General features: G+C 35.6%; 48 protein-coding genes (2 of these 48 cut by a window edge). 29 read left to right on the forward strand and 19 right to left on the reverse strand.

From position 1 onward, the window contains the following. From murD to R2Q16_RS07265, 13 genes are all read left to right on the forward strand, one after another. A protein-coding gene (gene murD, locus R2Q16_RS07205; protein ID WP_316736118.1) for a UDP-N-acetylmuramoyl-L-alanine--D-glutamate ligase crosses the window boundary here: on the forward strand, positions 1–1,296 show its 3' portion. 93 nt of this gene lie to the left of the window's left edge; 1,296 of the gene's 1,389 nt are visible here — the last part of the coding sequence; its start codon lies off the left edge, out of view; its stop codon occupies positions 1,294–1,296. Positions 1,297–1,311: 15 nt separating this feature from the next. Then, positions 1,312–2,505, forward strand: coding sequence for an FtsW/RodA/SpoVE family cell cycle protein (locus R2Q16_RS07210; protein ID WP_316736119.1), 1,194 nt, complete (start codon positions 1,312–1,314; stop codon positions 2,503–2,505). A gap of 91 nt (positions 2,506–2,596) precedes the next feature. After that, entirely contained in the window at positions 2,597–2,992 is a 396-nt protein-coding gene (locus tag R2Q16_RS07215) for a four helix bundle protein (RefSeq protein ID WP_316736121.1), read from the forward strand. Between the two features lie 379 nt (positions 2,993–3,371). After that, positions 3,372–4,475 (forward strand): undecaprenyldiphospho-muramoylpentapeptide beta-N-acetylglucosaminyltransferase, encoded by a 1,104-nt coding sequence (murG, locus tag R2Q16_RS07220; RefSeq protein WP_316736122.1) that lies wholly within the window; start codon positions 3,372–3,374, stop codon positions 4,473–4,475. 83 nt (positions 4,476–4,558) lie between these two features. Then, positions 4,559–5,914: a UDP-N-acetylmuramate--L-alanine ligase gene (gene murC / locus R2Q16_RS07225; protein WP_316736123.1), complete on the forward strand. Its 1,356-nt coding sequence runs from the start codon at positions 4,559–4,561 to the stop codon at positions 5,912–5,914. Continuing rightward, positions 5,907–7,076 carry a cell division protein FtsQ gene (locus R2Q16_RS07230; RefSeq protein ID WP_316736124.1) on the forward strand — a complete coding sequence of 390 codons (1,170 nt, stop codon included), beginning with the start codon at positions 5,907–5,909 and terminating at the stop codon, positions 7,074–7,076. Before murC ends, R2Q16_RS07230 begins: the two co-directional genes overlap by 8 nt. A 45-nt stretch (positions 7,077–7,121) precedes the next feature. Then, positions 7,122–8,480 carry a cell division protein FtsA gene (ftsA, locus tag R2Q16_RS07235; RefSeq protein WP_316736127.1) on the forward strand — a complete coding sequence of 453 codons (1,359 nt, stop codon included), beginning with the start codon at positions 7,122–7,124 and terminating at the stop codon, positions 8,478–8,480. Positions 8,481–8,609: 129 nt separating this feature from the next. After that, a complete protein-coding gene (gene ftsZ, locus R2Q16_RS07240; protein ID WP_316736128.1) occupies positions 8,610–10,235 on the forward strand; it encodes a cell division protein FtsZ in 1,626 nt (541 codons plus the stop codon). Between the two features lie 165 nt (positions 10,236–10,400). Then, positions 10,401–11,642: an aminotransferase class I/II-fold pyridoxal phosphate-dependent enzyme gene (locus R2Q16_RS07245; protein WP_316736130.1), complete on the forward strand. Its 1,242-nt coding sequence runs from the start codon at positions 10,401–10,403 to the stop codon at positions 11,640–11,642. 260 nt (positions 11,643–11,902) lie between these two features. Next, positions 11,903–12,079 carry a hypothetical protein gene (locus tag R2Q16_RS07250; protein ID WP_010602932.1) on the forward strand — a complete coding sequence of 59 codons (177 nt, stop codon included), beginning with the start codon at positions 11,903–11,905 and terminating at the stop codon, positions 12,077–12,079. Positions 12,080–12,544: 465 nt separating this feature from the next. Continuing rightward, positions 12,545–15,739: a TonB-dependent receptor gene (locus R2Q16_RS07255; protein WP_316736131.1), complete on the forward strand. Its 3,195-nt coding sequence runs from the start codon at positions 12,545–12,547 to the stop codon at positions 15,737–15,739. Between the two features lie 27 nt (positions 15,740–15,766). Beyond that, positions 15,767–17,323 (forward strand): RagB/SusD family nutrient uptake outer membrane protein, encoded by a 1,557-nt coding sequence (locus tag R2Q16_RS07260; RefSeq protein ID WP_316736132.1) that lies wholly within the window; start codon positions 15,767–15,769, stop codon positions 17,321–17,323. A gap of 133 nt (positions 17,324–17,456) precedes the next feature. Then, positions 17,457–18,626, forward strand: coding sequence for an alpha/beta hydrolase (locus R2Q16_RS07265; RefSeq protein WP_316736134.1), 1,170 nt, complete (start codon positions 17,457–17,459; stop codon positions 18,624–18,626). 56 nt (positions 18,627–18,682) lie between these two features. Here the strand turns inward: R2Q16_RS07265 and dapA are convergent, their stop codons facing one another. The 3 genes from dapA to R2Q16_RS07280 form a co-directional block, all read right to left on the reverse strand. Further along, on the reverse strand, positions 18,683–19,570 hold the full coding sequence (gene dapA / locus R2Q16_RS07270) for a 4-hydroxy-tetrahydrodipicolinate synthase (RefSeq protein ID WP_316736135.1): 888 nt from the start codon (positions 19,568–19,570) through the stop codon (positions 18,683–18,685). A 114-nt stretch (positions 19,571–19,684) separates the two neighbouring features. Next, complete coding sequence (gene ligA / locus R2Q16_RS07275; protein ID WP_316736136.1) at positions 19,685–21,700, reverse strand: NAD-dependent DNA ligase LigA; 2,016 nt, start codon at positions 21,698–21,700, stop codon at positions 19,685–19,687. Between the two features lie 47 nt (positions 21,701–21,747). Beyond that, on the reverse strand, positions 21,748–22,422 hold the full coding sequence (locus R2Q16_RS07280; RefSeq protein ID WP_316736137.1) for a hypothetical protein: 675 nt from the start codon (positions 22,420–22,422) through the stop codon (positions 21,748–21,750). Positions 22,423–22,572: 150 nt separating this feature from the next. Between R2Q16_RS07280 and tyrS the strand changes: the two genes are divergently transcribed. The 3 genes from tyrS (at position 22,573) to R2Q16_RS07295 (ending at position 24,900) form a co-directional block, all read left to right on the forward strand. Beyond that, positions 22,573–23,859, forward strand: coding sequence for a tyrosine--tRNA ligase (gene tyrS / locus R2Q16_RS07285; RefSeq protein ID WP_316736138.1), 1,287 nt, complete (start codon positions 22,573–22,575; stop codon positions 23,857–23,859). 109 nt (positions 23,860–23,968) lie between these two features. After that, entirely contained in the window at positions 23,969–24,448 is a 480-nt protein-coding gene (locus R2Q16_RS07290; protein ID WP_316736140.1) for an antitoxin Xre/MbcA/ParS toxin-binding domain-containing protein, read from the forward strand. Beyond that, the gene (locus R2Q16_RS07295; protein WP_316736141.1) at positions 24,448–24,900 is read left to right on the forward strand and encodes an RES family NAD+ phosphorylase; all 453 of its coding nucleotides are present in this window, start codon (positions 24,448–24,450) and stop codon (positions 24,898–24,900) included. Before R2Q16_RS07290 ends, R2Q16_RS07295 begins: the two co-directional genes overlap by 1 nt. Here R2Q16_RS07295 and R2Q16_RS07300 read toward each other — a convergent pair whose 3' ends face one another. From R2Q16_RS07300 to R2Q16_RS07310, 3 genes are read right to left on the reverse strand one after another with little or no spacing between them, the layout of a single operon-like run. Beyond that, on the reverse strand, positions 24,901–25,884 hold the full coding sequence (locus tag R2Q16_RS07300; protein WP_410478155.1) for an acyl transferase: 984 nt from the start codon (positions 25,882–25,884) through the stop codon (positions 24,901–24,903). A 20-nt stretch (positions 25,885–25,904) separates the two neighbouring features. After that, the gene (locus R2Q16_RS07305) at positions 25,905–26,264 is read right to left on the reverse strand and encodes a hypothetical protein (RefSeq protein ID WP_316736142.1); all 360 of its coding nucleotides are present in this window, start codon (positions 26,262–26,264) and stop codon (positions 25,905–25,907) included. A gap of 6 nt (positions 26,265–26,270) precedes the next feature. After that, the gene (locus R2Q16_RS07310) at positions 26,271–28,700 is read right to left on the reverse strand and encodes a penicillin acylase family protein (RefSeq protein ID WP_316736144.1); all 2,430 of its coding nucleotides are present in this window, start codon (positions 28,698–28,700) and stop codon (positions 26,271–26,273) included. A gap of 187 nt (positions 28,701–28,887) precedes the next feature. Here R2Q16_RS07310 and R2Q16_RS07315 point away from each other — a divergent pair, with 187 nt between their 5' ends. The 4 genes from R2Q16_RS07315 to R2Q16_RS07330 all read left to right on the forward strand — a co-directional run bounded on the left by R2Q16_RS07315 (position 28,888) and on the right by R2Q16_RS07330 (position 37,106). Next, positions 28,888–31,821, forward strand: coding sequence for a TonB-dependent receptor (locus tag R2Q16_RS07315; protein ID WP_316736146.1), 2,934 nt, complete (start codon positions 28,888–28,890; stop codon positions 31,819–31,821). Between the two features lie 164 nt (positions 31,822–31,985). Beyond that, positions 31,986–34,448: a glycoside hydrolase family 31 protein gene (locus tag R2Q16_RS07320; protein WP_316736148.1), complete on the forward strand. Its 2,463-nt coding sequence runs from the start codon at positions 31,986–31,988 to the stop codon at positions 34,446–34,448. A 67-nt stretch (positions 34,449–34,515) separates the two neighbouring features. Continuing rightward, positions 34,516–36,480, forward strand: coding sequence for a 1,4-alpha-glucan branching protein GlgB (gene glgB / locus R2Q16_RS07325; protein ID WP_316736149.1), 1,965 nt, complete (start codon positions 34,516–34,518; stop codon positions 36,478–36,480). 314 nt (positions 36,481–36,794) lie between these two features. Further along, positions 36,795–37,106: a hypothetical protein gene (locus R2Q16_RS07330; RefSeq protein WP_316736150.1), complete on the forward strand. Its 312-nt coding sequence runs from the start codon at positions 36,795–36,797 to the stop codon at positions 37,104–37,106. On the opposite strand, the gene R2Q16_RS07335 is transcribed toward R2Q16_RS07330, so the two are convergent. The 4 genes from R2Q16_RS07335 to pfkA form a co-directional block, all read right to left on the reverse strand. Further along, positions 37,103–39,556, reverse strand: a complete 2,454-nt coding sequence (locus R2Q16_RS07335) for a hybrid sensor histidine kinase/response regulator (protein WP_316736151.1) — start codon at positions 39,554–39,556, stop codon at positions 37,103–37,105. The genes R2Q16_RS07330 and R2Q16_RS07335 overlap by 4 nt on opposite strands. Positions 39,557–40,393: 837 nt before the next feature. Further along, on the reverse strand, positions 40,394–41,395 hold the full coding sequence (gene gap, locus R2Q16_RS07340; RefSeq protein WP_316736152.1) for a type I glyceraldehyde-3-phosphate dehydrogenase: 1,002 nt from the start codon (positions 41,393–41,395) through the stop codon (positions 40,394–40,396). Positions 41,396–41,403: 8 nt separating this feature from the next. Next, positions 41,404–42,246, reverse strand: a complete 843-nt coding sequence (locus R2Q16_RS07345; RefSeq protein ID WP_316736153.1) for a hypothetical protein — start codon at positions 42,244–42,246, stop codon at positions 41,404–41,406. Positions 42,247–42,252: 6 nt separating this feature from the next. Then, complete coding sequence (pfkA, locus tag R2Q16_RS07350) at positions 42,253–43,239, reverse strand: 6-phosphofructokinase (RefSeq protein ID WP_316736155.1); 987 nt, start codon at positions 43,237–43,239, stop codon at positions 42,253–42,255. A gap of 110 nt (positions 43,240–43,349) precedes the next feature. Between pfkA and R2Q16_RS07355 the strand changes: the two genes are divergently transcribed. Continuing rightward, on the forward strand, positions 43,350–44,039 hold the full coding sequence (locus R2Q16_RS07355; protein ID WP_231462152.1) for an NUDIX hydrolase: 690 nt from the start codon (positions 43,350–43,352) through the stop codon (positions 44,037–44,039). A gap of 143 nt (positions 44,040–44,182) precedes the next feature. On the opposite strand, the gene R2Q16_RS07360 is transcribed toward R2Q16_RS07355, so the two are convergent. Then, positions 44,183–45,043 (reverse strand): BadF/BadG/BcrA/BcrD ATPase family protein, encoded by an 861-nt coding sequence (locus tag R2Q16_RS07360; protein WP_316736156.1) that lies wholly within the window; start codon positions 45,041–45,043, stop codon positions 44,183–44,185. Between the two features lie 220 nt (positions 45,044–45,263). Here R2Q16_RS07360 and R2Q16_RS07365 point away from each other — a divergent pair, with 220 nt between their 5' ends. The 4 genes from R2Q16_RS07365 to R2Q16_RS07380 all read left to right on the forward strand — a co-directional run bounded on the left by R2Q16_RS07365 (position 45,264) and on the right by R2Q16_RS07380 (position 48,973). Then, positions 45,264–46,289 carry a GntG family PLP-dependent aldolase gene (locus R2Q16_RS07365; RefSeq protein ID WP_316736157.1) on the forward strand — a complete coding sequence of 342 codons (1,026 nt, stop codon included), beginning with the start codon at positions 45,264–45,266 and terminating at the stop codon, positions 46,287–46,289. 38 nt (positions 46,290–46,327) lie between these two features. Then, complete coding sequence (accC, locus tag R2Q16_RS07370; protein WP_316736159.1) at positions 46,328–47,842, forward strand: acetyl-CoA carboxylase biotin carboxylase subunit; 1,515 nt, start codon at positions 46,328–46,330, stop codon at positions 47,840–47,842. A 9-nt stretch (positions 47,843–47,851) separates the two neighbouring features. Then, the gene (locus R2Q16_RS07375) at positions 47,852–48,436 is read left to right on the forward strand and encodes a riboflavin synthase (protein WP_316736160.1); all 585 of its coding nucleotides are present in this window, start codon (positions 47,852–47,854) and stop codon (positions 48,434–48,436) included. Positions 48,437–48,511: 75 nt separating this feature from the next. Next, positions 48,512–48,973, forward strand: coding sequence for a DUF4268 domain-containing protein (locus R2Q16_RS07380; RefSeq protein ID WP_316736161.1), 462 nt, complete (start codon positions 48,512–48,514; stop codon positions 48,971–48,973). Here R2Q16_RS07380 and R2Q16_RS07385 read toward each other — a convergent pair whose 3' ends face one another. Continuing rightward, the gene (locus tag R2Q16_RS07385; protein WP_316736163.1) at positions 48,974–50,125 is read right to left on the reverse strand and encodes a tetratricopeptide repeat protein; all 1,152 of its coding nucleotides are present in this window, start codon (positions 50,123–50,125) and stop codon (positions 48,974–48,976) included. A 125-nt stretch (positions 50,126–50,250) separates the two neighbouring features. Here R2Q16_RS07385 and R2Q16_RS07390 point away from each other — a divergent pair, with 125 nt between their 5' ends. The 3 genes from R2Q16_RS07390 to R2Q16_RS07400 all read left to right on the forward strand — a co-directional run bounded on the left by R2Q16_RS07390 (position 50,251) and on the right by R2Q16_RS07400 (position 51,515). After that, a complete protein-coding gene (locus R2Q16_RS07390) occupies positions 50,251–50,547 on the forward strand; it encodes a hypothetical protein (protein ID WP_316736164.1) in 297 nt (98 codons plus the stop codon). A gap of 28 nt (positions 50,548–50,575) precedes the next feature. After that, entirely contained in the window at positions 50,576–51,166 is a 591-nt protein-coding gene (locus R2Q16_RS07395; protein WP_316736165.1) for a porin family protein, read from the forward strand. A gap of 73 nt (positions 51,167–51,239) precedes the next feature. Continuing rightward, entirely contained in the window at positions 51,240–51,515 is a 276-nt protein-coding gene (locus tag R2Q16_RS07400; RefSeq protein ID WP_316736166.1) for a hypothetical protein, read from the forward strand. A gap of 33 nt (positions 51,516–51,548) precedes the next feature. On the opposite strand, the gene R2Q16_RS07405 is transcribed toward R2Q16_RS07400, so the two are convergent. The 6 genes from R2Q16_RS07405 to R2Q16_RS07430 form a co-directional block, all read right to left on the reverse strand. After that, positions 51,549–52,496, reverse strand: coding sequence for a YihY/virulence factor BrkB family protein (locus tag R2Q16_RS07405; protein ID WP_316736167.1), 948 nt, complete (start codon positions 52,494–52,496; stop codon positions 51,549–51,551). Between the two features lie 72 nt (positions 52,497–52,568). After that, positions 52,569–52,964 carry an META domain-containing protein gene (locus R2Q16_RS07410; RefSeq protein ID WP_316736169.1) on the reverse strand — a complete coding sequence of 132 codons (396 nt, stop codon included), beginning with the start codon at positions 52,962–52,964 and terminating at the stop codon, positions 52,569–52,571. Positions 52,965–53,053: 89 nt separating this feature from the next. Then, positions 53,054–53,566, reverse strand: coding sequence for a DinB family protein (locus R2Q16_RS07415; protein ID WP_316736171.1), 513 nt, complete (start codon positions 53,564–53,566; stop codon positions 53,054–53,056). Positions 53,567–53,629: 63 nt separating this feature from the next. Then, positions 53,630–55,450: a TlpA disulfide reductase family protein gene (locus R2Q16_RS07420; protein ID WP_316736173.1), complete on the reverse strand. Its 1,821-nt coding sequence runs from the start codon at positions 55,448–55,450 to the stop codon at positions 53,630–53,632. An 86-nt stretch (positions 55,451–55,536) separates the two neighbouring features. Continuing rightward, on the reverse strand, positions 55,537–56,052 hold the full coding sequence (locus R2Q16_RS07425; protein WP_316736174.1) for a DUF4199 domain-containing protein: 516 nt from the start codon (positions 56,050–56,052) through the stop codon (positions 55,537–55,539). Positions 56,053–56,160: 108 nt separating this feature from the next. Next, positions 56,161–56,640, reverse strand: a complete 480-nt coding sequence (locus R2Q16_RS07430) for a response regulator transcription factor (protein ID WP_316736175.1) — start codon at positions 56,638–56,640, stop codon at positions 56,161–56,163. Positions 56,641–56,793: 153 nt separating this feature from the next. On the opposite strand from R2Q16_RS07430, the gene R2Q16_RS07435 reads away from it, so the two are divergent. Next, positions 56,794–57,573 carry a hypothetical protein gene (locus R2Q16_RS07435; RefSeq protein WP_316736176.1) on the forward strand — a complete coding sequence of 260 codons (780 nt, stop codon included), beginning with the start codon at positions 56,794–56,796 and terminating at the stop codon, positions 57,571–57,573. Positions 57,574–57,620: 47 nt separating this feature from the next. On the opposite strand, the gene R2Q16_RS07440 is transcribed toward R2Q16_RS07435, so the two are convergent. Continuing rightward, positions 57,621–57,671: the 3' portion of a DUF1801 domain-containing protein gene (locus R2Q16_RS07440; protein WP_316736177.1), read on the reverse strand. It continues 363 nt past the right edge of the window; only the last 51 of its 414 coding nucleotides appear in the window; its start codon lies beyond the right edge, outside the window; it ends in the stop codon at positions 57,621–57,623.

Raw genomic sequence — 57,671 nt, forward strand, 5'->3', positions numbered from 1 at the left:
GGTGCCGCAAAATTGGCTCAACAAAAGGGCTTCGATGTTTTCGTTTCTGATTTCGGTGTAATTGCTGATAAGTATAAATCTGCTTTAGAAAAATTGGCTGTTCCATTTGAATCTGAAAAGCATACTGAAGCACTTATCCTAAATGCAACGGAAGTAATTAAGAGCCCGGGTATTCCATCAACAGCACCAATCATTAAAAAATTGGTTGCATTAGGTATTCCGGTAGTATCTGAAATTGAGTTTGCAGGACGTTATACCGATGCTAAAATGATTTGTATTACTGGTTCGAACGGTAAATCAACGACCAGTTTACTTACTTATCATATTTTAAAAAATGCAGGCTTAAACGTTGGTCTTGCAGGAAATATCGGACAAAGTTTTGCAGGACAGGTTGCCACCGAAAACTTCGATTGGTACGTGCTGGAGATTTCAAGCTTCATGCTTGATGATATGTTTGCTTTCAAGGCTGATGTGGCGGTTCTGCTAAATATCACACCCGATCATTTAGATAGATACGATTACAAGCTTGAAAACTATGCTGCTTCAAAAATGCGCATCATCCAAAATCAGACTTCACAGGATACATTTATCTATTGTGCTGATGATGAGGAAAGCTTAAAAGCATTGCAAAACATAAAGCCACTGGCAAAAACATTACCATTCTCTATCCAAAAAAAGGTAAAAGAGGGAGCAGATTTAGAGAACGATACAATACACATACACATTGAACCAAATAACGAACTAACCATGTCTATTTCAGAATTAGCCTTGCAAGGCAAGCACAACATTTACAACTCTATGGCTTCGGGCATTGTTGCTAAGGTTTTAGAGTTAAGAAATGATTCTATTCGCGAGAGTATGGGTAATTTCAAAAATATTGAGCATCGCCTGGAGCATGTCGCTAAAATTTCTGGAATTGATTTCATCAACGATAGTAAGGCTACAAATGTGAATTCGACCTGGTATGCGCTTGAAAGCATGACCACTGATGTAGTATTGATTATGGGAGGTGTTGATAAGGGCAACGATTACAGCATGCTTAAGGATTTGGTTAAAAGCAAAGTAAAGGCAATTGTGTGTTTAGGAAAAGATAATAAACGCATACACGATGCTTTTGAAGATGATGTAGAAGTAATTGTAAATACTTTTTCGGCTGAAGAAGCTGCACAAATTGCTTTTCACTTGGCAAAACGTGGCGATGCGGTTTTGTTATCGCCAGCATGTGCAAGTTTCGATTTGTTTAAAAATTATGAAGACCGCGGAAACCAGTTTAAGGCGGCAGTAAAAGAATTATAGAAGGAGGTTAACAAAATGTTGCAAGCTCTACTTAATAAAACAAAAGGCGATAGATGGATTTGGTTAATCATCATCCTGCTTTCGCTTATCTCAGTAATGGCTGTTTACAGTGCTACCGGAACTTTAGCCTATAAAAAGGGTGAAGCGGTAGAAAAGCTTCTGTTAACAAAACACCTAATTTTTGTAATGTTGGGTATTGGGATGATTTACATTTCCCACTTGCTTGATTATAGATATTATGCCGGAATATCGAAGATTTTAATGATTGTAACCATTCCGCTATTACTTTATACATTAATATTCGGTACAAATTTGAATGATGCATCCCGTTGGGTTAAAATTCCCGTTATCGGTTTAACCTTTCAAACTTCCGATTTGGCTAAGCTGGCACTGATTACTTTTTTAGCCAGGATGTTAACCAAAAAGCAAGAGAATATTAAAGATTTGAGAGAATCATTTATTCCGATTATGGCCTCCGTTTGTACAGTGTTCGTGTTAATCGCATTGGCAAATATGTCTACGGCACTAATGCTTTTCGGTGTAAGTATCTTGCTTTTGATTATTGGAAGGATTAGCATTAAACAGATTTCAATTGTTTGTGCAGGCGGTTTAGTGTTGTTGTTATTGGTAGGGTTTTTAGGTCCAAGAAGTGAAACTTACAAATCACGTATCAGAACCTTTTTACATCCGGAACTCGTACACTCTGATAAAAGTTTTCAAGCCGACCAGGCAAAAATTGCTTTGGCAACCGGCGGCGTTTTTGGTAAAGGACCAGGTAATAGCACACAGCGTAATTTCCTTCCGCACCCTTATTCTGATTTTATTTTTGCCATTATTATTGAAGAATGGGGAACGTTTGGGGGAATTGTGATTATGATGCTTTACCTGGTGCTTTTGTATCGATGTATAAAAATTGTAACCCGAGCGCCCAAGGCATTTGGTGCATTGCTTGCAGCAGGGCTGAGTTTTAGTTTAACTATTCAAGCTTTTGCCAACATGGCGGTTGCGGTAGGTTTGGGTCCGGTAACAGGTGTTCCGCTTCCTTTAGTAAGTATGGGTGGTACATCCATGATTTTTACCAGTGTGGCTTTCGGAATTATTTTAAGTGTGAGCCGCGATGTTGAAGAAAATGTAGCCGGCAAAACAACAGGTGATAAAACTAAAGTAAGTAATAAGGTTATTGTTGGAGAGATTCCGGCAATGGCTTAGAGATATTGAATGAGAGAATTAGTGAATGATTGAATTAGCGAATGATTGTGTGAGAGAATGATTGAATCGAAGCATCCCAAATTTTAAATAATTGAATTTTAATTTAAAAAAAATGGGAGATGCAAATAAAATTGAATTTGTTAATGCTGTAAAAGCAAGAACTAAGAAGTTTGTTTTAGATTCGATAACATTCTATCAAACACTGCCAAAAACTGAAGAATCAAGAATAATTGGAAGACAGTTTATTCGTTCTGCATCATCTGTCGGCGCTAATTACAGAGCTGCTTGCAGAAGTAGATCAAAAGCTGAGTTTTTTGCAAAGCTTAGCATAGTTGTTGAAGAGGCTGATGAAACAGCTTTTTGGATTGAGATTTTGACGGAATCAAGTATTACAGATTCTTTGAAAGCTCAACTATTGTTAAAAGAAGTTAATGAAATCTTAGCAATTGTTGCTAGGGCTAGAAAAACGGTAAGTAATAATAAATGAAAGGATGATTGAATTATCGAATTAAAGAATGTGTAGTTTACTCTAAACATTCACTCATTCAAAATTCATTCATTCAATAATTAAATAACAAATGAAAGGATGATTGAATTATTGAGTTACAGAATGTACGTTTTATTGGAAACATTCACTCATTCAAAATTCATTCATTCAATAATTAAATAACAAATGATAGGATGATTGATTTATTGAATTAAAGAATGTACGTTTTATCGGAAACATTCACTCATTCAAAAATTCATTCATTCAATAATTAAATAACAAATGAAAGGATGATTGATTCATTGAATTAGAGAATGTACGTTTTATTGGAAACATTCACTCATTCAAAATTCATTCATTCAATAATTAAATATAACAAATGAATAATTCCCCAAAAATTATCATATCAGGAGGTGGCACAGGCGGGCACATTTTTCCCGCCGTTGCCATTGCCAATGCATTGAAACGCATTGTGCCCGGCTGTGAAATTTTATTCGTGGGCGCAATCGGTCGCATGGAAATGGAAAAAGTTCCAGCTGCCGGATATAAAATTATTGGCTTAAACATTAGTGGCATGCAACGCGGTTCTATTGTGAAAAACCTTGCCCTGCCTTTTATGGTAATGGGTAGTGTTCGCAAAGCGATGAAATTGATAAATGACTTTAAACCAGATGCTGTAGTAGGTGTTGGTGGTTATGCTTCAGGACCACTTTTATATGCTGCATCATTGAAAGGGATTCCATACTTAATTCAAGAGCAAAACTCTTACGCTGGTTTAACCAACAAGTGGCTCGGTAAAAAAGCTTCAAAAATTTGTGTGGCTTTTGATGATATGGATGCTTTCTTTCCCGCTAACAGAATCCTGAAAACGGGTAATCCGGTAAGAGGTGAAGTTGTGGATATTAAAGGTAAACACTTTTCGGGTGCTGAGCTTTTGAAACTCGATCCGCAGAAGAAAACAATATTGGTAACCGGAGGTAGTTTAGGTGCCGGCACTTTAAATAAGGCAATTGAAAAACATCTGCCAGAAATTTTAAAAGAAGATGTTCAGGTTATCTGGCAAACCGGAAAGTTTTATTATAAAGGAATTATCGAGCGATTGGGTTTAGATTACCACCCGAACGTTAGAATACTGGAGTTTTTAAATAAAATGGATTTGGCTTATGCTGCTGCCGATTTAATCATCAGCAGGGCTGGAGCTGGTACCATCGCCGAACTTTGTATGATACAAAAACCAGTAATATTGGTGCCATCACCGAACGTTGCTGAAGATCATCAAACTAAAAATGCCTTAGCATTAGTAAAAAATAATGCGGCAATGTTAATTAACGATCGCTTTGCGGAAGATACATTGGTAACCGAAGCCTTGAAATTATTAAAAGACAAAGCACACAGCGAAACATTATCAGAAAACATCGGTAAAATGGCGCTTCCAATGGCCGATGAAATTATAGCGAAGGAAGTGTTGAAGTTGATTAAGTAAGAATAAGGATATAGGAGTAAAGAGTAAAGATTTAAAAAGAATAGCAGGACGTAAATCGTAATTCAAAAATCGTAAATCAAAATATGGAACTAAGTAAAATAAGTAGGGTATATTTCGTGGGTATCGGTGGTATCGGTATGAGTGCGCTTGCCCGCTATTTTGCTAAGCGTGGTTTGGTGGTTTGCGGGTACGATAAAACCAGAACTAAACTCACTGAAACATTAGAGCAAGAAGGGATTCTGATTTCTTATCTCGATGAAGCATCCGCTTTGCCATGTGCATTTTTGGATAAGCATGATGATAGTCTGGTTGTTTACACACCTGCAATTCCTAAAAATTCAAAGATTTTAAATCATTTTATTGATAAAGGTTTCAGTTTAAAGAAACGTTCTGAGGTTTTGGGTATCATCAGCAAAGGCATGTTTTGCATTGCCATCGCTGGTACGCATGGCAAAACCACAACTTCATCAATTGTTGCACACATTTTAAAAGATACAGGTTACGATTGTACCGCATTTTTAGGTGGCATTACGAGTAATTACAATAGTAATGTATTGTTCGGTGAGAATAATGTTGTGGTTGTAGAGGCTGATGAATACGATAGATCTTTTCTAACGTTACATCCGGATATTGCAGTTATTACTTCAATGGATGCTGACCATTTGGATATTTATGGTGATAAAAGCCATTTAGAGGAATCGTTCCATTTGTTTGCAGGGCAACTTAAAGAAAATGGAATTTTATTTGCGCATGAAGGCTTGCCTTTAGAAAAAAGCATCAGCTATGCAGTAAGTAATTCTGCAACGGCCAGAGCAGAAAATTTAAGAGTCGAAGGTTCAAAATTTGTGTTTGATTATACTGATGATTCTTGCGCAATAAAAGATTTAAGCTTAATGCTGCCAGGAAAACACAATGTTGCCAATACAACGGTTGCCATAGCAATTGCTTTAAAACTTGGTATAGCTGCCGAAAAGATTAAAGCAGCTGTTGCAAATTTTAAGGGCGTAAAACGTCGTTTCGAATATATTGTAAATAACGGTAAGCAGATTTATATTGATGATTATGCACATCATCCCGAAGAATTAAAAGCTTGCTTTGATGCGGTTCGACAATTATATCCGGAGAAAAAACTTACGGTAATTTTTCAGCCGCATTTATTTACGAGAACGAGAGACTTTGCTGATGAATTTGCCAGTGTTTTAGGCACAGCCGATGAACTGTTACTGTTGGATATTTATCCGGCGAGAGAGTTACCGATTGAAGGTGTTAATTCAAACTTTTTGTTGGATAAAATACGTTTGGACAACAAAAAAATAATAAATAAAGAATCTGTAGTTGAATATATAAAAAATAACAAGCTAGAACTGGTTTTGACTGTAGGTGCAGGTGATATTGATACTTTGATAGAGCCATTAAAAAATATTTTAACCAATGCATAAAAGAATAAACTGGAGCGCAATTTTTACTGGGTTTGCCTGGCTCGTTAGCCTGGCGGGCGTGGTGGTGCTTCTAAGTTTTATCAATGTTAAAAAGCAAACCGTTAAATGTACAAATGTTAAAATTTTAATTCCTGGGGCTGATAATTTTATCGAAAGAGAAGAAGTTGATCAAATTTTAAGGGAAGATCAAGGTGTGTTGGTTGGTCGGAATTTGGAACAGATAAACATTCATCAAATAGAGCAAAAACTTCAGGCTAATCCATATATCGGCTTTGCTAAAGTTTATGTTGATATGGATGGGGTATTAAATATCGAGATAAAACAACGCCAGCCAATTTTAAGGATTTTAAACTCCAGCGGTCAGGATTTTTATATTGATAATGATGGTTTGAAAATGCCGATTTCGCCAAACTTTACAGCCAATGTGCTTGTTGCTACTGGTAATATTCAAGAGGTGTTTGGCATTCGTGTGGATACACTGAGAACGCAGATGGCGAGGGATTTATACAAAACGGCGCAGTTTATAAAACGCGATACGCTTTGGGATAATCAGATTGAACAAATAACGGTTGATTCTAAAAATGATATTGAACTTATTCCGCGTGTTGGAAACCAACGTATCATTTTGGGAAACGCTGATTCGCTTGATATTAAAATGAAAAACTTGTTGGTTTTTTACAAAAAAGCGATGCCACAGGTTGGTTGGGAAACCTACCGGACCATTAACATAAAATACACGAATCAGATTGTTTGCGAGAGGCGTGATTCGACTTTAATCGCAAAACAAGCCAGGAAACTAACGGCAGTAGATAGTTTAAGCTTAAGTAGAAAGGTAACCGATTCATTAGTTAGAGCTGCAATTGGTAAATCGCTTATTGATGCGGCTGATGAACGAACGGATGAGCAGAAAAAAACTGTAAGTGCTGCAAAGCCGAAAGTTACTAAGCCTGAGCCGGCAAAAACGGTTGTTAAAAAAGAACCTGAAAAGGAAAAACCTAAAACTATTGAAACGGCAAAGGAAAAACCAAAGGTAACTGCCAAAACTGAAACTAAAAAAGCAGAACCTAAAAAGGAAGAAGTGAAAAAGGCAACAACTAAACCCACTTCAGCTACAAAACCAAAGACTGATACAAATCAGCAAAAAGATAAAAAGAACAAATAGATCCCGTAGAAGAACAATATATAAAACTCAACAAAATTAACGAAAATGGACAAGGCAAAACATATTAGTCAGTCTCCAATTGTAGTTGGCCTGGATATCGGTACTACAAAAATTTGTGTTATTGTAGGCCGCAGAACACAGCATGGAAAAATTGAAGTATTAGGAATCGGCAAGGCCGAATCAGCAGGTGTAACGAGGGGTGTGGTTTCTAATATTCAGAAAACCGTGCAGGGTATTATGCAGGCAGTTGAAATCGCCAGCGGGCAATCGAATGTAGAAATTCAGGTTGTTAACGTTGGTATTGCAGGGCAGCACATTAAGAGTTTGCAGCACCGTGGTATTTTAACCAGAAGGGAATTAAATAACGAAATCGGTAAAAAAGATATCGACAAGTTAATTGATGACATGTTTAAACTGGTTATGCCTCCGGGCGAAGAAATTATTCATGTTTTACCACAGGAATTTACCATTGATAACGAGCCGGGGATTAAAGATCCTATCGGGATGGCTGGTGTGCGCCTTGAGGCTAACTTCCATATCATTTCTGGTCAGGTTACGGCGGTTAAAAACATTATCAAATGTGTAAATAATGCAGGTTTGCAAACTCAGGATTTAATTCTTGAGCCTTTAGCTTCTTCAGAATCGGTGTTGAGCGATGAAGAAAAAGAAGCGGGTATAGCACTTGTAGATATTGGTGGTGGTACAACTGATATTGCTATTTTTCACGAAGGGATTATTCGCCATACTGCTGTTATTCCATTTGGCGGCAATAGCGTTACGGAAGATATTAGAGAAGGATGTTCGGTTATGCGTAACCAGGCTGAGTTATTAAAAACCCGTTTTGGTTCGGCATTAGCAGAAGAAAACAAAGAGAACGAAATTATTTGCGTTCCGGGTTTAAGAGGCAGAGAGCCGAAAGAAATTTCTGTGAAAAACCTGGCTTATGTAATCCAAGCCAGAATGGAAGAGATTATCGAGCACGTTTATTACGAAATCAAATCATCGGGATACGAGAAAAAATTAATCGGCGGTATTGTAATTACTGGTGGTGGTGCTTTGCTGAAGCATTTATCTCAGGCAGTTGAATACGTAACTGGTTTAGATTGTCGTATTGGTTATCCAAACGAGCATTTATCTAAATATGAAGATATGCCAAAAACCATTTATGATGATTTAAAAAGCCCGATGTATGCAACGAGTGTTGGTTTATTAATTAAAGGTATTCAAAGAGCTGAAGAGCAAGAAATCGAAATTAAAAAGGGAACCGTTATCGTTGATAAATCAAAGCCTGTAAAAGAAAAGGCAAAAAGCGGACCTGGTTTATTTGATAAGCTTTTAGGAAAAGCAAGAATTTTCATCCAGGATGATATGGATGTAAGCGATGAAGATTACCTGAAAGGTTAATTTTTTTCAACATAGGCTGAGTTTTCCACATTATGAACAGTTGTGGAAAACGTCTGTTGAAAAAGTGTTAATATTACATGGAGTAATGAACAGAATTTAAAAAATTTTAAACAACTGATTCATAAGATTATGCAGTTCGAAATGTTAAAAGATAAGTCGTCAATCATCAAAGTAATTGGTGTTGGTGGCGGTGGCGGCAACGCAGTAAACCATATGTACCTGTCGGGAATAACGGGTGTAGACTTTATTATTTGTAATACCGATGCTCAGGCTTTGGAGTCTAGTCCTATACCTAATAAGGTTCAATTGGGGGCTAGCTTAACCGAAGGAATGGGTGCAGGATCAATTCCTGAAGTTGGTAAAAACTCAGCAATTGAGAATATCGATGATATTAAGGCTATGCTCGGTAGCACAACCAAAATGTTGTTTATAACAGCAGGAATGGGTGGTGGTACAGGTACTGGCGCAAGTCCGATTATCGCAAAAGCTGCAAAAGAGCTTGATATATTAACGGTTGCTATAATTACTACTCCATTTTCTTTCGAAGGAAAACGTAGAAGATTACAGGCTGATGAAGGTTTGGAAGAATTAAAAAAGTATGTTGATTCTTACTTAGTTATTTCGAACGATAGGTTACGCGAAATTTTCGGAAACCTTACCTTGGGTTCGGCCTTTGGCCAGGCAGATGATATCTTAACTACTGCTGCTAAAGGTATTGCTGAGATTATTACTGTTCCGGGTTATATAAACGTCGATTTTAAAGATGTGCGTACCGTTATGAAAGATAGCGGTGTTGCAATCATGGGTAGCCATGCATCTGAAGGTGAGGATAGAGCTTTACAAGCGGTGGAGGGTGCTTTGGCATCACCACTTTTAAAAGACAATGAAATTGAAGGTGCACGTTATATCTTGTTGAACATCAGTTCAGGAATGCGTGAGGTTACCATGGATGAAGTTTCTGTAATTACAGATTACATTCAGGAAAAAGCAGGTTTATCTGCAGATTTAATCTGGGGTAATTGTACGGATGAAACGTTGGAAGATAAATTATCAGTAACGATTATTGCTACTGGTTTCCAAACATCTGAAGAGCGTGTTCACGAGGAGAAAAACAAAAAGAAAATTTCATTATTAACACCAGAAGAAGCACCGTTGGTTCGTCCGGTTGAGCCTGTTAACTCATTCATTCAGCCTAAAGCTGCTCCAGTTGAAGAGCCTGTAATGAAGTTAAAGGAAGAAGCGCCTCAAGCAGATTTGTTTGGTGGAATGTTCAATAAATCTGAGGCACCAAAATATCAGGAGCCTGAGAATGAAATTGTTCGCCACACCTTAATTGAGGAAGAGCCACAAGCTGAAGCACCTTCAGAACAAGGTTTTGAATTTGAAATTAAGCTTGCAGAAACTGAATATGTTTTTGAAACTCCGGTTGCTGAAGTACCTAGAATGCCCGAACCAGAGCCTGAATTACCAGTTGTTGGTTTAGATGATAATCAAAATGACGAATCGGTTGAAGAACAACTAAAAAAATCTAAAGAGCGTATTATGCGTTTGAAAGATTTAAGCATGAAACTTCGCACCACAAATGGATTACAGGAATTAGAAAACGAACCGGCTTACAAGCGCAAGCAAATGCAATTGCAGCAAGTTCAACATTCTTCTGAATCTCAGGTTAGTCGCTTTACGTTAAGCAATGACCAAGATGGAGGAACAGAAATCAGACCTAATAATTCATTCCTACACGATAATGTTGATTAATTCAAATAGCATATAATTTCAAGGCTCCGATATATCGGGGCCTTTTTGGCGTAATAATAAATCGCTAAATTTTATAATTGACATCCTGAGGATGAAGCGAGTTGATTTTAAGCCGAATAAACCGTAAATTCGCAAAATTTAATACAAATAATAATACATAATACATTGGATATATTTGAGAAGATAGCAAAACACATGGGCCCACTTGGTCAACACCAAAAATGGTCTCATGGGTATTTTTCTTTCCCTAAATTGGAAGGAGAAATTGCACCACACATGCAGTTTAAAGGGAAAGAGCACTTGGTTTGGAGCTTAAACAATTATTTAGGTTTAGCCAATCATCCTGAGGTTAGAAAAGCAGATGAAGAAGCGGCAGCGCAATTTGGTATGGCTTACCCGATGGGTGCACGTATGATGAGTGGTAACTCAAAATATCATGAGCAATTAGAGCAGGAACTTGCAGCTTTTGTCGGTAAACCTGATGCTTTCTTGTTAAATTATGGTTATCAAGGTATGGTATCAATTATCGATACTTTGGTGGATAGAAATGATGTTATCGTTTATGATGCCGAATCTCATGCTTGTATTATTGATGGTTTGCGTCTTCATATGGGTAAAAGATTTGTATACAAACACAACGATATCGAAAGCGCAAGAAAGCAGCTTGAGCGTGCTACAAAATTAACAAATGAATCTGGCGGTGGTATTTTATTAATTACCGAAGGTGTTTTTGGAATGAGCGGTGCACAAGGTAAATTGAAAGAAATTGTTGATTTAAAGAAAGATTTTGATTTTAGAATCCTTGTTGATGATGCGCACGGTTTTGGTACAATGGGTAAAACCGGAGCTGGTACACATGAGGCCCAGGATTGTATTGAAGGTATCGATGTATACTTCGGTACATTTGCAAAATCAATGGCTGGTATCGGTGCTTTTGTAGCATCAACGGAAGAAATTACAAACTTCTTAAGGTATAACATGCGTTCGCAAACTTTTGCCAAAGCATTGCCAATGCCAATGGTAATTGGATTGTTAAAACGTTTAGAATTGCTAAAAAGCAAGCCTGAACTAAAAGACAAACTTTGGGAAATTGCGATGACTTTGCAAAAAGGTTTACGTGAGCGTGGTTTTGATTTAGGTGTTACCGATTCTGTAGTAACGCCAGTTTTCTTAAAAGGTGAATTGAGTGATGCAACTGCCATTACTTTCGATTTACGTCAAAATTATAGCATTTTCTGTTCTATTGTTGTTTATCCGGTTATTCCGAAAGGAATGATTGAATTACGTTTAATCCCAACTGCTGTTCATACATTAGAAGATGTTCAACGTACATTAGATGCATTCAGCGAAGTTGCAGAGAAATTAGAAAACGGTTATTATAAAGAAAATCAGTTTGCTATTGCTTAAGTAAATTGTTTAAATATGAATGCCCTTTAAGTTAGCTTAAAGGGCATTTTTTTTGCGTTAAATTTCATAATCTTTTGATTTAAAGTGAATTGTGTTAAATATGTTACGCCTTGTTGTGTATAAAAGCCTTAATTGTGGAAAAAAACGGTGTTTGGGGCATTTTTTTATTCAGCCAAAAGTTTTTTTATTTGATTAAACACATTAAATTAGATATACAATAAATTAAAACTAAAAACCTAAAATTACAGGAGCATTTAAAGATGAAAAAATTTGAAGAAGTAAAAAGTTTAGTTGCAGCTTTGGAAGCTGACGCAGACAAGTTCTATAACAAAGGTAACAGCGCAGCTGGCACACGTGTACGTAAGGGTATGCAAGATTTGAAAAATTTAGCTCAAGCTATTCGTTTAGAAGTACAGGATACTAAAAACAAAGCTTAAGCGACTAAAATATTTTGTAAAAGGCCCCGAAATTTCGGGGCCTTTTTTGTTATTGGATAAATTTATAATTAATCTAACTATTAGTGCTTTTAAAAGGTATTTTGAATGCTTTAAAAAATCACATCTTCCTTCTAATGTAGTTTTAATAAGACTGTATATCTAGAAATACTTATCTGTAAAATATTTTTTAAAAATTGTTTGTTTATAAATTTGTAATTGCCTATTATTGAAGTAGTAAATCGTTTTAATTCTAACCAAGTTATACCTATGAGATTTATCTACATTTCTATCATTAGCAAAAAAATCATCCCACCAGAAACAGTAATTCGCTGTTTACCTCAGATTTTCACTTAAATATTTGAGTCATTATTATGTATTAACTAAGTTTTATATTTCCTATTAACTAAATCGTTTTATGTAATTTATAATTTCCATTAATAACTAACCAAATACTAAACTATGAAAATGAATCTATCAAAGATTTCTGGGCTTGCTGCGCTCTTGCTGCTCCATGGCCCCGTTTTTTCAATGAATCCTGGGGAAGAAAATCCGCAGCGATTTAAGATGAAAAATTTCTCTCCAATGCTATTCGTTCAGCAATCAACCATTAGTGGAACGGTGGTGGATGAAAAAAACCAAACCATGCCTGGAGTGGGCGTGAAAAATCAAACCACCGGAAAATCTGCTGTTACTGATGCTTCTGGTAAATTTGTAATCGAAGCAAGTGCTGGTCAAGTACTTCGCTTTAGTTTCATCGGTTACAAAAATAAAGATGTTACGGTTGGTAGTGGCACAACAATTAGTGTAAAAATTGAACCTGCTGAAGCCAGTAACCTTGATGATGTAGTGGTAATTGGTTACGGTGCGGTTAAGAAGAGTGACCTTACCGGTTCTGTTGGGGTAGTGAAGGCTAGCGAGTTACAAGAACGCCCGGCTCCTTCTTTAAATCAGGCTTTGGCAGGTAGAATTGCAGGGGTACAGGTAAATACCAATTCTGGAAGACCTGGTGGCCAAACCAATATTCGAATCAGGGGTTTCAGTTCTATTAATACCAGTAATAACCCGCTTTACGTGGTAGATGGTGTAGCTTTGCCTGTTGGTTCACAAACGCAGAATAGTAGTGCCATTGATTACATTAATCCAAGCGATATTGCATCTGTTGAGGTTTTAAAAGATGCATCTTCAACCGCAATTTACGGTGCAAGGGGTGCAAATGGTGTTATCCTAATCACGACCAAGAAGGGAACGGCTAATAATCAGCGCATTACTTACGACGCAGATTTTTCAGTTAATACGCTTGGACCAAAACATGTTGAAATGCTTGACGCTTTTGAATACGTAAAAGTTCAGGATTTGGCTTATGAAAACATTAAGGTTTACGATCCGGTGGGTTGGGCTGCTGGAAATTATGCTTCAACGCCTGTTCCAAAAAATGCACGTATTGCTTTGCCTCAGTTTTTCGATGGCAACGGAAATCCATTATATAATACGGATTGGCTAAAAGAATCAACACAAAATAAACTTTCTCAAAATCATCAGCTTGGATTTACCGGTGGTAACGAAAACAGCACTTACGGTATATTTGCTGGCTATCGTAATGATGAAGGGCTTCTTAAAAACTCTTACCTAAAACGTTATTCTGCCAGATTTAATTTTGATAGCAAGATAAAAAGCTGGTTAAAAGTTGGCGGTAATTTGAGTTACAATAATCAACAAGAAAACATTGTAGACCAAGGCACCGGTGGGTTGAATTCGGTTAGAATGATTACTGAAGCCTTTCCGTTTTTACCTATTAAATTACCTGATGGGAAATGGGGCGATAACAAGCTTATACCATGGGCTGAGGGCGGTTCTAACCCGGTTCATATTTTAACTGACCAAAAGTACGGCGTGGTTACCCAAACTGCGTTAGGAAGTCTTTATAGTACGATTAGTTTAACAAAAGATTTAGAATTCAGAACCCAGCTAGGCGCAAACGTAGTAAGCAGAAACATTAATGAGTACAATGCAAAACTACTTTACGGAATTTCTGACGGACAAAATGGTACGGCAAACATTACCGATGACCGTGAAACTTTCTGGTCGTTGGAGAATTATTTAACGTATAACAAACGTTTTGGCGAGTCGCATGCTTTAAATGCCTTATTGGGTTTTTCATGGCAAGAAACTAATTTTTTCAGTAACACCAGTCATGCTGAAAACTTTGTAACCGATTTTTATGGTACCAATAATTTAGGTTCAGGAAGTAAATCGATTACAGTTGGTTCTAGCAGAAACCGTTCGGCTTTCAATTCTTATTTTGGAAGGATAAACTATGCTTTTAAAGATAAATATCTCGTAACTTTTACAGGAAGGGTAGATGGTTCATCTAAATTCGGCGATAACCATAAATTTGCATTCTTCCCATCGGCAGCGTTAGCCTGGAAAGTCTCGGAAGAAAGTTTTCTTAAGGGAAATACAACCATCTCTAATTTAAAATTACGTACAAGTTATGGTTTGAGTGGTAATTCTGAGTTGCCTGCATATCAATCTTTAGCTACACTAGTTAACAACTCTGCGATTATAAACGATAGTAGAGTTACCGGTATAGGTATTGGAAGACTTGCAAATCCGGATTTAGTTTGGGAGAAAACAGCGCAATACGATGCCGGACTTGAACTAGGTTTACTTAATAACAGAATCAACCTGGAAGCCGATGTGTATTATAGAAAAACAACAGACATGTTGCTGGATGCACCAGTTCCGCGTTCAACAGGTTATGCTGTGATCCGTAAAAACATTGGCTCTATGCGCAATAAAGGGGTTGATTTGGGTATTAATACCATAAATATTGAGTCGGAAGACTTTACTTGGAAAACCAGTTTCAATATTTCTTTAAACCGTAATAAAGTACTTTCATTAGCTACTCCGGATGATATTTTTGGTGTTGGTAATCCAAACTTTACCAATCAAACGGGAATTATCAGAGTCGGTGAGCCGGTAGGTTCATTCTGGGGGCTTATTCGTTTGGGTACATGGAGCGAGGCAGAACGCGCTACAGCAGCTCAATTTGTGAGTTACAGAGGTGGTAAAACACTTTTACCGGGTGATGTGAAATACCTTGACGTAAATGACGATAAAGCGATTACAGATGCGGATAGACAGATTATCGGAAATGGTACGCCAAAAGGTTGGGGTTCGTTCTCAAATACATTCAGGTATAAAAATCTGGATTTGATTGTTGAACTTCAATACTCATATGGTAATGACATTTTAAACATGACGCACCACTCTGGTGAAGACAGACAAGTACAAGCCAATAGCTTTGCTAGTGTATTAAATGCCTGGACACCTCAAAACCAGAATACGCCAATTGCCGCAATTCGCGATCAATCTGCTGGTTACGTAACCAATGTAGATACGCATTGGCTAGAAGATGGCTCGTTTATCCGTGGTAAGAATTTGTTGTTAGGCTACACCTTTAATTCGACAATTACCCAGAAACTTAAGTTGAGTAGACTAAGGGTTTATGGCTCAGTTCAAAACTTTTTCCTTGCAACGAAATATACAGGTAATGACCCTGAGGTAACCACTTATGGAAACGCTTTTGCTCAAGGACAAACATTTTTTGATTATCCTAAGCCAACAACATTTATGCTTGGTCTTAATATCGGGCTGTAATATTTTTAACTCATAAGAAATACGAAAATGAAAATTAATATAAAAAATATTGTTTTGTCATCGCTTCTTTTCGGGGCGGTTATGAGTAATTCGGGATGTAAGAAGTTTTTAAACGAGCAAGATCCCACCAATTTATCACCATCAAGTTTTTACACTTTGCCAGAACATGCTGAGGCGGGCATTGCTGCCGTTTACGCAGAATTGAGGTTTATTGGCGGAGGAGCCGGGATTTTTTCAAATAACTGGCAAATGTTTGATGCGCCAACAGGTATTCAAACTACAGAAACGGCACAAAACTCGGATTTGAATAACCTCTACTCATTGATATATGACGGTTCTAACCTTCATATCAATCAAAACTGGAATGGATTGTACAAAGTTATTGCGCAAACTAATTTAGTTTTAGATAAAGTGCCGGGAATAAACCCAATGGATGCAACACAGAAAAAGCGAATTTTAGGTGAAGCTGCTTTTGTTAGGGCATGGGCATATTTTTATCTGGTACGTTTGTGGGGAGATGTTCCATTGATTGTGAAACCAATTTCAAGTCCAAGCGACCCTAATTTTGCGCCAGCACGTACACCACAGGAGCAAGTTTATAAACAAATTGTAGATGATTTAATTTTGGCAGAAGCTGCCGGATTACCATTTATGGATGCAAGTGGACGTGTATCTACTGCTGCTGCAAAAACAGAACTTGCTAAAGTCTACTTAACAATGGCTGGTCAGCCGTTAAATAAAGGTGCTGAATATTATAGATTGGCTGCAACTAAAGCCAAAGAGGTAATTGATTATTCAATTGCTAATCCTACTGTTTTAGGTCTTTTCCCTAATTATGCTGCACTTCACGATGCTAAAAACGATAATAAGGTAGAGCATTTATTCGGGATTCAGTATAATGATGCTGCAGGCGCTGGCAATCCTCTTCAATCTTCTTATTTGCCATTGCACCAGCCATTGGTATCTAAGATTGATGGTATTGCCACATCAATCCCAACATCCGAATTTTTTAACTCTTATGATGCTACTGATATCAGAGTGAAAAATCGTGAAGGCTTTTTCTATACCGATTACTATACAGATGGTTTCAAATTGCCATTGGTAAATAGAGGTAAAGCTTATGTTTTTAAACATTTCGATGTTGTTGCAAACGGAACTTTAGGCGTAGAAGGAACAAGCAGAAGCGATTTAAATATTCCGCAAATTCGATATGCAGAAACCTTACTAATTTATGCTGAAGCACAAAACAGAGCAGATGGAACTGCTAATGCCGCAGCTTATGCAGCGGTTAATGCTATTCGTGCAAGGGCGGGTTTAACACCATTGGCAGGATTATCACAAACTGCTTTTGAAGAGGCGGTATGGACCGAGCGCTGGCATGAACTATGTTATGAAGGCATACTTTGGTTTGATATGCTTCGTTTACGCAAAGCTTATAACGAAACAACTAAAGGCTTTGATAATTTCGTGGGCCATGTTAACAAAAATGTTAATCAGGCATTGCAATCAAAAAATCTGTTGTTTCCAATACCAACTCCGGAAATTAAAAATAACCAGAAATTAACTCAAAATCCTGGGTATTAATAATATTGTTAGGTTAAGTTGATTAGTGAACGGGTGTCTTTAGAGGCATCCGTTTTTTGTTGCTATAAATTTATTCCATCATATCATTGAGGATTATTTTATATCTTTAACTATAGCCCTATTCATTTCAATTATGAAAAAAATACTACTACTTATTTTTATTTTCGGTATCACATTGGTTCATGCTCAAGAGAACCTGAATTTTGGAAAACAGAAAGAAATCATTTCTCCTCAAGCAAATGCTGATGGTACGTTCACTTTCAGACTCAAAGCTCCAAATGCCAGGAAGGTAGAAATTCAGGGCGATTTTTTAGTTGCTAAAGGAAATATGCCTGCAATAGAATTAATGAAATTAAGCGCAGACAGCATTTGGACATATACTTCATCCATTTTACCATCAGAACTTTACAGTTATAGTTTCATTGTTGATGGCTTGAAAATACGCGATCCGAATAATGTTTACCTTATACGTGATGTTTCATCGGTAGTAAATGTTTTTATAGCAGGAGATGGTAAAGCAGATTTATATTCGGTTAAGGATGTGCCCCATGGAACAGTCGCTAAACGTTGGTATGAATCTGCCGGACTTAAAACTACCCGCAGACTTACAGTTTACACGCCACCAGGTTATGAATCATCCAAAGGCAATTATCCGGTCTTATACTTATTACACGGAGTAGGGGGCGATGAAGAAGCCTGGATGCAACTTGGCAGGGCTTCACAAATTTTAGATAATCTGATTGCATCAGGCAAGGCAAAACCAATGATTATGGTGATGACTAATGGTCACACTAGCAATACTGCAGCTCCAGGAGAATCATCAAAAGGACTATATAAACCAATTATGATGACGCCTGATGTATTCAATGGTGATATGGAAAGTTATTTTAAGGAAGTAATAGATTTTACAGAAAAGAACTATCGTACAGGGAAAAGTCAGAATGAACGGGCCATTGCAGGATTATCTATGGGTGGATTTCATTCGCTTTGGATTTCTGCAAATTATCCTAAAACTTTTGGTTATGTTGGATTATTTTCTCCTGCAATTCTGCCACCAGCAAGTGCAAGCAGTCCTATTTATAAAGATTTGGAATCAAAGTTGGAAACTCAGAAGAAAAATGGTTATAAACTTTATTGGATAGCCATTGGTAAAACGGATTTCTTATACAAGAATGTGAGCGACTACCGCAAAAAACTTGACGGGATGAATTTCAAATATGAGTATAAGGAAAGTGATGGCGGCCATACCTGGGCAAACTGGCGTGATTATTTATCTGCTTTTACACCAATGTTATTTAAGTAATACTAAAAAAGGCTTCTAAATGTAATCTGGAAGCCTTTTTTAGTATTAAAATTTTATTATACTGGTTGATTTATTTTTTCTAGCTCAGCGATAATTAATTGTTCTAAAGATGCCGAGGCTTTTATAAGTGGTAATCTTACTGTATCCCCACAAATATTTAAGTGTTTTAACGCAGCCTTAATTCCTGCCGGATTTCCTTCAGCGAATGCTAATCTAGTAAATTCTACTAGTGCCAAATGAGCAGGGCTTGCAGCTTTAAAATTACCTTCTAAGCATAGATTAACCATATCGGTAAAGGGTTTAGGTACTGCATTTGCAATTACAGAAATAATACCACTTGCGCCTAAAGCAATCATTGGTAAAGTAATCGGATCATCGCCAGAAATTAAAAGAAAATCCTCCGGTTTATCTCTCATAATCTGATTAAACTGATCAAAACTTCCAGATGCTTCTTTTGTTGCAATAATGTTTTTAAAATCGTGTGCTAACCTGCAAGTCGTTTCCGGACTCATATTGCTCATGGTACGTCCCGGAACGTTGTAAAGAATTAAATCTAATGGAGAGATTTCAGCTAAATGTTTATAGTGCTGATAAATGCCTTCTTGAGTTGGTTTGTTGTAATATGGGCTAACCGATAAAATTGCTGAATATCCGGTTGTATCGAACGATTTAATATTATCAGCAACGGCTAAAGTATTATTGCCACCAATTCCGGCAACTAGAGGTAACCTATTGTTATTAATTTCAGCAGTAAAGGCCCACACCTTCTTCTTTTCTTCCTTGGTCATTGTGGCTGTTTCGCCGGTTGTACCTAAGGAAACGAGGTAATCTACCCCTCCATCTACCAAATGATTAATCAGGTTTTTTAAACCATTATAATCAACTTGTCCATCTGTGTTAAAAGGTGTAACTAAAGCTACACCAGTACCCTGAAATTTGTTCATTATGATATTTATTGTTTTACTCAGCATAGGCAATTTTGCCTATGTGTTCTTTTATTTATAAATCCCCGTTTAGGATGTGTCTCATACTAATTAATATTTTAATATTAAAGTGCATTATTTTGCTAACATTCCAAGTAACTCCGCATCGCTGATAATTGGAACTTTTAATTTAGTTGCTTTTTCGAGCTTTGATGGTCCCATGTTATCGCCTGCGACTAAGTAATCGAGCTTGCCAGAAATACCACTTAAAATTTTTCCACCATTTGCTTCGATTAAATCCTTTAGTTCATCGCGGCTAAATTTTTCGAAAACGCCCGAAATTACGAATGTTTTTCCAATAAGTGTATCGCTGTCGAGCGTTATTACCTTTTCCTCAATTTCAAAGGCTAATCCGGCTAATTTTAATAATTCTATTTGCTTCAAATGCGCTGGATTTCCAAAATATTCAACAATGCTTTCAGCAATGCGCTGTCCGATTTCATCGATTGCAATTAATTCTTCGAGTGTAGCCGTTGATAATTTGTCGATATTTTTAACACCTGCAGCTAGTTTTTTGGCTACAGTTTCGCCGACATAACGAATACCTAAGCCAAATAACACTTTCTCGAAAGGCATTTCTTTTGATTTTTCAATGCCAGTTAACATATTTTCAATTGAGCGTTCACCAAATCTATCGAGCGATTTCAGCTGTTCTGCTTTTTCGTGTAAAGTATATAAATCGCTGATGTGCTTAACCAATCCATTCTTATAGAAAGTTTCGATGGTTTCATCACCTAAACCATCAATATTCATCGCTTTGCGAGATATAAAATGCTGAATTTTGCCAACAATCTGCGGCGGACAACCCTCATCATTAGGACAATAGTGTACCGCTTCACCTTCTTTTCTGATAAGTTCAGTTCCGCACTCCGGACAGTTATGCAGGTAATTAACTTTAGCTGAATTTGCCTTGCGTTTATCGAGATTAACTTTAATTATTTTAGGGATAATTTCGCCACCTTTTTCAACAAAAACCGTATCACCTTCATGCAAATCCAATCGCTCAATTTCGTTAGCATTATGCAGTGTTGCCCTTTTAACGGTTGTTCCAGCAAGTAGAACAGGTTTTAAATTTGCCACTGGTGTAACTGCACCCGTACGGCCAACCTGATAAGTAACTTTTTCGAGTATGGTTTCTACTTCAGCGGCTTTATATTTGTATGATATTGCCCAACGAGGCGATTTAGCCGTGAAGCCAAGTTCCTGTTGTTGGGCATAACTATTCACTTTTATTACAATTCCATCAATGTCATAACTAAGCTTAAATCGCTCATTTTCCCAATGGTGGATAAATGCCAGGACATCATGTATATTTTTAACTAATTTGTTGTGTTCGCAGACATGAAAACCCCAATCTTTCACAGCATTCAGGCTATCCCAGTGGTTTTTGAATTCATTTTTATCAGTATATAGGAAATAAATAAAACCATCTAACGGACGCTTAGCTACTTCCTTACTGTCCTGCATTTTTATAGTACCTGAAGCAAAATTTCTTGGATTGGCATATGGAATTTCTCCAAGTTCTTCGCGAGCAGCATTTAGCCTTAAGAAGGCAGCTTTATGCATAAATATTTCGCCTCTTATTTCGAAATGTTCAGGTGCACTATTTGTTTTAAGTTGATGTGGTATGGTATGGATGGTTTTTACATTATTGGTTACATCATCTCCTTTTGTTCCATCACCACGGGTAACAGCTCGCAAAAGCTTCCCATTTTCGTAAGTAAGACTGATGGATAAACCGTCAAATTTAAGTTCGCAAACATATTCGAAATTGTCGCCAATTGCCTTGCGAATGCGTTCATCAAAATCTCTTAAATCTTGTTCGTTGTAAGTATTTCCCAATGAAAGCATTGGGTACTTGTGCTGAACAGTTACAAAGTTTTTGGTAATGTCGCCACCTACACGCTGTGTTGGTGAATTTGGATCTGCAAAATCTGGATTTTCACCTTCCAAATCTGCCAGATGTTTTAGTTTTTTATCGAACTCAAAATCGCCAATTGTTGGCATCGCCAAAACATAATAATTGTAATTATGCTGGTTTAATTCGGCCACAAGGGCATCCATTTCTTCTTTTATTGCAAATAGCGACATGGAACAAAGATAAAAAAAGCTAGGATGCTTAAAAGTGTTTACTTACGTTAAGCGAGTTTTGGTTCAATCTCCGAGAAAATCTCCATAAAATCTTTTTCTAATACCTCCTTAAATAAACCCAATTGAAAAGTGAGTTGATTAAGTTGATGTTCGTTCAGTGTTTCGGGCCATAAGCGCATGCAAATCCTATTTAAAGCATAGCTGATGTTTTCTAACTTTTGATAGCTTAATAAATATTTGCTGCTGATAAATTGTTCCAGAAATTTAAAGAATACTGATGGGTTTTTTAGTTTGCAATGCTCCAGGAAATCGCTTAATGAATCTTTTTTAACCTCAATCAATTTATCATAAAAATGATTTACCTGAATTAAATTATGCTCGATAAGTAAATGATCTAATAATAATTCTAAACCAATGTGCGCTAAAAAGGATGGGCGGACAACTGAGTTTTCTAAAACTGGCAGAATCAAGTGTTTTAGTTCTGTAGTTTTTTCAAGAAAAAAAGGAGAGGAATGGAAGTGTAAATCTACAGCCAGATGTCGTTTCCATCCTTTTAGTAAATTTTCTTCATCGGGATTTCCTGAAAATAAAAACTCATTTTTTTGAGGATACAAGTTGGCTTCCTTCGATGCATTTTTGATTAAATCGGGCAAAACTGTTCCCATTACAATATTTGCATCAGCGGTATCTCGGTCAAAATAAAAATGAGAAAGGAAATTCATTTCGTAAATATAGTTTTTAAAATTACCTGTTTCGTTATATAACGTTATGTTAGCAGGAATATAACATTGCGTTTATAATAATATTTTAGCTTTTCATTGGTTTCGGCTTTAACATCAAAAACCTATCTTTGCGCAATTTAATTTTATACCATGACAAATTTTGTAGAAGAGTTACGTTGGAGAGGCATGTTGCACGATATTATGCCGAATACTGAAGAAAAGTTAAATGAGGGCATGACTTCAGGTTATATCGGTTTCGACCCGACCGCTGATTCCTTACATGTGGGCCACCTTACGCAGATTATGACCCTTATTCATTTTCAGAATGCGGGCCATAAACCTTTTGCATTGGTTGGTGGCGCTACTGGTATGGTTGGAGATCCTTCAGGGAAATCTGACGAAAGAAATTTGCAAACTCCTGAAATGGTTGAACATAACTTAGCAGGGATGAAACGTCAGTTATCTAAGTTTTTGAAGTTTGAAGATGCTGGTAATGGAGCCGTAATGGTTAACAATGCAGATTGGTTTAAAAATATGAATTTTTTAGACTTTATCCGTGATGTTGGTAAGCACATCACCGTTAACTATATGATGGCAAAAGATAGCGTTAAGAAACGTTTAGAAGGTGATACGGGTATGTCATTTACTGAATTTTGTTACCAATTGGTTCAGGGATTTGACTTTTACTATTTATGGAAAAACCATAATTGTATTGTTCAAATGGGCGGTTCAGACCAATGGGGTAATATTGTTACCGGAACTGAGCTTATCAGAAGAAAAGACCAGGGAACCGCTTATGCAATTACCACGCAATTAATAAAAAAAGCTGATGGTACAAAGTTTGGCAAAACTGAAAGCGGCGCCATTTGGTTAGACGCAGAAAAAACTTCGCCATATAAATTTTACCAGTTTTGGTTAAATGCATCAGATGATGATGTGAAAAAATGGATAAGGATTTTTACATTAAAAACGCAGAGCGAAATTGAAGCATTAGAGATTGAGCATGATACTGCTCCGCATTTAAGGGTGCTGCAAAAAGCATTAGCTGAAGATATTACCATTAAAACACATTCTGCTGAAGCACTTGAAACGGCTATTAAAACATCTGAGTTTTTATTCGGAAATGGTTCTTTGGAGTTTTTGAAAAGCTTATCCGAAAATCAAGTTTTAGAAATGTTTGAAGGTATCCCGCAGTTTGCAATTTCAAAATCAGAATTAGCAAATGGCATTGATGCAGCAACATTATTGGCAGAAAAAACTGCTGTTTTCCCATCAAAAGGAGAGACTAAAAAATTAATTCAAGGTGGTGGCGCTTCAGTTAATAAAGAAAAAATTACTGACGTGAATCATTTATTTAATGCAGAAAATTTAATAAATGATAAATTCATTGTAATTCAAAAAGGAAAGAAAAATTATTTCCTTCTAATTGCTGAATAGATTATAAATATTTTAAAATGATAGAATCCCAAACTCAGACTTTGGGATTTTTTTTTGAATGATTTTTAAAATCGGACAAATTGTGTATATTTGTGTGTAATTGTCTGTTATGAAAAGGAAATCTGAAGATATTTCAAAAGTTGAGGAACCACTTGTTGCCTATGGTGTGCAAAGTTATACCCCTATGGTTGCGATGATGGGGAATCAATATGCGAATCCAACTGATTATGATTTACTACAATTGGCAAGAAAGGGGATTTCGAAAAAATCTTTATTGGCACTAGCTAAACAAATTTCTTTAACAATAGAAGAAATAGCTGCGATATTACACATCTCAGAGCGCACCTTACAAAGATATACGCCCACAACTTTGGTTAAAACAGAATATGCAGATAGGGCAATTGAACTAGCCTTGCTATATGAACGTGGCATTGAAGTTTTGGGCAGTGAAAAAGCTTTCACTACTTGGATTAAGGCTCCAAATGTTGCATTGGGTGGCGAAATTCCTTTTGATTTGTTAGATACCAGAATTGGTTTTACAATGGTTCAAAACATTCTAGGTAGAATAGAATATGGGGTTTTCAGCTAATGCGTCTATATAGAATTTCAAACTGTAATTATGCAAATGATTACAGCGGTACGGGTGCTAAATTATTTGGCGGTCGTTGGAATTCAGTTGGTGTTCCTCTTCATTATATGGCATCGAACAGGGCGCTAGCTGCTTTAGAAGTTTTAGCGAATAAAAATACGCTAGTTAATTCTAAGAATTTATGCTTAACCGTATTTGAAATTACTGAAAATCTTATCAGAAACTTGGATATAAATAATTTACCGAAAAACTGGAAAGATTACCCAGCGATACCACAGTTGGCAAAAATAGGTGATGAGTTTGCCAGGCAACGTGAGTTTTTGTTGCTTAGAGTTCCATCAGCTTTAATTCAAGATGAATTTAATTATTTAATGAATGTAAATCATCCCTTAGCTAATACCATTAAAGTTATAGAAGTAAAGCCATTTATGTTTGATGAGCGATTAATCTGATTATTGTACCAATAAATTACAGCCTCTAATATCTGCATTATCAAACCGGCCTAAAACTTCAAAACTACCATTTGGATTTATTCTTCCTAAATCTTGTGTGGCAATAAAGGAGCAAGAGTTTACATTAGCTAAATCGATAACATTAATTCCTCCGGTTTTACCGTTTGCAATTAATGATAACGGATCGTTTGTATCTCTAATTAAAACTTTCATCCAACCAGGGCAATTAAAAATGCCATCACCTAAAGAGTAAGCTTGAGAAAGGAGTTCGGTCATGCCGTATTCGCTATGAATTGATTTTATTCCAAAACCATTAGTAAGTTGTTCATGCAATTCCTCTCTAACCATCTCTTTGCGTTTTCCTTTCATCCCACCTGTTTCCATAATAATAAGTTCGGGAAAATCAATCTCAAATTTTTCTATAAAATCAAGCAGGGCATAAGTAACGCCGATTAGAATGGTCTTTTGTTTTTTTGATTTGAGTTCGACGAGCGTTGCAAAAAGTTCATCGTGGTTATATAAAAAATATCCACTTTGTGGGTGACTACTTTTCTCAATCAAATCATTAACCATATAAATTAATGATGAGCCTGAACGTTGTTGATAGGTAGGAAGCAAAGCTAAGAAGCAATAATCTTCAATATTTCCGTAGAACTGATTAAAAGCCTGAAGGTAGCTTTGTTCGTATAAGCTTACATCTGTAACATGATGACTGCTTTGGCTCATTCCAGTTGTGCCGGAACTGCTGAAAGTAACTTGAACCGGATTTTTGCTGCTTAAAATAGTATGCGTTTTAAAAAAACTGATTGGCAAAAAAGGAATGTCTTCAATACGTTTAACCTGTTTAACATCAACACGCAGATTTTGAATATAATCGCGGTAAATAGCACACTTTTCAGATTGTAATTGGAAGATGTTTAATGCAACAGCACTAAAATTCTCATTTTCTTTTACAGAAAATATTTTTTCAGCATTTAAAATCACAAGTGCAAAAATACTAAGCTTTATGCTATTTTTTCGTCAGTTTTTTTAATCAACATCGCTTTGCGGAAATGGTAACCACAAAGGCCGCTAATTCCTGCAACCAAACCACTAACTAATCCGGTAACAAGCAATAGAATCCACCAGATTTTGATGCCAATCATAACTGCTACACGACTTGCCAAAATGTTGTCATTAGGCAAACTTTTAAAAAGTGAATAACCAATCCACAGTAAAAATATAGCCAGAAAAGATTGCCAGAAGGCAATTTTACCGGTTTTGCCAATAATGCCGCATGTTGCAAAAGAGATTACTATGATAACCCACCAAGGTGCAACCATTTGAAGAAAAAAACAGATAATTAATATAACCAGAAAAACCATTTTGTATTATTTAGATATTTTTAATCGAGAAATTATTTTGCCAGATTTATCATCTGCGCTTTGCATATAAAATAAATCGAACAGTTCACCTTTTGCCCATTTATCAACCATGTTATCGTAAAACTTGCTACCCGGATTACCAGATTGACCACCAGGATAAACGCCATGACCTTTAGGTGTTTTGCCTAACTCAATAACCATTCTCCAAGAAGGTCCATTTGCCTCGCTCATTGCGTTTATAGTACTTTTGGCACCGCCAATAAGTAAAACCTTTGAGCCAAATCCAGGTATTTTAGCCAAATGTGGAACATTTGTTTGCTTAACATTTGCCCAATTCCAATCCTTGTTAATTGGGCCAAATCTGCGCTCTAAACTATCGCAACTATATTTGAAAGCTTCATTAACCAAATCGGCAAGTGTTTCTTTTTGAGGAGTTTTAGTATTGTCGAACCATTTTGCATCAGGTTGCTTCAAAATCATTTCAATGGTTCTATCTCTTGATGGATAACGCATCGGAATGCCATTGATATTAAATTCATCATCCCAAATATTAAAAGATAGACGCTTGGTCCATATCTCAAAAACACTTGCGCCAATTTCTTTCGCATCATAGCGTTTATTCCATTTATTTACATAATTAAATGCCTCTTTCTGTGTTGCATTAAGTTGCTCATTATTTACCAATGGAAGTAGAACAGGTAAAAGGTTTTGAGCCATGATGCTATAATTATCCGTTTGCATTAACCTAATGCTATCCGCAGTAGCTTTATTCATTGCTGTCAACCTATCGTTAATTCTTTTGCCACGTTCGTAAGGCGCAAATTCCCAATTAATGTAATAAGGGTAACTTGGGTCAGTTGATGACTGATTCGCCGAACTTACAAAACCGCGAGGTGGATTTTTTACCGTTGGATTTTGTGCTGATGGAATCCAGCCTTGCCAATCGTAAGCAGGGTTAGTTCCATCTAAAATAAATTTCCCTTGATTTTTCCATTTTAAAGGAAATTTTCCATTTGGAGTAATTGCAATATCATTATCTACACTAGCGAAAACAAAATTTTGTGCAGGTGCGGTGTAAAAAGTAAGTGCTTTACGATAGTCGTTATAATTTTTTCCTCTGTTTAAATAGTAAAAGGTCATTAATTCATTTGATTCTTCGTGCGCAATCCATCTTAAAGCGTCGCCAACAGGAACATTATTCGCTTTTGAATATTGTGGTTTTTGGAAATAAACCACAGGGCCGTGGTGCGTGTAATAAACAGTATCTATTTCATCTGCGCCGCCACGAATTTTTATCGTTTCCAACCGGGTTTTGGTATTTTTCCAGCTGTTATTATACCAATATTGTTTATGCGAATCATCTTTAAATTTAATCTGATAGAAATCCAAAACATCAGCAGCAACATTAGTAACACCCCAGGCAATTTTTTGATTAAAACCGATGATAACACCGGGGGCCCCAGGTAAAGAAACGCCATACGTATTTACGCCTGGTGCATGAAGCTGAATTTGATACCAAATTGAAGGTAAGCTTAAGTCTAAATGCGGGTCATTAGCTAAAATAGGGAAACCCGATGCCGTTTTATTACCAGATAATGCCCAGTTATTGCTTCCAATACCTTCAATTTTCTCATTCGTTTTAACATCTCCAGTTACTGCTTTTGTAAAAGATTCAGGCGTTTTTGGGATATTTAAAGGTTTAAAGTCCCATTTTGTACCTACCGGGATAATTGGGTCTTCGCGAAACGGATAATCCGGAAAAAGATCTTTGGTTACATCTGTGCCAAATTTCTTTAAGATGTTGGTCATGTAAAATTCATCAGAACCCATGGCTAAAACTGCCGACATCTGTTTTAAAAGCAATGCACATTTAACAGGCGACCAATTTTCTGGTTTAAAATCTAATATTTTATATTCAATTGGGTAGTTTGCATGCGATAAGGTTTTGATGTATGCATTAATTCCATCAGTATAAGCTAAAATCATTTCTTTAGCTTTAGGATCGGCCATCATTCCTTTCAAAGAATTTTCTGCGCCATAAACCATACCCATTCTTCTTTGATAACGATCTACTTCGATTGCTTTTTCGCCTACTACTTCACTTATTCTGCCAGCTGCAAATCTGGTTTGAAAATCCATTTGCCAAAGGCGGTGCATTGCGGTTACATAACCTTGCGCCAGATATAGATCATGGTCGTTTTTGGCGAAAATATGCGGTATCATTCTATCATCAAAAACAATCTCGATTTCATCAATAGCACCTTTTATTTTGGCTTTATGATTAAACATAAAATGATTGTTCTCTGCATTTTGCCAAAAACCCATAAAAGGATTTAGGAATTTGAGAATAGGTGGTGTACTTCCAATTTTTGTATTAAATAAAAAAGCTAGTGCTATAGGTATGATGATGCAAAAAAGCGCTTTTAGTTTATTCATAATGGTTAGCTGACTTAGATATATAAGTTTGATAGAGCGATGTAACTGCAAATTACAACAATCTGAATGTGAAACAAAATTATAAATTTTATTAAAAAATTATTATGCTAACATAATTTGTTTAATTCGAAAAAAGCATTTAAGTTTATATCAACTAAAGAACAACTAACCAAATAGTAATCATTTTATGAGCAAACTCTCTACGCAAATCTTGTATGTGTTTATGCTTGTGTGCGCAACTCATTTTGCAGCCCTGGCCCAAAACGTAACGGTAAGTGGAACCGTTAAAGATAAACAAACAAAAGAACCATTAATAGGTGTAACCGTAATTGTGAAAGGACAATCAGGTGGTGCGGCCACTGGTTCGGATGGTAGTTTTAGTTTTACGACAGCAGCAAAGGCGCCATTTACTTTAGTTGCGAGTTATATTGGCTACGGCACAGTAGAACAACAAGTTACAGGCGTTACTACAGGAATAAATTTTGAAATGGATGGAGGTACTGTTTTAGGTGGTGATGTTGTAATTTCGGCATCCAGAACACCTGAGCGTATTTTAGAATCGCCAGTATCAATAGAAAGAATGAGTGCCGCATCGATTCGTGAAATTGCTGCACCATCGTTTTACGATGCCCTGAACAACATGAAAGGTGTTGAAAGTAGCATGCAAAGTTTAACCTTTAAATCTATCAACACGCGTGGTTTCAACTCAAATGGTAATACCCGTTTTAATCAATACATTGATGGAATGGATAACCAAGCGCCTGGTTTAAACTTCTCTGTAGGTAATATTGTTGGTATTACTGAATTAGATATTGATAACGTAGAGCTTTTGCCTGGAGCGTCATCAGCATTATATGGCGCTGGAGGTATTAACGGTACTTTGTTAATGACTTCTAAAGATCCATTTAAATATCAAGGTGCGAGTTTTCAGTATAAAACTGGAGTAAACCATGTTAATGATAATAATAGCACCGTTCAGCCATTTAATCAATTGGATGTACGTATGGCTAAATCATGGAACAACAAGTTCGGTGTAAAAGCTGCGTTTTCGTTCTTACAAGCTAAAGATTGGTTTGGTAATAATTATTCAAACTTTGATAGAAATTCGAGAACTGCCAAATCTGGCGATAGAAACAGCGATACTAACTACGATGGTATAAATGTTTATGGCGATGAAGTTAGCCAAAATATGAGAAATGTTGCCTTGAGTGTACAAAATGCAACAATAGCTGGTATTAATGCTGGTTCGGGTGGCGCTTTACCAAATATTAAGGCTGCAATGGATGGCGCTTTTGGTGCAGCAATTCCTAATGCTGTGCAGCAAGCAGGATTTTTAGCGGGATTACCAGCTGCATTGCGTCCGGCGGTTCAAAATTATTTTCCATTTTATGTAGGTTTGAAAGCAAACTTAATTCCTGATCAAAATGTATCAAGAACAGGTTACAACGAAGAAAATTTAGTGGATTATGATACTAAATCTTTAAAGGCATCTGGTGCGATTTATTACAACATCACCAATACAGTTCAGGCGGTTGCGCAGGCAAATTGGGGTACAGGAACGTCGGTTTACACAGGTTCAGATCGTTACTCTTTACGCAACTTTAATATTGGTCAATATAAGTTAGAAGTTAAGGGACAGGATTTTTATATTAAAGGATACACTACTCAAGAACGTTCGGGCGATTCTTATATTTCATCAATTCTAGGTAGTTATATTAATGAGGTTTCAAAACCATCAACAACTTGGTTTCCTCAGTACATTGGTAATTATGTTGGCGCAAGAGCAGGCGGACAAACGGATGCTGCGGCGCATGCCTTTGCAAGAGGTGTTGCAAATCAAGGTCGTTTTGAGCCTGGTTCGCCACAATTTGCAACCGCAATGAATACCATTATGAATACAACGATTAGCGCAACTTCAATCAATTCGGCTAATCCATCTCAAAGTATTTATGGTGCAAAATTCGATGATAAAACAAACCTTTATCATTATGAAGGTATGTACAATTTTACCAATGCATTTAATAATGTTGTTGAATTTCAAGTTGGTGCTTCATATCGTCTTTACGATTTAAATTCAGCAGGAACAATTTTTAATGATTTAAACGAATCGATTGATATTAGTGAGTATGGCGCATTTGCTCAGATTGGTAAAAAACTTTTCAACGATAAGGTGAAGTTTACTTTTGCTGGCAGATATGATAAGAGTATGAACTTTGAAGGTCGTTTCACACCACGTATTACAGGGGTTTTCACCGTTGCGAAAAATAATAACATCAGGGCATCTTATCAAACGGGTTACCGTAACCCAACTACTCAAAATCAATACATTGATTTATCAGTAGGTGGTGGTTCTCAAAGATTAATTGGTGGTTTACCAGAAATTATGTTTGGTAAATACAATCTTAACGGAAACAAAGCATTTACTGATGTGAGTTACAGAGCATTCTTAGCTTCAGCTGCAACTGGAACTCCAAACCCTGCTTTACTGCAACAGTATACTTTTGATGCTGGTGGCGTTCGTCCTGAAAGTGTTCAATCATTTGAATTAGGTTACAAAGGTTTAATTACCTCAAACCTTTTAATTGATGCTTACGGATATTATAACACTTACAAAGATTTCATCACTGCGGTAGATGTTTATCAAAATGTGGGTACATTAGCTAGCCCTACTTTTGTAAAATTCGGTGTTCCGGTTAATGCACAAGGCGAAGTAAATTCTTACGGTGCCGCTTTAGGATTAGATTACTTAATGAACAAATGGACAGTAAGTGGTAACGTCTCTTACAATCAAATCGGCGACCTTCCGGTTAATTATATTAACGATTTCAACACACCAAAAGTTCGTTTTAATTTAGGTTTAGGGAATAAAGAAATCATCAAAAACTTTGGTTTCAACGTTTCATATCGTTGGCAAGATAGATTCTACTGGAATTCATCATTTGCATCAGGAGAAGTACCTGCTTACAGCACGCTAGATGCTCAGGTTAGCTTAAAAATTCCATCAGTAAATTCTGCAATTAAATTAGGAGGCTCAAATATTATGAACAAGTATTACATTACTTCTTATGGTAACCCAGCTGCTGGAGCGATTTATTATTTAGCATTTTCATTTAATCCATAGTTCAGAATTAAATCGAAATAATTTTACCAGCCTGCATAGTTTTAAACTTTGCAGGCTTTTTTATGCACAATTAAGTTTCCTTTTACAAAATATTTGTATTATAGTACTTTCTTAAACGTATTCTGGTTTAAGAAACTTTAATTTAATTTTTTGAACAATTAAGGATGGAAGAAACAAACGACAAGCAAAACGAGGTTAACGATTTGATTGAAAAAGAACAAGAAATTCAACATTTAAACAATCCAGTTGATATTTCGGTAAAGCCAATTGTTAAGCAATATTTAGGAGAAGTTAAAAGAGTTAAAAAAGAAGGCAATCGTTTCTATTTTTCTGATGGTGATGCAAGGGTAGAAATTAGAGTGGTTAGCGATGAAATTATCCGTGTTCGCCTTGCGCCACATGGTGTGTTTCTAGATGATTTTTCTTACGCTGTTCCTGAGGTTGATCAAAAAGTTTCTGTATTTAAAATGCAGGAGCATGATGAACATTACACCGTTTCTACAAGTGTTGTAACCTGTAAAATTGAAAAGAAAAACTTCCACATTTCCTTCTCGGATAATATTACCAATACAGTAATGGTTGATGAAGCCAATTCAATGCATTGGGAAGAAAATGTTGATTTTGGTGGATATTATATTTATGCAACTAAAAAATGCCATCCAGAGGAGAACTTCTTTGGTTTAGGCGATAAATCAGGTAATTTCAATTTAAGAGGTAGAAGATTTGAAAACTGGAATACTGATGCCTATTCATTTGGCTGGAATCAAGACCCTTTATATCGTACCATTCCGTTTTATATAGGCTTGCACAACCAGGCGGCCTATGGTATTTTCTTCGATAATACTTTTAAATCTTATTTCGATTTTGGTGGAGAAGACGTAAATAAAACCAGTTTCTGGGCTGACGGTGGCGAATTGCAGTATTACTACATTCATGGTCCACATATGATGGATGTTGTAAAACGTTATGCAACTTTAACGGGAACACACCCAATGCCTCCTAAATGGACTTTAGGTTATCAGCAGTGCCGTTGGAGTTACTACCCTGAAACCAAAGTTAAAGAAATTGCAAAACAATTTAGAGAACGTAAAATCCCTTGCGATGCGATTTATCTTGATATTGATTACATGGATGGTTATCGCTGTTTTACATGGAATAAAAAATATTTTCCTGACCCGAGGAGAATGATTAAAGAGCTTTCTGATGATGGTTTTAAAACTGTTGTAATGATTGACCCTGGAATTAAGGTTGATGATGATTATTGGGTTTTCAAAGAAGGGAAAGAAAAACGATTTTTCTGTCGCAGAAGCGATGACTATTATATGGAAGGGCATGTTTGGCCTGGAAGATGCCAATTTCCTGATTTTACAAACCCAAAAGTGAGAAGTTGGTGGGGTAATTTGTACAAGGAAATGGTTGATATGGGTGTTGCCGGTTTCTGGAATGATATGAACGAGCCTGCCGTTTTTGGCTCGGGAACGTTCCCTAATGATGTTCGTCATAATTACGACGGATATCGTGGTTCGCACCGTAAAGCACACAACGTTTACGGAATGCAAATGGTGCGCTCAACATACGAAGGTTTGAAAAAACTGATGCGTAATAAACGTCCATTTACCATTACTAGAGCGGGTTATTCGGGTATGCAGCGTTATGCCAGTGTTTGGACTGGTGATAATATTGCAACCTGGGAACACTTAAAAATTGGAAATATACAATGCCAGCGTTTATCAGTTTCTGGTGTGCCTTTTTGCGGAACCGATATTGGTGGTTTTAGTGGTGAACCTGACGGAGAATTATTCACAAGATGGATTCAGCTTGGTACATTTTCGCCATTTATGAGAGCACACTCTGCCGGTGATACTGCTGAACGTGAACCTTGGAGTTTCGGAGAGTTTTTTGAAGACATCAACCGTAAATTTATTGAATTAAGATATCGCTTAATGCCTTACTTATATTCGGTTTTTTGGGAACATCACCGTTATGGTTTTCCAATTTTAAGGCCTCTTGTAATGCTTGAGCAAGAAAATATCAGTAATCATTTCCGTCAAGATGAGTTTTGCTATGGCGATAAATTATTAATTTGTCCGGTTTTAGAGCAAGGTGCAATCTCAAGAAAAGTTTATCTTCCAAAAGGAAAATGGTACAACTTCTGGACTAACGAAATTCTGGACGGAGAAAGTGAGCATCTTATTGAAGCAAAAATTGATAGTATGCCAATGTTTGTACGTGCGGGTTCAGTTATTCCTGAATATCCTGTTATGCAATACGTTGATGAAAAGGCAATTACGGAAGTTGTTTTAAATATCTACAACAGTGATTATGAGGTGAATTCGTATATGTATGAAGACCATGGCGATACTTTTGCCTTCGAGCAAGATATTTATCTGGAGAAAAAATTCACCGTTAAAGCTGATAATCATCTTTTAAAAGTAAACCAACGAATAGAAGGTTTGTATACGCCTAATTACGAGTTTTACGCTTGCAATGTTATGGGTGTAAATTTCCAGGTGAAAAAGATTATTGTTGATAATAAGGAGGTGAATGATTTTTATACCGATGATAAAAATGTCCTTCACTTTAAATGCCTTAAAACTTTCTCAGAAATACAGATTTTAAGCCTGTAAACATTTTTCAAACCCCGAAACTTTAAACCAGTTTCGGGGTTATATTTATCTAACCGAAAACAACTCAATGTCAGCAGCAAAAAAAGAAACTGTAAAAAAATCAGCCCCAGCCAAAGTAGATTTCAATCAAAGCGTTTGGTTCCATAGTTTGTTTACAGATTATGATGTTGATTTGTTTTTGATGGGTAAGCACTTTCGTTTGTACGAAAAAATGGGTTCGCATTTAGCAACCTTAAATAATACAAATGGAACATACTTTGCAGTTTGGGCGCCTAATGCAATTAAGGTTGGTGTAGTTGGTAACTTTAATGATTGGGATAGAGGCGCACATCTGTTAAATAAAAGGTGGGACAAATCAGGAATATGGGAGGGTTTTATTCCAAATATTGGCAAGGGCGAAGTTTATAAATATTTTGTAAAAGGTTTTGATGAATCTGAACATCTAAAGGGCGACCCTTATGCAACTAAGTGGGAGCATCCACCACAAACAGCGAGTGTAATTTGGGATACCGATTACAAATGGAAAGATAAAGCTTGGTTAAAGAAAAGACCAAAGTTAAATGCTTTAAATCAGCCAATTTCTGTTTACGAATTACACTTAGGTTCTTGGCAGCGTGACCCAAATGAACCTGAACGTGTTTTAAATGCCCGTGAAGTTGCATCGGCATTGATTCCTTATGTTACAGAAATGGGCTTTACGCATGTAGAACTCATGCCTGTAATGGAGTTTCCATTTTTTCCAAGTTGGGGATATCAAATAACCGGATACTTTGGCGCAAGTTCGAGGTACGGTAGTCCACAGGATTTAATGTACTTAATTGAAGAGTTACACAAAGCGAATATTGCTGTAATTTTAGATTGGGTACCATCACATTTTCCTGGTGATAGACATGGTTTGTACGAATTTGATGGTACGCACTTATACGAACATGCAGATATGCGTAAAGGATTTCATCCTGATTGGAAATCGTATATATTCAATTACGATAGAAATGAGGTCCGTTCTTTTTTAATCAGCAATGCTTTATTTTGGCTGGATAAATACCATGCCGACGGATTGCGGGTAGATGCGGTGGCTTCTATGCTTTATTATAATTTCTCTCGTGAGGATGGAGATGCTGCAACCAATGAATATGGTGGAAGTGAAAACTTAGGTGCAATACAGTTTTTAAAGGATTTGAATGTTGCTGTTTATGGCAATTTTGAAGGTGTACAAACCATCGCCGAAGAAAGCAGCACTTATCCTGGCGTAACACACCCGGTTCATGACGGTGGACTTGGCTTTGGTATGAAATGGATGATGGGTTGGATGAATGATACGCTTAAGTACTTTAAAGTAGATACTTTAGGCAGAAAACATCACCACAATCAACTTAGTTTTAGTATGACTTATGCTTTCACAGAGAATTTTATGTTGCCGTTTTCGCACGATGAAGTTGTACATGGAAAATCGCCAATGCTTTATAAAATGCCGGGTGATGAATGGCAAAAGTTTGCAAACTTAAGAGCGCTTTATGGTTACATGTTTACCCATCCGGGTGCAAAATTGCTTTTTATGGGCAATGAATTTGGAGATACCAGCGAGTGGAATTTTACTGAATCTTTGAATTGGCATCTGCTTCAATATCCGCCACATAAAGGCATGCAGGAAACTGTAAAAGCATTAAACTTTCTGTTGAGAAATGAGCCCGCACTTTATCATTTTAACTTTAGTTATGAAGGTTTTGAATGGATAGATGCAGATAACGGAAACGAATCGGTGTTTGTATTTATGCGGAAAGGACCAAAGGCTAAGGATACGTTAATTGTAGCTTTAAATTTTACACCAGTGGTTAGAGAACATTATAGAATTGGAGTTCCGTTTAAAACCAAATGGAAGGAAATTTTTAATACTGATGATATTATTTATTATGGTTCTGGAATAAATAACAAAGGAAATATTGTGCCTGAACCAGTAGCATATAACAATAAAGAATTTTCGATTGATATCACTTTGCCGCCACTGGCCGTAACGATTTTCAAAAGTATTTAAGGTTATTTGTAAAAAGAAAAAGCCTTCCGTTGCCGGAAAGCTTTTCTTTTCTTCGGAGTGGAAGCATCCGAAAGGCACAAATATACAGCGAAAATGTTTATAATGCTAATTATTTGTTGTCGAATTCTGTAACGCATTCATTTACAGCTTTAATTTTATTTCTCTTGTAAAGATTTCTGATCAATTAATTTAAAATAAGAAGTTGATTTAATTCGTAGAAACCATTACTCCGTTGGGTTGTTTCTTTTATCTGGTGAAACTGAACAATTGCAAAAAATGAGTGTTGATGATTTAATTGCCACTAATTTATGCAAATGCCAATCAAAAATAATTCATTTGAAAACACTGGACCTGTATTAAAAGTATGGCGGGCTCAAGATGAAATTTGCTTTGGTAAATTGAAATCCGGCGATTGCGAAACCTTTAAAAACCTATATAGGCTTTACGCTTCTGCACTTTACGGAGCAATTATTCGCGATGTAAAGAATGAAAAATTGAGTAATGAGCTTTTAGAAGCTACATTTACTTATGCCTGGCATAATATTTCAGCATTCGATGAATCTAAATCAAAGATTTTTATCTGGCTTTTAAAAACCAGCAAAGATTTATCCAATAAAAATTTTTAAGCGCTTTGCGTTAAATTATTAGCCTGATTGGCTTGCGTAGATAATACTTCTGTTATCTTCTGATACAAAAGTTCTTCATCAATTGGTTTATTCATGTATTCGTTTGCACCAATATTAAATATGCGTTCCTTTGTTTGACTGGTTACATCAGCAGTAACAACAATAATTGGTTTTCCACTATTATTCGGGCCAGTTAAGCCACTCCTAATGGCAGTCATTGCTTCGTAACCATCCATTACAGGCATCTGCAAATCCATTAAAATCAAGTCAACGCTATTGTCGGTTTTTAATAATTCCAATGCTTGCGACCCATCATCGGCTAAACTTACCCTGGTATTTTTCCAATCTTCTAAAATCATTTGAACAATCATTTGATTCATCGGATTATCTTCCACGACTAAAATGTGTTTTCCTAGTAAATCATGGTCTTCGGTTGGGTAGATATTCACAGTTTTAGCAACCACTCTTTGTACCGGATATTGAATTACAATTTCGCAGTTTGTGCCAATGCCAACATTACTATCGATATTAATAGAACCTCGATGTAGGTCTATAAGTGCCTTTGCTATCGTTAAACCAATTCCAAAGCCACCATATTTTCTTTTGTTATCAATATTTGTTTGTGCAAATAATTCGAAAATTTTATCTAATTTTTCTTTCGGAATACCGATGCCTGTATCGCTAATGGTAATGCTTAAGGTTAAAATATTATCCTTGATTTCAGATTTGGATTTTAAAGTTACCTCGCCCTTAGAAGTGAATTTAATAGCGTTACCCAAAACATTATGTATAATTTGCTCTAGCCTTCCAGAATCGCCAAGCAAAATTGTATTATTATCTAATGTTGATTCGAAGCTAAAATCCAAACCTTTTTCATTTGATTGCCTTTGGGCACCGATGGCTAATTTTTCTAATATCTCATGTGCGCTAAAGTCGTTCTTGTTAAGTTGCAATAAACCTTTTTCAACTTGAGAGAAATCAAGAATATCATTAACTGAAGAAATTAAATCATTAGAAGCAAACCTTATTTTTTCGCAATTTAATTTGAATTTATCATCGTTGGTTTCTTTCTCCATAATTGCTGCTAATCCAAGAATTGCATTTAACGGCGTTCTTAACTCGTGGCTCATATTGGAAAGAAAATACGATTTAATATCATTCATTTCTTCTGATTTTTGAAGGGCAATATTTTGAAGTTCTTCTTTTTTACTTCTAAGTATCCCGATCCGGTTTGCCATACTCAGAGAAAGTGCAATGATTTCTAAACCAATTCCTGGTTTGGTGATATTATCTGTAGAAAAGTGTTCGGGAAATACACCAAAATTCATTAGTATAGCCATAATGATGCTTAGTGCCAAAATGGAAATCCCGATGGTATAAAATAAATCGATGGATTTTTTCTTAACTATAATGACTGTTATCGCTGAAAAAATTAGCATTAAGCCAAACAGCGTTAAAATGTTAATAATCGGATAGGCATATTTTAGAAATGAAGGAATAAATATAATTAAGATCAGAACTGAACCTAAAGCGATATACAAAGGTTTAAATAACTTATGTATGCGCTGGTTTTTTTGCTTAATTTCCAGTATGATTTCACTATATTTTCCAAAGAAGAAACAGCTTAAAATGGCACTTATGATGACCATATGCAAACTGAGCCAAGAATTACCTTTGCCAAGGTATTGATGATAAAAGCCATCTAAAGCAAACTGACATAGCCCCATAAAAACCACATATAAGGTATAGTAAAGGAACGATATATCTTTTAGCGCAAAATAAAAGAAGAAATAAGTGATGGAAATAACAACCAAAATGCCATAAAAAATACCCATAACCAATTGGTCTTTATAGGTGTATTCAAGCATTTTCTGCTGACTTAATAATTTTAGGGGCAAAGAATTTTTCTCACCATCGTTTTTCAATTCGATAAACGCACTTTTTGTTTCACCAGGTTCTATTTCAATTTTAAAAATCGTTTTTCTGTTGGCTATACTCCTTTCGCTAAAATCTAAATTATCGCCACTTCTTTGCGTTTGTATTTTCGAGTCGGTGCCAGTTATGTAAAGATTTACATTATTAGTTACGGGCTCGGCGGTTTGCAGGTAATATAATGCTGGTACATCCAAACTATTCTTAATTTGAAACTTAACCCAATAATTATCATCTGTAAAACCCAGGTTTCCAAGTCGGCCACTTAATGGTTTAAATTTAAGATTTCCGGAATTTTTGATGATTTGCGCTATAGGGATATCCTCTTTACCAGCATTAAAAATTGATGCATGATTTAAAATCGAAATTTCATCCGGCAAAGTACCTTCTTTAATTTCGTACTGTGCAGTTGCATTTAGTACGCCTACCAGAAGGAGTAGAAATGTAAATATTCTTCTCAAAATAATAAAATAGTAAAATTGGCTTACAATGGTTGTTGCAGCCTTTTTTAGAGGCATAGAAGTTTGTGGCTGCCAATACGTACAATATTATATAAAGAATGTGTATTTATTGTGTGAGTAATGTGACTTTTATGTTATACAAGTATAAATACGTACAACTTAGTAGAATATGTCTTCTGTTTGAGTATAAATGTAAACTAAGAAATGTGGAATATTACAAAATATAAGTATAACATAATAGGTGAAATCTTGCGAGTATATATTTATACTTCATAATATGTTATTAAATCAGATATTTTAGTTGATGTAAGGTTAGCCCTAAAATAAGAAAAGAGATACTCCATCCAGACGTATCTCTTTTTTCTAACCAAATATAAACCTGTTATGAGCCAGGCTTTGTCTTTAATCTTCTACCAAAAGGATTGCTTTTTTAAGAAGATGATTTATCTTTTTATCGATGTAAAAATCTCTTTCTGATTATTACTCTACAAATATAGCAAAAAAAATGTTAGTGTAAAAAATACACTAAGAAAAAATAAAGTTTTTTTATTGTCATTTTTTTTGAATCAATAATTTATTACTACTAACATGTAATATTTCGATTGATTTTTCAAATTTAACAAGAAAATCAGATATTAAATTGTTAAATAATGTAAAATCGTATCATTTGATGTTAAAATTGTATCAATTTTAAGTAAAGTAAATTATTCTGATAAAATATTCTACTGATTACAATAATACATGTGATATTTAATTTTTATTCGACTTCATAATAGAAAATAATTACACTGATTTTGCTTTCTAAATCATGTATTTACTGGTAAATAAAAAATGGGTTAACATTTTTGATGTTAACCCATTTAATTTTGATAATTTATCTAAGAATCCCAGCTTTTATAAACTTGCGTAGTATTCAACAAATTTAGCTAACGCTGAAGAATATCCCCATTCGTTATCGTACCAAGAAACAACTTTTACAAAGTTATCGTTTAATGAAATACCTGCGCCAGCATCAAAAATTGAAGCGTGGTCATCACCAATGAAATCTGAAGAAACAACATCATCTTCAGTATAGCCTAATACACCTTTTAATGGCCCGCTTTCTGATGCTGCTTTCATAGCTGCTTTAATTTGCTCATATGTAGCTGGTTTTTCTAAACGAGCTGTTAAATCTACAACTGAAACATCAGCTACAGGAACACGGAAAGACATACCAGTTAATTTACCTTTTAATTCAGGTAACACCATACCTACTGCTTTCGCAGCACCAGTTGATGAAGGAATGATATTTGAGAAACCACCACGGCCACCTCTCCAATCTTTAGCAGATGGACTATCAACAGTTTTTTGTGTTGCAGTTACCGCGTGGATTGTGCTCATTAAACCTTCCACAATACCGAAGTTATCATTTAAAACCTTAGCAATTGGTGCTAAACAGTTTGTAGTACAAGATGCATTCGAAACGATAGTTTGATCTGCAGTTAATTTATCGTGGTTAACACCCATTACGTAAGTAGGGATATCTGCATCTTTAGCAGGAGCAGAGAAAACTACTTTTTTAGCACCTGCTGCGATGTGTTTCTCAGCATCAGCACGTGTTAAGAATAAACCAGTAGATTCGATAACAACTTCAACACCTACAGCATCCCATTTTAAATCAGCAGGATTTTTTTCTGCAGTAACGCGGATAGTTTTACCATTTACAACTAGGTTACCATCTACAACTTCAATTGTACCATCGAATTTACCGTGGGTAGTATCATATTTTAACATATAAGCCATGTAATCAGGCTCAATTAAATCGTTAATGGCTACAATATCTAATCCTCTTTTTAATGCGGCTCTGAAAACCAGTCTGCCGATACGGCCAAAGCCGTTTATTCCAATTTTGCTCATTGTTTTTGTTAATTAGTGTAATGTTTTAATAAATTTAGTATTGGTTCTTTTATAATAGTTTTAATGGTTAAATCGTATTTTTCGGCTGTATGTATTAATCTATCTTCAAATTCTGCAGCAACCGTACCAACAAAATGTAAATCTTCTTTTGGGTATTTATCTTTCATTGGCAAAATATAGGTTTGAAAATGTTTTTCAAATCCTTCATCAACCATTTTTAAGATATGACCATGCTTATTGTTTTGTATAAAGAAATCAAGAAACGAACTCAGGAAAATATTAGCTTGTGGTTTTCTGTAAATCCGCTCTAATATCTGACTTCTATCTAAATTATAAGCACTGATAAATTTAGTTTCCAGTTCTTTTGGGAGTTTTTTTGTTAAAAAACTCCTTAAAAGCATTTTACCTAAATAATTTGCCGAACCTTCATCGCCTAAAACATAACCTAAGCCAAAATTATTAGTTTGAGGCTTTTTGCCATCAAAGTATGCACAGTTAGCACCGCTACCCAACATGCTAACAATACCTGATTTATTATAGCAAACTGCCTTAGCAGCTCCAAATAAGTCATTTTCTACTACAACTTTGCTATACTTAAAAAAAGATGACAATGTTTTTGCAAGTTCAGCTTTTCTATCAGCAGAAGATGCACCTGCAGCGAAAAAGTATATCTTCTTGATATTTTCTGCATTGTTTACCAAAACAACCTTTTTATTTAATATTTGAAGGATTGTTTTTCTGTCAACAAAACAAGGGTTAATGCCCAAAGTATTGCAGTGTGCCACCACTTCTCCATTTTGGGTTAATTTCCAAAATGCTGTTCTCGAACCACTGTAAACAACTGCTATCATTTTTTATTATATGGATAAGACATCTGTCATTTCCATCAAATCATTTTCAAGTTTATAAGAATGGGCACTTAAAGCTTCTTCAATACTGGTTAATTTTACTATGTTACCGTGTAAGCCAACCATTTGAGCACTTTCTCCAGCAATTAATGCATTAACCGCTGCATAACCTAGTCGGCTACCTAAAATCCGGTCGAAACTATTTGGGCTTCCACCTCTTTGCAAATGACCAAGAATAGTAACTTTCGTATCATAATGGTCAAAAGTTTCTTTAACACGCTTTGCGATATCATATGCGCCACCTTGTTTATGTCCTTCGGCAACAATTACAATGCTCGATGATTTTTTTGTTGCTGCACCCAAAGCTAATTTCTGAATCAGTTCATCAACACTGGTTTCAATCTCCGGCAATAAAACAGCTTCAGCTCCACTTGCAATCGAGCTACGCAAAGCGATACAACCAGAATCTCTACCCATCACTTCGATAAAAAATAATCTATCATGTGCATCAGCAGTATCTCTGATTTTATCAATCGCTTCGATTACGGTGTTAATAGCAGTGTCGTACCCTAAAGTAAAGTCAGAGCCACTTAAATCATTATCAATTGTACCCGGAATGCCAATAACCTTAACGCCAAATTTTTCTCCGAAACGTTTAGCGCCAGTGAAGGTTCCATCACCACCAATTACAACTAATGCATCAATATCATTTGCTTTCAAATTATCGTAAGCAATCTGCTGACCTTCATCCGTTTTAAACTCTAAGCATCTGGCAGTTTTTAGTATGGTTCCGCCCAAGTGTAAAATATTGCTTACAGAGCGGGCGTCCATCGGTTTAATGTTGTTATTTATTAAACCCTGGTATCCTTGCATAACACCAAACATGTTTATGCCGTGGTAAATTCCTGTACGTACAACCGCTCTAATGGCAGCATTCATGCCTGGAGCATCGCCCCCAGAAGTAAGTACAGCTATATTTTTAATATTTGGTTTCATCTTCGTGTTACGAATATAGTGTGTATTTTCTACACTAAGTAATTTATTTTATTTTTTTTACTTAATATTGAAAGTCATACCTTTAACGCTTAAATTAACTAAATTTTACCTTGGAACAAATTTTACCTCATTTAGATTCCGTTTTTTCCATCGACTGTGTGCTGTTTGGATTCGATGGGAAGGAATTAAAAATCTTACTCATCGAAAGGAATGAAGAGCCTTTTAAAGATTGGTGGGCACTACCAGGAAATATTGTTGGTCCTGATGAAAGTTTGGACCAATCCGCCTCTCGAATTTTATACGAATTAACTGGTTTACGTGGGATTTACATGGAGCAATATTATGCTTTTGGCGATCCAGGACGACATCCACAGGGAAGAGTAATTACATTAGCTTACTATGCATTAATTCGCTTAGGTGGCGATAAAGATTTACGCCCGGTAAGTAATTACGCGAAACAAGCAAACTGGTTGCCGATTACTGCTTTACCAAAACTGGCTTTTGACCACCAGAAGATTTATGATAAAGGCTTAGAGAAAATAAAACGTCGAATTAAACACCAACCAATTGCTTTTGAATTATTGCCAGAAAAATTTACACTTACCCAGTTGCAACACGTTTACGAACTCGTTTTAGGTAAAAAACTGGATAAAAGAAATTTTAGAAAGAAAATTGTAAGCTTTGGTGTTTTGAAAGAATTAGATGAAAAGCAAAAAGGTGTTTCTTATAGAGCAGCTACTTTATACAGATTTGATAAGCGAAAATATGCTAAACTTTTCGGTAAGGAAATATCTTTCTAAGCTAAAAGCTAAAAGCTGAAAGTGAAAAGTAGAAAGGCATTTAGCGAAGTAGTTAGAAGAAAAAGGTCCGGTTTGAAATTTCAAACCGGACCTTTTTTATCCACTCTATTAAGGCTCTGAACCCTTAACTTTCAATGCTGAATCTATCCTTTTGGAGAAAGTTCTAAGTGGTAGTGCACCAAATCATCTATAGGTGAACGAATAATTTTACCAACGCCCATTTCGTAACGGTCGGCAACTATACTTAAAATATCGCGGAAACTGTAACCAACAGAACCCACACAATTTAATTTGTGGTCTTTATAGTTAGGGTAGTGGATAACCAAAGCTTCGAAGAACGCAGTAAAAGCATAATCGATAGTTTTGTATGTGTAATCTTCGTAGCTATCTTTAAAATCGTATAAAAACTTACTAAAGCTTGCACAAAAACGATTTGGCAAAGGCTTGTTGTAAATGTTATCGAAAATATCTTCGTTAGTTAGTGCATAATTATCATAAAAAGCTTCTCTCAAACCTTTAGGCATGTAACCTTTCATGTAATCGCTTAAAATTCTTTTACCGATGTAAGAACCACTTCCTTCGTCACCTAAAAAATAACCTAATGAATCAATATTTAAGGTGATGTCATTACCGTCATAAAGGCAAGAGTTTGTTCCTGTTCCTAAAATTGCAGCAAAACCAGGTTCGTTTCCTAGTAAAGCTCTGCAAGATGCAAGTAAATCATGGCCAACAAATATTTCGGCGCTTGTAAAAACTTGTTGCATAGCATCAGCAACAATTTTCTTGTTGCCTGGAGTAGAACAACCAGCTCCATAGTAATACACGGCTGTTAACTTTTCTCTTTCTAAGTGGTCCGGAAGAGTTTCGTTTAATGATTTTACAATATATTCTCCTTTTGAAAAATACGGATTGTAACCTTCGGTATTAAAGTAAATTTTTCTGCCGGCCTCGTTAATCAAGCACCAATTTGTTTTGGTTGATCCGCCGTCTGCAATTACTATCATTTTATTTATTTTTGGTTTTAGCACGATAAAAGTATAAAAAGTCTTATATTTTGTATCTTTTTTTTTAATAATTTTTTAACAATTTGTTGTTGTCAGAATTTAAGTGTGTAAAAAATACACTATAGAAGCTGTTTAATCGCATTAAAACCTTAAAATTATACCCGAAAAGGCATTGGTCTTTTTTAAAAGCGTCAAAAATATTTTACAAATTTTTAGCAGAATGATTAATAAAATTATCGATTTCAGAAGTGATACCGTAACCAAACCTACGGCCGGAATGTTGGATGCCATGATGCAGGCAAAAGTTGGAGATGATGTTTTTGGAGAAGATGAAACCGTACATCAATTAGAAACAAAATTAGCGGCAATGTTTAATATGGAGGCTGGTTTGTTTTGTCCTTCCGGAACGATGACCAACCAAATTGCAATTAAATGTTTTACCCAACCAATGGATGAGGTAATCTGTGACCAAACGGCTCATGTTTACCGTTATGAAATTGGGGGAATCGCATTTCATTCTGCTGCATCGGTAAGGTTATTGCATGGCGATAGAGGCATTTTAACCCCTGAACTTATCGAGCCTGAAATTAATGAGGATAACATACACTATCCAAATTCGTCGCTGGTTGTTTTAGAAAATACGGTGAATAAAGGAGGCGGAAAGTGCTATTCGCTTTCTCAAATAGCGCCAATTCATCATTTGTGTAACATTAAAAACTTAAGACTTCATCTTGACGGCGCAAGAATTTTTAATGCTTTAGTTGCAACCGGCGATAAAGCACACGATTACGGTAAATATTTTGATGGCATATCTGTTTGCTTATCAAAGGGTTTGGGTGCTCCTGTTGGTTCAGTTCTATTGGCAAGCAAAGAAACCATTACAAAAGCACGAAAAATTAGAAAAGCATTTGGTGGCGGAATGAGGCAAGCCGGATTTCTGGCAGCAGCAGGTATTTATGCATTGGATAATCACATAGAACGATTAAAAGACGATCATCAGCATGCTAAAGATTTAGCAGCGGCACTTGCAAGGACTTCTTATGTAAAATCAATAATGCCTGTAGAAACCAACATTGTGATTTTTGAGGTAGAAAAAGGCAGTGCAAATAAAATTGTAGAACAATTTAAAAACAAGGGTTTGTTGTGTTCAACAACTAGCGATAGCACCATTAGATTGGTTACTCATTTAGATATTAGTGCCGAAATGATTAATAGCGCAATCGAAATTATATTACATTTGCCTTAAAAGCAAATCATATTTTAGGCTTTATAATGACTAACCAAATGCCAGAAAAACAACTAAACATTCGTCCGATTTCTAAATTACTTGTTGCCAATCGCGGGGAAATTGCATTACGCATTATGCGCTCTGCAAGAGAAATGGGTATAAAAACTGTTGCTGTGTTTTCAGAAGTCGACAGAGATGCGTTGCATGTTCGTTATGCTGATGAAGCAATTTGCATTGGTCCGGCACCGTCAAATCAAAGTTATTTAGTAGCCGAAAATATTATAAATGCCTGCAAAAAAACCGGTGCTGAAGCCATTCATCCCGGCTATGGTTTCTTGTCTGAAAATGCAGCTTTTGCGCAAATGGTGGCTGATGCCGGTTTAATATTGGTTGGTCCTTCGCCGCAGGCAATGCAAACAATGGGTAATAAGCTTTCGGCAAAGGCTGCGGCATTAAAATACAATATTCCTATGGTTCCCGGAACGGAAGAAGCCATAAAAAATGTTGCTGAAGCAAAGGAAAGAGCCGTTGAAGTTGGTTTCCCGATTTTAATTAAAGCAGCCGCAGGTGGTGGTGGAAAAGGAATGCGAATTGTAGAAATGGTAGAAGATTTTGAAGAGCAAATGAAACTTGCCGTAAGCGAAGCGACTTCCGCCTTTGGCGATGGTTCTGTTTTTATTGAGCGATACGTTACTTCTCCACGCCACATCGAAATTCAGGTTTTGGGAGATAAACACGGCAATATTGTTCACTTATTTGAACGTGAATGTTCCGTGCAACGACGTCACCAAAAAGTTGTGGAGGAAGCACCATCATCCGTATTAACGCCAGAAATCCGGACTAAAATGGGCAAATGTGCCGTAGATGTTGCCCGCTCTGTAAATTACACAGGAGCTGGAACGGTTGAGTTCATTTTAGATGAAAACCTTGATTTTTTCTTCCTCGAAATGAATACCCGCTTGCAGGTTGAACATCCGGTTACGGAATTAATTACTGGAGTCGATTTAGTTAAAGAACAGATAAAAATTGCACAAGGTGAGGTTTTATCATTCAGTCAGGAAGATTTAAAAATTAACGGACATGCGGTAGAACTTAGGGTTTACGCTGAAGACCCGAATAATAATTTCCTGCCGGATATTGGCACATTGCAAACCTATAAAACCCCAAAAGGAAACGGTGTAAGGGTAGATGATGGCTTTGAGCAAGGTATGGAAATCCCGATATACTACGACCCAATGATTGCGAAACTCATCACCTTTGGTAAAGATAGGGAAGAAGCAATTGAACGAATGATTAGGGCAATTGAAGAATATGAGATTACGGGGATAGAAACGACGCTCGGTTTTGGTAAATTTGTAATGCAACACGAGGCCTTTAAAACAGGAGCGTTTGATACGCACTTTGTCGGCAAATATTTCAAATCCGACAGCTTGAAGAGTCAAGATGAAGCAGAAGCACTTATTGCGGCCTTGGTTGCAACAAAACTTTTTAATCAGAAAGGTGAAAATTTAACTGGCACATCAGTAGTTAAACCCACATCAAACTGGAAAAAAAACAGATTAAATTATTAATCCCAAAACATGTTTACCGGAATTATTGAAACCCTTGGCGAAGTAAAAGCCATCAAAACTGAAAATACAAACATACATTTCACCATTTCTTCAGCAATAAGTAATGAGTTGAAAATAGACCAAAGTGTGGCACATAATGGCGTTTGTTTAACCGTTGTTGCATCGAGTGATGATAGCCATACCGTTACCGCAATAGATGAAACTTTAAGTAAAACAAGTCTGGGAAATCTTAAAGTTGGCAGCAAGGTTAATTTGGAGCGTTGTATGCAAATGAATGGTCGGTTAGATGGGCATATTGTTCAGGGACATGTAGACCAAACTGCAATTTGCATAAAAAAAGAAGCTTTGGATGGCAGTTGGGAGTTTCGTTTTAAATACGCTACAGCTAATGGTAATGTAACGGTTGAAAAGGGTTCTGTTTGCGTTAATGGCATCAGTTTAACGGTTGTAAATTCGCAAAGCGATGAATTTTCCGTGTTTATTATCCCTTATACTTTTGAGCATACCAATTTGCATGAAGTTGAGGTTGGAGATACTGTAAACTTAGAGTTTGATATTATTGGTAAATACGTAGCTCGTTTAATGAGTAAGTAGAAAGTAAAAAGTAGTGTTGAAAATCGAGACAATTTTCATACTCGAACCTCGTAAATCTCTTAATCGTAAATCAATTTGTATAGTAAGGAAGAAGCGGTACGCTTGCGTCAACAATTTTGGATTAGTTTTGGGCAATATATGAAACCTGTGCCATCGGCAAGTGGTTCTACCGTACATTGGACCAACTACAAAACTGGCGTAAAAAATATCTTTTTTAAAATGGATGCTGATAAAAAAACGGCAACCATTTCTATTCAACTCACCCACCCAGATAGCGGAATCAGGCATTTAATCTTCAATCAGTTTGAAGAATTTAAGGCAATGTTTACCAGTACGGTTAACGAAGAATGGGATTGGGTACAAGATTATACCGACGAAAACGGCAAAACTGTTAGCCAAATTTTAATAAGCCTTAATGGTTTTAGTATTTTTAATCAATCCCATTGGCCTGATTTAATTTCATTTTTTAAACCCAGAATAATTGCGCTTGATGAGTTTTGGGATAATGTTAAGCCCGTATTTGAAGATTTAAGTTAGTTACTTCTTCAAAACTGCCATCCTTTTATTAATAAATTCAAATACCTCTTTGTTCCCGTCTGTATTTGGCAAAACCTTTAAAACCTGGGCGTAGGTGTTTATCGCATTCGTTTTCTGATTTAACTTAGTATCGTAAATCTGCGCAAGAATGTAAAGCATACTACCTTCATTATCAAAAAATGCACCTTTTCTGTAGGCCGCTGCAGCACTTTCAAATTTTTCGCCTTGCTCATAACTTTCACCTAATTTGGTGTAATAGAGTAGTGTTTTCTTCGAAATTCCAGCATTTATCGCTTTAGTGAAATGTATGGCAGCATTATTATAGTCCTTCAATCCTTTATAGCAAAGTGCCATGTTGTAAAAAAGTCCTTCATTGGCATCATCTGCAGCCTGCAATTTTACTTTGCCAAAATAATCCAGTCCTTTTTGAAACTCCTTTTTCATGTAATAAACCTTACCCAAATTGTTCAGTACAAATGTAGAACTGTCGCCTAAAGCAAAAAGTTTTTCTCCGGTTTTAATCGCTTCATCAAGTTTAGCCTCAACAATGCAAACTGGTAATTTTATTTTTAATAATTGAATATTTGCCGAATCTGCTTTTAGTGCGGGTTCTAATATTTTATTTACCATCATGTACAGATTACTTTTCATATATACTTCCCCTAAATCGAAAACTACATCGGCATCAATTGGATTTAATTTATTCGCTTTCAATAAATATTTTACCTTTTTAAAACCTAAAACGTCATCATTTAAATTCGCCAATTGTTTATAGGCAGAAAAATTGTTGCTGTCTATCTTTATAATTTCTTCGTACAGGCTTTTCGCTTTATTATTATTGCCTCTTTTACCTGCAATACTCGCTAGGCTAAATAATATCGATAAATTTTGAGGTTGTATTTGATAGGCACTCGTGTAAAATTGCTCTGCATCAGCTGTTTTACCTGCCATCATATAACAATATCCAATTTGAGTTAATGCTTTTAAATCTTTGGTATCATTAGGGTAAATCGTTCTCAAATATTCGGCGGCTTCTCCATATTTCTGCAACTGGTAAAATTCAAATAATTTTTCTTTATCAATTGAAGATTGATTTTGCGCAGAAACAGATAATGATAATGCAAATAGAATAACAACTAATAGCTTTTTCATAAGGTTAGAATTATAGAACTAAAATATTAGTTGTTTTTTGAAATTCCAAACTTTTACCGATATAAAAACAAAAAACCGATGTATTGGTTTATATCAGTACAGTTAATAATTTAAAATAAGAACCTATGAATACTTTAAAAAAGTTTGAATTAATGGAAAAGATAGTGCGTGAATTGGAAGATTTGCAAAATTCTCAACAGGCACTTATTCAAAAAATTGGTAAAATCGAAGTAGATAACATCGAATTGAGCGATGGCAGACTTGAAAAAGATTTACCAGACATTCATCAAAATCTGGCAGATAACTTAGATACCATTTCAGGTATTTTGGATTACTTTGCCAACAAGACACAAAACTTTGGTGATAAAAATAATGTTGATGCACTGAAAGAGCAGGAAGCCATTAACAATGCAACCAGCTAATTGTAAAATTTAATCATTCCCTAATTATATGAAGACCGTTTATTTAACCCTTGCCTGTGTATTAACAGGCTTTTTCGCCAGTGCTCAGGTTTTACCAACATTCCAACTTGGTCTTAAGGCTGGTGCAAATTTTTCAAAATTTGATACTGAAAATACGTTCAGTAGTAAAAACCGAACCGGATTTTACGGTGGTTTGTGGGCAAGAGTAGGAGCAGGTGGTCTTCATTTTCAACCTGAATTATATGTTTCAGGTAAGAAAACGAATTTGGTTAGCGATGCCACGGGCGAAGTTAATCAGGTTAATTTTACAAGTTTAGATGTGCCATTGTTAATTGGTACAAAATTCGGTGCTGCAGGTGTTGGTTTAAGATTAAATACTGGCCCAATGTTTTCTTTAATTTTGGATGAAAATCAAAATTTTAGTCAGGCTGCGGGAAATGTTTTCAGGGCAAACTTTAAAAACCAAGCGCTTGCATGGCAATTTGGAGCGGGCTTAGACATTAAAAAATTAACTTTTGACGCACGCTATGAGCTTGGTTTATCTAAAATTAATAAAGCAGGTTATCCGGATACGAAACTTAATTTATTTACAATCGGAATTGGTTATCGAATCTTGTAATTATTTTACAAAAACTTAAAACTAATTTAATACGCCATTGGTTATCAGTAATACAAACCTTAAATATTTACCTATGAATTTAAAGGAACTATTACTAAAAGGCCAAAATTTCATTTCACTATTAAATGAATTTAGAATTGATGTAAATGATTTGATTATTAAGGATGAAAACAACATTTTTAAAAGTCAGGTTAATAAAAATACTGAAGTTGTAAAAGAAACGGTGTGGATGGAAGGCAAAAGCAACGACGGATTGGTAAATCTGTTTGGAACTTTACATTATAACTTATTAAATAAGCTTGCCGTGTTTGAAATGGAAGGATATGAAAAAGTTCCGGCAATGCACTAAGGCGTTTATTTTTAAACAAAAAAAGGACAGATTTTAAACTTCTGTCCTTTTTTTATGTGCGATTATCTCGTTTTCAATTTCTGTTAATTCATATGCGAAAGCGCCGTTTTTTGGTACAATTGGCGTTTCCCGGCCAACACTTAGGGCTTTAATAAATGAAGCTCCGAAATAAAATATCAATGAAGAATAAAATACAAAAAGCATAATTACAATAATTGAACCGGCAGAGCCATAAATATTGCTGATATTACTTAAGGGAAGTAAAATGCGTAGAATGTATTTCCCTGCAGTAAAAAGGCAACCTGTTAATAAACCACCAGAAATTGCGGCACGCCAGGTTGGTCGGCCATTGGTTAAAAACCTAAAAAGAATGGTAAACCAGGCGGTTACAATAATTACAAATACAAATTGATTGATTATTGATGTAGCCACAAGTTCAAAAGAAGGTGAATTGGTTTTTAAATACGAACCTATAACAGCCTGAACGCTATCCGCAAGTAAGCCGATTAAAAATAGAATTCCCGCCAGGAGAATTATTGTAACTGAAATTGCTCTTGATTTTAGCGTGTTTACAATACCTTTTTTGCCATTCATCCCAATATTCCAGATTTGCTCCAGCGAATTCTTAATCACGTTGAATAGGGTTGTGGCCACAAAAAGAAAGAAAACAAAACTTAGTAAGGTTACGTACCACTTCTGATCAATTCCACGAATATTTCTTAGTGTTAATCTGATTTGCTTGATACTGTCTTCGTCTAAAATGTTGGCCAATCGGTCGAAAATGTTTGCAACAAGTATCCTTCTATCGGTAAACATGCCGAATAACCTAATCAGAATAATTAATATCGGCGGGAGCGCAAAATTGGTGAAGAATGCCGTAGCACCTGCCAATCGGAGCGGGTCATTTGTTTGAAACAAATTAAATGCCTTTCTCAAGGTTGAGAAAAAGAACTTTAAATCTTCTTTAATTAATATTGGCATTTACGGAGATTAAGCAAAAAGTCCGAAAATACTAAAAATTTCTATTCGGGCTTTTCTGGAAACTGTTAAAACTTATTTTTTTTCAAAAATCAGTAAGATTTTCTCATCCTTCAATAGTTGAAGCTTATTGTCGACAATTTTTACAGTATTGGTTTCATTCAATGCATTTAAATAAGCTCTTTCTGATGAATCGGTATCCTGACAAAACATTTTCGTACTAAATAAATTCTTTAAAGAGACTTTGTTTTCAATAACTTCTGCTTGCCCGCCATAACTATTACAAAAAGATTTTCCGCTAACGTTTAAGCTGTCTCCAAAATTTAATGTTGCTTTAGCGTTTGCAGGTAAGGTTATTCCCGTAATATTGGTTAGTTCCCAATTTGTATTTTTTAAAGTATCCGGATCAATTTTTTCTAAGCATGAGCTAAACAGACATAATACAATGCCCAAGATGATTATGTTTTTCATAGTAGTTGATTTCGCTGAAGCACACAAAAACCAATCCAAACGATAAAAAAATAGGAAATGCGATTTGCTTTCATCAATTATAAAAACATTTACGCAGGCTTATCTTTCTGCTCATCGTCGTAAGTTGAACCGTATAAACCAGGCACTCTATTTCCTGTCGAACGTAAGTAAACAATCATTTCTCCCCTGTGGTGATAAATATGGTTCATCAAAAAACCTCTAATTACTTGTATTCTTGGTAACTCACCCAAAAGCGTTTTATCTCCTCTTACCATTTTCCACTTTTCAAACATTTCATCATCGCTTGATTTTTCTATCGATTGCCTGGCGAGTTCGAAATGTTTTTCAAACTTCTTTAAAATGCCGTCCATTTTATCTGTTGCCGTTTTTTCGTAAGGATATTTATCCAAATCAAAAACATTGGTTTCAAAAACACCTTGAAACCAACCATAAACTTCGGCAATATGCAAGGCAAGTTGTCCGGTTGTCCACGAATGCTCTGATGGTTTAAAATTTAAAGTATCATCAGGTATAGCTTTTAAAAGTTTGCGGGTGCTTTCTGCTTCTTGCAGAAATTCATCCAAAATTAATTTTACAAGCATAATTAAAATTATTAATTACTTATAAAATAGCTGATTATGGTTTTTGGTTTTGATGAAATGAAATTATTTACTTTCAAAAATCTTTTTTAATTCCTTTTCAAGATTCTCGCCCCTTAAATTTTTTGCAATAATTATACCTTTAGGATCAATCAAAAAGTTCATAGGAATGATTTCTACATTATAAGTTTTTTGCGCAACGTTATCAAAATCGCTCAGCTGAGGCCATAAGTTTACTTTATCGTTTCTAATGGCTTCTTGCCATTCGATTTTAGCAGATGGTTTGTCTCTGGTTACCGCAAATATTTGAAATCCGGAAGTATTGTATTTATTATAGGCTTTAATTAGAGCAGGGTTTTCTGCCCTACAAGGCATACACCAGCTTGCCCAAAAATCTACCAGAACATACTTCCCCTTAAAGTCGCTTATCTTAATCTTTTTCCCGTTTGCATCCGGCAACTCAACATCTGCAAGCATTTTACCCACTTCAAGATTTTTATCGTATGCAATACGTTCCTTTAATTTTTTAGCAACTGGAAGCTGTTTAATTTCTGGACTTAATAAATTGAAAAGTGAATCAATAATATTCGGCTGCGATTTAACTCTTGGGTTTGATAATGGCTTACCTGCATATCTCCATAATGCAAAAATTCCCGCAGGAGAATCTTTATATTTTGAAACAGATGATAAATAAATCTGCTCATCAACTTGCAGACTTAATGAATCCCTAATTTTTGAAATTCTTTGTTCTATAATATCTATTGGCTGTTTCTGGTAATCTAGTTTCTCCAATAACTCAGTTCCGTAATTATAAGTTTTGAATTGTGCAGTTTCTATTTCAGAAATATGAGTTACATAATCTGGAACTGAACCTTTAATTTTTGGTTTAAACTCTTTATCAAAAGTAATTTTATATTCGTTAGCTGCGGCTAAAAAACTTGCCGAAGTAATTCGTTTATTTTTCCAATAAAAACTTAATTGAATAACTTGAGGCTCGCTAAGTTTTATCTCAAAATCTAAAGCTTTTCCTTTAATGAAGACTGTATCTTTGTCAAACCTATAACCAGCTAAATCAGTTTTGGCAATTAAAATTTTGTAGGGCAAATCTGTTAAACTATCAGAATTTGCATATAATCTTATATTCTTGATATTGTCATTTGTAAGATTCTGTTTCTCATTATTTTTGTGCATTGCTTTTAAGCCTGACTTGCTTTTGGTATCTATTTTTTTTTTAAGTGCCAAGCCATCTTTACTCATTTTAATATCAGACGAAAGCTGATTAAACTGCTCTAATGGTAAGCCTTCTCGACTTTCAGTATAATCAGCATCTTCTGCACTAAAATTTGCAGTATTTCTTCTAACAACATCAAAACTGAGTGGAGAATTTGAGAATTGCTTAATTACTGTTAACATTTTTCTGTTTCCAGTTCTATAAGCAAGACCTATACTATCCAAATTTTTAGTTAAAGTACCCTTTTCAACAATACTGGCCATTTTTACAGATTGTATATTCTCGATATTTATTTTCAGAGATTCCAGTATTATATTTCTCATATTACTTTTTTCCGAAATCCAGATAAAATTATCAAATCTTGATGCAGCTTCTTCCTTAGTTATATTTCCACGTTTATCAATAATTATAGTCGCATGTTGAAATTTTTTATCGCCCAAGTCAAAGGTTCCTTTAAAATTAAATTTGCCATCAATAATTGGGCTAACCATAAAAATCTTATCACTCGCAATAGTGAGTTGTTGGGTTTTGGTTGTTAGGTAGGCAAATTTTGCACCTGTGGTGTCCTTAATTTCACCTTGTATATTAAAATTTAATAATTGCGCATTCGCGAAGACCGAAGAGCATAACAGTAGAGTAAGTAGATAGAATTTCATATTGAAAGGATTAGATTAATTAAATATAGAAAAATAAACTAAATAATTAGTTTGAAAATCAATAATTATTAATCAACCACTTTTAATTATTTCGAAAATTTCCTTTTCAAAACCAAAGCACTAATTAAAGAGATAACCAATCCCAATGGTAAAATTTCTGAATAGGTTAGGAGTACTACATAAAATGGATTTTTGTACATTTCCTTATAACCAGCCATTTCACTGCTTTGTTTTGCTAACTCCGCGGCTGTAGCGCCGTTTTGCTTGGCATCTAAAAGCATCTTGGCTGTGTATTTATCCATAAAATCGGGGATAAACAAGTAGTAGTAAAACATCCAAACCACTACATACATGGTTGAAGCAATTAGTGTAATAAAAAGCCCGATTCTGAAAGCTTTTCCGAAAGAGATAACTCCTCCATTGTGTTTATCCCTAAAACTTTTAACGCCGACAAATATAAAAGAGAAAGCAAGCAACATAGAGGCATAGCCAAGAATCATGCTGCTTTCATAATTCTTGTCGTGGTTAATCATGTTTACAAGCATTAAACAGCTTACAATTAACCCTGAAATTAAACCGAATACTAATACAATTTTTTTCATCTTCTTATTTTTTGATACAAATGTGCCTCAAATGGGATTTTCAACAGTCATACTTTAGGGTGATTTTAAAAAATGTACAGCTTTTTGGTACTTAAGTACCAGCGTTATTTATTTTATGATTTGAACCCGTTTTGCAATTTCTATGGCTTGCGTTCGGCGTTTAACTTCCATTTTTTCAAATAACTTCGAGTTATGTGTCTTTATCGTATTCAGCGATACAAACAACTTATCGGCAATTTCCTGATTGCTTAAGCCCTCAGCCATTAAATTTAAAACTTCCAGTTCGCGTTTACTCAAATTAAAAACTTCAATCGCTTTTTGGTTAATGGTGAAATTAAAATTCTTTTCTACAATACTTTCTTTTTCGATGATAACCGTTTGAATTTTTGGTTTCGTTAATTTCAAGGCTAACCAAATACCCAAAGCCGTAAAAATTACAGCGATTAAGCCCACATAAATTTCAAATGAATGATTGATGATAAGAAAGCGCAATTCAATCCATTTCAATAAAAGTAGGAGTGCAGCCAAAATAAAACCATAATAAATGGATTTCTTGTTTCTACTCAGAAAATTTGAAATTGAAGACATTTGATAATTCTCCACTAAAAATAAATAAAAAAACTGATTGAAAATTTAGGTCAATATTTTTTAGTTGGCTGATTATATTTTCATTAAATGTTTCAAACGAGTGTTGAATTGAAAATAAAGATGATAAATTAGCAGAAAAAAGATACCTATTATATGAAAGCAATTTACTCATTTCTATTACTCTCGGTCGTTTTATTTTCTTGCAGCGAATCTAAGCTCGAAAAAACCATTGTTGCCAAAACCTTTACCGGTGAAGAGAATTTTAATAAAGCACCTAAAGGCAAAAAGGATATTTTAACCTTTTCGAAAGTCGATTCTTCAAATGCCAATGCGATAACATATAACGTGAAATTCAAAGACACGGTAATTTCTGTTCAGAACGACCCGAAACCTGTAGCAAGTATATTTTCACAACCAAGGTTTTTAAACACGCAAAAAACTGCGGCAATTGTTCAGGTGGCAGATAGTTCTGGTTTAGTTGCCCCATTTTACATTATATCCTTACGTAACGGACAAACTGAAGTGACTAAACTAGATCGTCCATCAAACGGAGCGAACGATAGTAAAATTACTAAAGGATTGGAAGAAATTAGCTTGAGCATATTTTTATTGAATAACGATTACGTAGTAACCATTATTAACGGCAGAATTTATCCAGTTAAGAGACAAAATGAAGCTGAACGTATTCAGGGTAGGTTAATTTTATATTCTGAGGATAAAACCACGCTTGTTTTTGCGACAAAGACCACGCTTTACCAAACCAATTACAAGACAGGTGAATCTGTAGATTTAAAAGTTTCAGCGAAATTACTTGCACCTGAGAACATGGCAAATTTCAACAATAACTTTACCTGGTATAAAAATGCTAAAGGAACCCCATTTTTAAAAGAGAGTGACCCGGATAGAATTGTAGAGTTAAGTGAGTTTAAATAATAAAACCAATTAAAGAATTTAAAGGTCAGGTTAAAACCTGACCTTTTTTATTTTTCTACAGTATCCAACCAGTTTCTGATAACCAGTTTTAACTTTTC

The sequence above is a fragment of the Pedobacter aquatilis genome (genome assembly GCF_032678425.1).
Lineage (GTDB): Bacteria > Bacteroidota > Bacteroidia > Sphingobacteriales > Sphingobacteriaceae > Pedobacter > Pedobacter aquatilis_B.

Bases quoted from the DNA above. Each gene is read 5' to 3' on its own strand.
- R2Q16_RS07210 (WP_316736119.1), top strand. From the start codon at position 1,312: ATGTTGCAAGCTCTACTTAATAAAACAAAAGGCGATAGATGGATTTGG.
- murG (WP_316736122.1), top strand. From the start codon at position 3,372: ATGAATAATTCCCCAAAAATTATCATATCAGGAGGTGGCACAGGCGGG.
- murC (WP_316736123.1), top strand. From the start codon at position 4,559: ATGGAACTAAGTAAAATAAGTAGGGTATATTTCGTGGGTATCGGTGGT.
- R2Q16_RS07230 (WP_316736124.1), top strand. From the start codon at position 5,907: ATGCATAAAAGAATAAACTGGAGCGCAATTTTTACTGGGTTTGCCTGG.
- ftsA (WP_316736127.1), top strand. From the start codon at position 7,122: ATGGACAAGGCAAAACATATTAGTCAGTCTCCAATTGTAGTTGGCCTG.
- ftsZ (WP_316736128.1), top strand. From the start codon at position 8,610: ATGCAGTTCGAAATGTTAAAAGATAAGTCGTCAATCATCAAAGTAATT.
- R2Q16_RS07250 (WP_010602932.1), top strand. From the start codon at position 11,903: ATGAAAAAATTTGAAGAAGTAAAAAGTTTAGTTGCAGCTTTGGAAGCT.
- R2Q16_RS07255 (WP_316736131.1), top strand. From the start codon at position 12,545: ATGAATCTATCAAAGATTTCTGGGCTTGCTGCGCTCTTGCTGCTCCAT.
- R2Q16_RS07260 (WP_316736132.1), top strand. From the start codon at position 15,767: ATGAAAATTAATATAAAAAATATTGTTTTGTCATCGCTTCTTTTCGGG.
- R2Q16_RS07265 (WP_316736134.1), top strand. From the start codon at position 17,457: ATGAAAAAAATACTACTACTTATTTTTATTTTCGGTATCACATTGGTT.
- dapA (WP_316736135.1), bottom strand. From the start codon at position 19,570: ATGAACAAATTTCAGGGTACTGGTGTAGCTTTAGTTACACCTTTTAAC.
- ligA (WP_316736136.1), bottom strand. From the start codon at position 21,700: ATGTCGCTATTTGCAATAAAAGAAGAAATGGATGCCCTTGTGGCCGAA.
- R2Q16_RS07280 (WP_316736137.1), bottom strand. From the start codon at position 22,422: ATGAATTTCCTTTCTCATTTTTATTTTGACCGAGATACCGCTGATGCA.
- tyrS (WP_316736138.1), top strand. From the start codon at position 22,573: ATGACAAATTTTGTAGAAGAGTTACGTTGGAGAGGCATGTTGCACGAT.
- R2Q16_RS07290 (WP_316736140.1), top strand. From the start codon at position 23,969: ATGAAAAGGAAATCTGAAGATATTTCAAAAGTTGAGGAACCACTTGTT.
- R2Q16_RS07295 (WP_316736141.1), top strand. From the start codon at position 24,448: ATGCGTCTATATAGAATTTCAAACTGTAATTATGCAAATGATTACAGC.
- R2Q16_RS07305 (WP_316736142.1), bottom strand. From the start codon at position 26,264: ATGGTTTTTCTGGTTATATTAATTATCTGTTTTTTTCTTCAAATGGTT.
- R2Q16_RS07310 (WP_316736144.1), bottom strand. From the start codon at position 28,700: ATGAATAAACTAAAAGCGCTTTTTTGCATCATCATACCTATAGCACTA.
- R2Q16_RS07315 (WP_316736146.1), top strand. From the start codon at position 28,888: ATGAGCAAACTCTCTACGCAAATCTTGTATGTGTTTATGCTTGTGTGC.
- R2Q16_RS07320 (WP_316736148.1), top strand. From the start codon at position 31,986: ATGGAAGAAACAAACGACAAGCAAAACGAGGTTAACGATTTGATTGAA.
- glgB (WP_316736149.1), top strand. From the start codon at position 34,516: ATGTCAGCAGCAAAAAAAGAAACTGTAAAAAAATCAGCCCCAGCCAAA.
- R2Q16_RS07330 (WP_316736150.1), top strand. From the start codon at position 36,795: ATGCCAATCAAAAATAATTCATTTGAAAACACTGGACCTGTATTAAAA.
- R2Q16_RS07335 (WP_316736151.1), bottom strand. From the start codon at position 39,556: ATGCCTCTAAAAAAGGCTGCAACAACCATTGTAAGCCAATTTTACTAT.
- gap (WP_316736152.1), bottom strand. From the start codon at position 41,395: ATGAGCAAAATTGGAATAAACGGCTTTGGCCGTATCGGCAGACTGGTT.
- R2Q16_RS07345 (WP_316736153.1), bottom strand. From the start codon at position 42,246: ATGATAGCAGTTGTTTACAGTGGTTCGAGAACAGCATTTTGGAAATTA.
- pfkA (WP_316736155.1), bottom strand. From the start codon at position 43,239: ATGAAACCAAATATTAAAAATATAGCTGTACTTACTTCTGGGGGCGAT.
- R2Q16_RS07360 (WP_316736156.1), bottom strand. From the start codon at position 45,043: ATGATAGTAATTGCAGACGGCGGATCAACCAAAACAAATTGGTGCTTG.
- R2Q16_RS07365 (WP_316736157.1), top strand. From the start codon at position 45,264: ATGATTAATAAAATTATCGATTTCAGAAGTGATACCGTAACCAAACCT.
- accC (WP_316736159.1), top strand. From the start codon at position 46,328: ATGCCAGAAAAACAACTAAACATTCGTCCGATTTCTAAATTACTTGTT.
- R2Q16_RS07375 (WP_316736160.1), top strand. From the start codon at position 47,852: ATGTTTACCGGAATTATTGAAACCCTTGGCGAAGTAAAAGCCATCAAA.
- R2Q16_RS07385 (WP_316736163.1), bottom strand. From the start codon at position 50,125: ATGAAAAAGCTATTAGTTGTTATTCTATTTGCATTATCATTATCTGTT.
- R2Q16_RS07390 (WP_316736164.1), top strand. From the start codon at position 50,251: ATGAATACTTTAAAAAAGTTTGAATTAATGGAAAAGATAGTGCGTGAA.
- R2Q16_RS07395 (WP_316736165.1), top strand. From the start codon at position 50,576: ATGAAGACCGTTTATTTAACCCTTGCCTGTGTATTAACAGGCTTTTTC.
- R2Q16_RS07400 (WP_316736166.1), top strand. From the start codon at position 51,240: ATGAATTTAAAGGAACTATTACTAAAAGGCCAAAATTTCATTTCACTA.
- R2Q16_RS07405 (WP_316736167.1), bottom strand. From the start codon at position 52,496: ATGCCAATATTAATTAAAGAAGATTTAAAGTTCTTTTTCTCAACCTTG.
- R2Q16_RS07410 (WP_316736169.1), bottom strand. From the start codon at position 52,964: ATGAAAAACATAATCATCTTGGGCATTGTATTATGTCTGTTTAGCTCA.
- R2Q16_RS07415 (WP_316736171.1), bottom strand. From the start codon at position 53,566: ATGCTTGTAAAATTAATTTTGGATGAATTTCTGCAAGAAGCAGAAAGC.
- R2Q16_RS07420 (WP_316736173.1), bottom strand. From the start codon at position 55,450: ATGAAATTCTATCTACTTACTCTACTGTTATGCTCTTCGGTCTTCGCG.
- R2Q16_RS07425 (WP_316736174.1), bottom strand. From the start codon at position 56,052: ATGAAAAAAATTGTATTAGTATTCGGTTTAATTTCAGGGTTAATTGTA.
- R2Q16_RS07430 (WP_316736175.1), bottom strand. From the start codon at position 56,640: ATGTCTTCAATTTCAAATTTTCTGAGTAGAAACAAGAAATCCATTTAT.
- R2Q16_RS07435 (WP_316736176.1), top strand. From the start codon at position 56,794: ATGAAAGCAATTTACTCATTTCTATTACTCTCGGTCGTTTTATTTTCT.